Source organism: Kitasatospora kazusensis (assembly GCF_039529945.1).
GTDB classification, from domain to species: Bacteria; Actinomycetota; Actinomycetes; order Streptomycetales; family Streptomycetaceae; genus Kitasatospora; species Kitasatospora kazusensis.
In genome coordinates this window covers 1-48,698 of the sequence record NZ_BAAANT010000044.1, presented here as the reverse complement: position 1 = coordinate 48,698, position 48,698 = coordinate 1, and the positions used below count along the sequence as shown (strand labels likewise).

Annotated in this window: 40 protein-coding genes and 6 pseudogenes; 26 read left to right on the top strand and 20 right to left on the bottom strand. The window is 69.7% G+C overall.

All coding sequences use genetic code 11. The features are described from left to right. Window positions 1–223: 223 nt before the first annotated feature. From ABD330_RS27180 to ABD330_RS27165, 4 genes are all read right to left on the bottom strand, one after another. The gene (locus ABD330_RS27180; protein WP_344468645.1) at window positions 224–1,171 is read right to left on the bottom strand and encodes an anti-sigma factor RsbA family regulatory protein; all 948 of its coding nucleotides are present in this window, start codon (window positions 1,169–1,171) and stop codon (window positions 224–226) included. Then, the gene (locus ABD330_RS27175) at window positions 1,168–2,079 is read right to left on the bottom strand and encodes an MEDS domain-containing protein (RefSeq protein WP_344468644.1); all 912 of its coding nucleotides are present in this window, start codon (window positions 2,077–2,079) and stop codon (window positions 1,168–1,170) included. Before ABD330_RS27175 ends, ABD330_RS27180 begins: the two co-directional genes overlap by 4 nt. Window positions 2,080–2,175: 96 nt before the next feature. Continuing rightward, complete coding sequence (locus ABD330_RS27170; protein ID WP_344468643.1) at window positions 2,176–3,849, bottom strand: SpoIIE family protein phosphatase; 1,674 nt, start codon at window positions 3,847–3,849, stop codon at window positions 2,176–2,178. Then, a complete protein-coding gene (locus ABD330_RS27165; RefSeq protein ID WP_344468642.1) occupies window positions 3,846–4,406 on the bottom strand; it encodes a methanogen output domain 1-containing protein in 561 nt (186 codons plus the stop codon). Before ABD330_RS27165 ends, ABD330_RS27170 begins: the two co-directional genes overlap by 4 nt. Window positions 4,407–4,875: 469 nt before the next feature. Here ABD330_RS27165 and ABD330_RS27160 point away from each other — a divergent pair, with 469 nt between their 5' ends. Together ABD330_RS27160 and ABD330_RS27155 are read left to right on the top strand one after the other, a co-directional pair. After that, complete coding sequence (locus tag ABD330_RS27160) at window positions 4,876–5,247, top strand: STAS domain-containing protein (protein WP_344468641.1); 372 nt, start codon at window positions 4,876–4,878, stop codon at window positions 5,245–5,247. Between the two features lie 206 nt (window positions 5,248–5,453). Continuing rightward, window positions 5,454–5,858 carry an ATP-binding protein gene (locus ABD330_RS27155; RefSeq protein ID WP_344468640.1) on the top strand — a complete coding sequence of 135 codons (405 nt, stop codon included), beginning with the start codon at window positions 5,454–5,456 and terminating at the stop codon, window positions 5,856–5,858. 231 nt (window positions 5,859–6,089) lie between these two features. Here the strand turns inward: ABD330_RS27155 and ABD330_RS27150 are convergent, their stop codons facing one another. Then, window positions 6,090–7,106, bottom strand: a complete 1,017-nt coding sequence (locus ABD330_RS27150; protein ID WP_344468639.1) for a YihY/virulence factor BrkB family protein — start codon at window positions 7,104–7,106, stop codon at window positions 6,090–6,092. Window positions 7,107–8,263: 1,157 nt separating this feature from the next. Between ABD330_RS27150 and ABD330_RS27145 the strand changes: the two genes are divergently transcribed. Further along, the gene (locus tag ABD330_RS27145) at window positions 8,264–9,268 is read left to right on the top strand and encodes a YdcF family protein (RefSeq protein ID WP_344468638.1); all 1,005 of its coding nucleotides are present in this window, start codon (window positions 8,264–8,266) and stop codon (window positions 9,266–9,268) included. 203 nt (window positions 9,269–9,471) lie between these two features. Here ABD330_RS27145 and ABD330_RS27140 read toward each other — a convergent pair whose 3' ends face one another. From ABD330_RS27140 to ABD330_RS27130, 3 genes are all read right to left on the bottom strand, one after another. Beyond that, a complete protein-coding gene (locus tag ABD330_RS27140; protein WP_344468637.1) occupies window positions 9,472–9,759 on the bottom strand; it encodes a hypothetical protein in 288 nt (95 codons plus the stop codon). Window positions 9,760–10,302: 543 nt separating this feature from the next. Further along, a complete protein-coding gene (locus tag ABD330_RS27135) occupies window positions 10,303–12,732 on the bottom strand; it encodes a SpoIIE family protein phosphatase (RefSeq protein WP_344468636.1) in 2,430 nt (809 codons plus the stop codon). Window positions 12,733–12,892: 160 nt separating this feature from the next. Continuing rightward, window positions 12,893–17,467, bottom strand: coding sequence for a HAMP domain-containing protein (locus ABD330_RS27130; RefSeq protein WP_344468635.1), 4,575 nt, complete (start codon window positions 17,465–17,467; stop codon window positions 12,893–12,895). A 331-nt stretch (window positions 17,468–17,798) separates the two neighbouring features. Here ABD330_RS27130 and ABD330_RS27125 point away from each other — a divergent pair. Next, a pseudogene (locus tag ABD330_RS27125) lies at window positions 17,799–17,974 on the top strand (hydrophobic protein). A 363-nt stretch (window positions 17,975–18,337) separates the two neighbouring features. Here the strand turns inward: ABD330_RS27125 and ABD330_RS27120 are convergent. The 4 genes from ABD330_RS27120 to ABD330_RS27105 form a co-directional block, all read right to left on the bottom strand. Beyond that, entirely contained in the window at window positions 18,338–18,508 is a 171-nt protein-coding gene (locus ABD330_RS27120; RefSeq protein WP_344468634.1) for a hydrophobic protein, read from the bottom strand. Window positions 18,509–18,841: 333 nt separating this feature from the next. Next, window positions 18,842–19,471, bottom strand: a complete 630-nt coding sequence (locus tag ABD330_RS27115; protein WP_425555651.1) for a class II glutamine amidotransferase — start codon at window positions 19,469–19,471, stop codon at window positions 18,842–18,844. A 93-nt stretch (window positions 19,472–19,564) separates the two neighbouring features. Beyond that, window positions 19,565–20,269, bottom strand: coding sequence for a metal-dependent hydrolase (locus ABD330_RS27110; RefSeq protein WP_344468633.1), 705 nt, complete (start codon window positions 20,267–20,269; stop codon window positions 19,565–19,567). 435 nt (window positions 20,270–20,704) lie between these two features. Beyond that, on the bottom strand, window positions 20,705–20,878 hold the full coding sequence (locus tag ABD330_RS27105; protein WP_344468632.1) for a CsbD family protein: 174 nt from the start codon (window positions 20,876–20,878) through the stop codon (window positions 20,705–20,707). A gap of 238 nt (window positions 20,879–21,116) precedes the next feature. Here ABD330_RS27105 and ABD330_RS27100 point away from each other — a divergent pair, with 238 nt between their 5' ends. Beyond that, window positions 21,117–22,019 carry an RNA polymerase sigma factor SigF gene (locus ABD330_RS27100; protein WP_344468631.1) on the top strand — a complete coding sequence of 301 codons (903 nt, stop codon included), beginning with the start codon at window positions 21,117–21,119 and terminating at the stop codon, window positions 22,017–22,019. A gap of 395 nt (window positions 22,020–22,414) precedes the next feature. Then, window positions 22,415–22,555 carry a hypothetical protein gene (locus tag ABD330_RS27095; protein WP_344468630.1) on the top strand — a complete coding sequence of 47 codons (141 nt, stop codon included), beginning with the start codon at window positions 22,415–22,417 and terminating at the stop codon, window positions 22,553–22,555. Window positions 22,556–22,937: 382 nt separating this feature from the next. Here ABD330_RS27095 and ABD330_RS32580 read toward each other — a convergent pair. Further along, window positions 22,938–23,108: pseudogene (locus ABD330_RS32580) on the bottom strand (STAS domain-containing protein); the annotation flags it as partial. Window positions 23,109–23,667: 559 nt separating this feature from the next. Here ABD330_RS32580 and ABD330_RS27090 point away from each other — a divergent pair. From ABD330_RS27090 to ABD330_RS27055, 9 genes and pseudogenes are all read left to right on the top strand, one after another. Beyond that, window positions 23,668–25,689: an APC family permease gene (locus tag ABD330_RS27090; RefSeq protein WP_344468629.1), complete on the top strand. Its 2,022-nt coding sequence runs from the start codon at window positions 23,668–23,670 to the stop codon at window positions 25,687–25,689. A gap of 173 nt (window positions 25,690–25,862) precedes the next feature. After that, a pseudogene (locus ABD330_RS32575) lies at window positions 25,863–26,375 on the top strand (phosphatase PAP2 family protein); the annotation flags it as partial. An 89-nt stretch (window positions 26,376–26,464) separates the two neighbouring features. Continuing rightward, window positions 26,465–27,187: a diacylglycerol/lipid kinase family protein gene (locus ABD330_RS27085; RefSeq protein ID WP_344468628.1), complete on the top strand. Its 723-nt coding sequence runs from the start codon at window positions 26,465–26,467 to the stop codon at window positions 27,185–27,187. A gap of 78 nt (window positions 27,188–27,265) precedes the next feature. Further along, complete coding sequence (locus tag ABD330_RS27080) at window positions 27,266–28,219, top strand: YihY/virulence factor BrkB family protein (protein WP_344468627.1); 954 nt, start codon at window positions 27,266–27,268, stop codon at window positions 28,217–28,219. A gap of 492 nt (window positions 28,220–28,711) precedes the next feature. Further along, the gene (locus ABD330_RS32570; protein WP_425555649.1) at window positions 28,712–28,882 is read left to right on the top strand and encodes a hypothetical protein; all 171 of its coding nucleotides are present in this window, start codon (window positions 28,712–28,714) and stop codon (window positions 28,880–28,882) included. A gap of 97 nt (window positions 28,883–28,979) precedes the next feature. Further along, window positions 28,980–30,128: a phospholipase D-like domain-containing protein gene (locus ABD330_RS27070; RefSeq protein WP_344468646.1), complete on the top strand. Its 1,149-nt coding sequence runs from the start codon at window positions 28,980–28,982 to the stop codon at window positions 30,126–30,128. Window positions 30,129–30,298: 170 nt separating this feature from the next. Further along, entirely contained in the window at window positions 30,299–30,619 is a 321-nt protein-coding gene (locus ABD330_RS27065; RefSeq protein WP_425555648.1) for a DDE-type integrase/transposase/recombinase, read from the top strand. Further along, a pseudogene (locus ABD330_RS27060) lies at window positions 30,607–30,887 on the top strand (helix-turn-helix domain-containing protein); the annotation flags it as partial. The gene ABD330_RS27065 and the pseudogene ABD330_RS27060, both read left to right, overlap by 13 nt. A 381-nt stretch (window positions 30,888–31,268) precedes the next feature. Continuing rightward, complete coding sequence (locus tag ABD330_RS27055) at window positions 31,269–32,753, top strand: bifunctional phosphatase PAP2/diacylglycerol kinase family protein (protein WP_344468626.1); 1,485 nt, start codon at window positions 31,269–31,271, stop codon at window positions 32,751–32,753. Between the two features lie 696 nt (window positions 32,754–33,449). Here ABD330_RS27055 and ABD330_RS27050 read toward each other — a convergent pair. Further along, window positions 33,450–33,611 carry a hypothetical protein gene (locus tag ABD330_RS27050; protein ID WP_344468625.1) on the bottom strand — a complete coding sequence of 54 codons (162 nt, stop codon included), beginning with the start codon at window positions 33,609–33,611 and terminating at the stop codon, window positions 33,450–33,452. 183 nt (window positions 33,612–33,794) lie between these two features. Here ABD330_RS27050 and ABD330_RS27045 point away from each other — a divergent pair, with 183 nt between their 5' ends. From ABD330_RS27045 to ABD330_RS27025, 5 genes and pseudogenes are all read left to right on the top strand, one after another. Then, window positions 33,795–34,925 (top strand): AI-2E family transporter, encoded by a 1,131-nt coding sequence (locus tag ABD330_RS27045; RefSeq protein ID WP_344468624.1) that lies wholly within the window; start codon window positions 33,795–33,797, stop codon window positions 34,923–34,925. A gap of 70 nt (window positions 34,926–34,995) precedes the next feature. After that, window positions 34,996–36,552: an FMN-binding glutamate synthase family protein gene (locus ABD330_RS27040; protein ID WP_425555647.1), complete on the top strand. Its 1,557-nt coding sequence runs from the start codon at window positions 34,996–34,998 to the stop codon at window positions 36,550–36,552. Window positions 36,553–36,623: 71 nt separating this feature from the next. After that, window positions 36,624–38,351: a thiamine pyrophosphate-dependent enzyme gene (locus tag ABD330_RS27035; protein WP_344468622.1), complete on the top strand. Its 1,728-nt coding sequence runs from the start codon at window positions 36,624–36,626 to the stop codon at window positions 38,349–38,351. A 251-nt stretch (window positions 38,352–38,602) separates the two neighbouring features. Then, a pseudogene (locus tag ABD330_RS27030) lies at window positions 38,603–38,869 on the top strand (flavodoxin family protein); the annotation flags it as partial. Window positions 38,870–39,131: 262 nt separating this feature from the next. Next, window positions 39,132–39,347 (top strand): hypothetical protein, encoded by a 216-nt coding sequence (locus ABD330_RS27025; protein ID WP_344468621.1) that lies wholly within the window; start codon window positions 39,132–39,134, stop codon window positions 39,345–39,347. A 154-nt stretch (window positions 39,348–39,501) separates the two neighbouring features. Here ABD330_RS27025 and ABD330_RS27020 read toward each other — a convergent pair. Further along, a pseudogene (locus ABD330_RS27020) lies at window positions 39,502–39,781 on the bottom strand (helix-turn-helix domain-containing protein). Window positions 39,782–40,822: 1,041 nt separating this feature from the next. Between ABD330_RS27020 and ABD330_RS27015 the strand changes: the two are divergent. Next, window positions 40,823–40,984, top strand: a complete 162-nt coding sequence (locus ABD330_RS27015) for a hypothetical protein (protein WP_344468620.1) — start codon at window positions 40,823–40,825, stop codon at window positions 40,982–40,984. Between the two features lie 87 nt (window positions 40,985–41,071). Here ABD330_RS27015 and ABD330_RS27010 read toward each other — a convergent pair whose 3' ends face one another. Together ABD330_RS27010 and ABD330_RS27005 are read right to left on the bottom strand one after the other, a co-directional pair. Continuing rightward, on the bottom strand, window positions 41,072–41,434 hold the full coding sequence (locus tag ABD330_RS27010; protein ID WP_344468619.1) for a hypothetical protein: 363 nt from the start codon (window positions 41,432–41,434) through the stop codon (window positions 41,072–41,074). A gap of 732 nt (window positions 41,435–42,166) precedes the next feature. Next, the gene (locus tag ABD330_RS27005) at window positions 42,167–42,394 is read right to left on the bottom strand and encodes a hypothetical protein (protein ID WP_280723943.1); all 228 of its coding nucleotides are present in this window, start codon (window positions 42,392–42,394) and stop codon (window positions 42,167–42,169) included. Window positions 42,395–42,897: 503 nt separating this feature from the next. Between ABD330_RS27005 and ABD330_RS27000 the strand changes: the two genes are divergently transcribed. Continuing rightward, window positions 42,898–43,101, top strand: a complete 204-nt coding sequence (locus tag ABD330_RS27000) for a cold-shock protein (RefSeq protein ID WP_030918248.1) — start codon at window positions 42,898–42,900, stop codon at window positions 43,099–43,101. Between the two features lie 370 nt (window positions 43,102–43,471). After that, on the top strand, window positions 43,472–44,995 hold the full coding sequence (locus ABD330_RS26995) for a DEAD/DEAH box helicase (RefSeq protein WP_344468618.1): 1,524 nt from the start codon (window positions 43,472–43,474) through the stop codon (window positions 44,993–44,995). Window positions 44,996–45,185: 190 nt separating this feature from the next. Here ABD330_RS26995 and ABD330_RS26990 read toward each other — a convergent pair whose 3' ends face one another. The 3 genes from ABD330_RS26990 to ABD330_RS26980 form a co-directional block, all read right to left on the bottom strand. Then, window positions 45,186–45,419, bottom strand: coding sequence for a DUF6458 family protein (locus ABD330_RS26990; RefSeq protein WP_344468617.1), 234 nt, complete (start codon window positions 45,417–45,419; stop codon window positions 45,186–45,188). 46 nt (window positions 45,420–45,465) lie between these two features. After that, window positions 45,466–45,738, bottom strand: coding sequence for a hypothetical protein (locus ABD330_RS26985; protein ID WP_344468616.1), 273 nt, complete (start codon window positions 45,736–45,738; stop codon window positions 45,466–45,468). A gap of 141 nt (window positions 45,739–45,879) precedes the next feature. Beyond that, window positions 45,880–46,194 (bottom strand): WhiB family transcriptional regulator, encoded by a 315-nt coding sequence (locus ABD330_RS26980; protein ID WP_344468615.1) that lies wholly within the window; start codon window positions 46,192–46,194, stop codon window positions 45,880–45,882. A 259-nt stretch (window positions 46,195–46,453) separates the two neighbouring features. Between ABD330_RS26980 and ABD330_RS26975 the strand changes: the two genes are divergently transcribed. From ABD330_RS26975 to ABD330_RS26965, 3 genes are all read left to right on the top strand, one after another. Beyond that, complete coding sequence (locus tag ABD330_RS26975; protein WP_344468614.1) at window positions 46,454–47,536, top strand: mechanosensitive ion channel family protein; 1,083 nt, start codon at window positions 46,454–46,456, stop codon at window positions 47,534–47,536. Window positions 47,537–47,606: 70 nt separating this feature from the next. Then, window positions 47,607–47,777, top strand: coding sequence for a hypothetical protein (locus tag ABD330_RS26970; RefSeq protein WP_344468613.1), 171 nt, complete (start codon window positions 47,607–47,609; stop codon window positions 47,775–47,777). A gap of 628 nt (window positions 47,778–48,405) precedes the next feature. After that, window positions 48,406–48,609: a CsbD family protein gene (locus ABD330_RS26965; protein WP_344468612.1), complete on the top strand. Its 204-nt coding sequence runs from the start codon at window positions 48,406–48,408 to the stop codon at window positions 48,607–48,609. The last annotated feature ends 89 nt before the right edge of the window (window positions 48,610–48,698 follow it).

The following is a 48,698-nucleotide window of genomic DNA, read 5'->3' as shown; positions in this document are numbered from 1 at the left end:
GTCGAAGCAGTCACCATCGCGCCGCACCACAAGACCGCCCCGATCAACCCACCCGTCACGGTCAGACGAGCCTGGGACCACTAAGTCACTGGTATTGCAGCTAGCCCTGATTTCCGTGCCCCGCCGTGGCGCGGAAACGGTTCTTCATCACCCGATGTGCCGCTCTACAGCGCCCTGGCCGCCGCGCGGCGCTCGGCCGGGCGCACCGTGTTGGGGGCTGTGCTCAGGGTGCGAGGTGGAGGCGGAGGGTGAGGCCGGTGGCGGTGGCGCGGATTTCGACGAGGTCGCACAGCTGGTGGATCATCCACAGGCCTCGGCCGCCGTTGCCGGAGGTGAGGGCGGGGCGGCGGCGTCCGGCGAGCGGGTCGGCGAGGTGGCCGTTGTCGCGGATCTCTGCGATGGCGGTGCCGTGCTCGGTGGTCCACAGTCGCAGGGTGCCGGTGTCGCCGCCGTGGGCGACGGAGTTGGCGGTGGCTTCGCTGATCGCGAGCACGAGGTCGCCTCTGCGGGTCCGGTCCAGGCCCGTGCTCTCCAGCCAGTCCTGGGCATGTCGGCGGGTCTGGGCGAGGTGGCCCGCGGCATAGCGAAAGGTCAGGGCGTGCACTGGTTCGGGAAGGGGTTCGTCGCAGTCGGCGCAGACGACGGCGGGGTCGACGTAGGCCGGGCTGGTCAGGTCACGGCCGTCCTCGATGAGTGTGGGGTGGGTACGCCGGGCGTCGGCGACCACCTGTTCGGGCAGGGTGGTGACGTCGTAGGGACAGAGGATCGTGGCGGTACGGCCGGCGAAGGCGGTGTTGATGAGCGCCTCGTGCCGGGTGGCCTCCAGGGTCTCCGCGCGCGAGCGGCCGGCCCAGATCGGCTCTCCTACGATGCGGGCGGCCCGCCCGGGGTGCCGGTCGGCGAAGACTTGCAGGGCCGCCAGGATCCGGCCGGGGTTTCGGCCCAGCACCGTCATGTCCGCGAAGTCGACACCCTCGGCGTCGCCCCCCAGCCACTCGCGCAGAGCGTCCAGATGTGCTTCGGGCACGGCCACGAACGCTGGTTCCTCCGCCCTGAGGGCGGCGCGCACGAAGCCGCCCACCCTGCTCACGTACTCCTCCGGGGTGCGGTAGAACAGCGCGGGATGCACGAAGGCCCCGGCGTCCGGAGCGGTGGTCACGGTGTTGGTCATGCCGCCATCTCCAGGACACTGCACTCGTCGGGGAACATCTCCACTGCCCGCAGCAGCGACGGTGGAGGTTGATGCAGGACCAGCCGCCGTCCCTCGCTCCTCAGAATGCCGGCCGTGCGCACCAGTTGGGCGAGGGCATCGACGTCGAGAAAGTCGGTCCCGGTCAGGTCGAGGTGCACGGCGGCGCCGGGAAGGCGGACCAGCGCGCCCAGAGCTACCGTCAAGTCCGGGCGGGAGTCCAGGTCCGCATGACCGACCAGTCGCGCCCCCGGCCCCTCGTGGAGCGGCGTCACATGCAGCGCTGGCACCGACTGCAGGGAACCTTCGCCGTGGGGGCCTGGGGCCACGTGCGTGCGGTGGGCGGCGATCGGCAGGGCCGCAGCGCCGGCGCTGTCCAGGCGCCGATCGAACAGGCACAGCCCGGTCACTGGAAGGTCGGCGAACACCTCTGATTCGAGGCGCAGTTCGTACTCCAGCAGTCGCTCCGCGCCCGGAACGCTCCTCCTGCACCAGTCCATCTCACCCGCGACCCGCAGCCCCGGATATCCCGCTGCCAGCGCCTCCTCGCAGGCCCGCCGCATCCCGGCGATCACCGCGTCCGGGTCGATGGGAAGCACCCGAAGATAGGACTGCGACGCCCCCTGGACCGCCAGCTGCCCCATTGCCTGGGCGGAGTCCACGTCCAGTCCGGCCGCCCCGAGTGCGTCGGTCACGGTGCGTGCCGCAGTGGTGTCGGTGATGTACAGCACCCGCTCTCCATTGGCCAGCCCCGCGCCGACGAACGCCGTCACCGCAAACGACTTTTGCCGATCATCGCTGTAGGCGCAACACGAATGGTCACCGCGGGGCGGGTGGGGCTGAGCGGCATGGGCTGGGGGCACCTGTGTCTCCACGGTGGTGAGGTCCATCGGCCACTGATCCGGCCGGATTGAAAATCCTACAAGGATACGGTGAGCAGATGGCGTGCGTCGATGTATGCGAGAAGCAGATCGCCGGCGCCGTGCTCACGGCTGTTCCAGGATCAGTGTTCTTGGCTGGGAGAGCGTGGTTCGCTGTCCTGCTGCCGGCCGAGCCGCGGGAAGTTCGGGGGTGGGGAAGGTGATGGCAAGGAGCGCGCGGTCGTCGGGGAATTCGGTGCCGGGTTGGTGACTCAGGAACAGGTCGCACAGAGCTGCGGCGGTGAGGCCGACACCGGTGTGGGCCAGGGCTCTCAGGCGGCCCAGGCCGATGTCGAGGTTCTCTCCGCGCCGTTCGATCAGCCCGTCGGTGTAGAGCAGGAGGGTGTCCCCGTCCCGAACGTCGACCGCCACCTCGCAATAGGCTGCCTCCTGTACGGGGCCGACCGGAGGTGCCAGGGCTTGGTCGAGATAGCGGCTGGTGCCGTCGGCGCTGATCACCAGGGGCGGTGGGTGACCGGCCCTGGCGTAGCGAAGGGTGTGGGTGCGGCGGTTGAAGACCACGTAGCAGGCGGTGGCCATCAGATCGGGGTGGTACCGGCCGACGAAGTCGTTGAGTTCGTGCAGGACCGCGGCGGGGTGGTGCCCGCGGCGCATGGCGATGCTGCGCAGGCCCGCGGAGATCTGGGCCATGACGGCGGCCTCGGCCAGACCGTGGCCGGCGACGTCCCCGATGGTGAGCCCGATGTGGTCGTCGTCGAGAAGGTGGACGTCGTACCAGTCGCCGCCGACCTTGACCTGGTCGGTGCCCGCCGCGTAGCACCCGGCCAGATCGAACCCGGAGATGGCCGGCAGGCGCGGGAGCAGGCTGAGCTGTAGACGCTCGGCGACGCGGTGCTCGTGCTCGTACAGGCCAGCGCGGCGCACCGCCTGCGCGACCTGTTGGGCGACGGCCGTCAGGTGTTCGGGCTCGGGTCCGTCCTGGGGTCTGTGACGCACGAGGAGGCTGCCCAGATCCACGCTGTCCGCTTCGAGCAGGGCGCGTACCGTGGTCACGTCAGGGGACGCCGCCTCTTCGCCTTGAGCCGCTCGATCGGGTGCGCTGGGGATTCGTTGGTCGAGGTCGGTCCAGGTGTCTCCGGCCAGGGCGAGCAACGTGTCGGTCGGTTCCAGGGAGGGGATCAGTCGGCGTGAGTGCAGTTGCAGGTCGACGCCGGTGGCGTTCAGCGCGGCGGGGGCGGTCTCCTGGACAGCTTGGGCGACCTCGGCCAAGGTGGCGGCCGAGGCGAGAGCAGCGGTCAGCCGGTACAGACGCTGAAGTCGCAAGCGTGCCTTCTTCTCGGCACAGAGGAGGCGCTCGCGCTCGGCCTCGGTCGCGCGGCGGAAGGCTATCTCGCGGTTGAGTGCCCTCACCTGCTGGCTCAGGACCACGAACTGGTCGGTGTGGTCCAGGCGTGTCATGTGCAGCTGCACGGCCGGCTGCGGGCCGTCCCACCAGATGGCGCGGGCGCCGTGGCAGCGAAAGCGCACCAGGTGGCCGCCGGGGTCCCTGACCGTCAGTGAGCCGGGTAGCGGGTCACCACTGCGCAGCCAGTGGGCCATGTGCAGGCGTAGGAGATCGGAGTCCTCCGCGGCGAGGCGGAACAGGTCGGCGCCTGCGCGCAGGTGGGTGACGAAGCGGGTAGCGGCCGGGTTCGCGGCGAGGATCTGCCCGTCGGCCGTGCACAGCAGGACCGGATTGGGCAACAGCCGGGCGATGGCCTGGAACAGGCCCAGACTCATTCGACCACCAGCCCTGTGCCGAGGGTCCCCAGTACCGGGGGCGCGTCACCGAAGTACTCCCGCCCCGGGTCCCTGCCCGCGCCCGTCCCGGGCACCAGGTGCACGACGACACGGCAGCCCGCCGCTCCGCGCGCGATTGTCTCCACGAGTTCGACCTGCGCGTAGCCGAGGTTGCGGGCGGCGATGGTGCCGAAGACATTGGAGGTCATCATGCACATGGACTCACGGCCGATCACCTTTTCCGCGAAAGGACAGCTGTGGGTTCCGAGCACGATCCTCTGGTCGTCCTGCTCGATGATGTAGAAGTCGCCGTGGATGCGTTGCTTGAGGTCCACCAGCACGTCCGCGACTTGCTGACGGGAGAGCCGGTCAACGGCGAGAGCGCTCGTGTACATGTCGTCTATGTGGGTCCCCACGGTCTGCCCGACCAGGCTGATGTAGCCGGACGCCTCCGCCAGGCCGACGACCGACTCGAGAGAGGTGGCCAGTTCCCGCACCAGTGTGCGCAGGAAGATGTCCCGGTCGAGGGGAATGTCGGCGTCCACCGCGTGCGTCATCTTCGGCTCCTGTCGCGTCCGGCCATATCGGTTTGCGCAACGTCACCGAGCGACGTATGTCATCGACGGCGATCGCCGCCTGCGCTCGGGCCGCCTGCCCACGGACGCATGCTTCAAGCGCAGACGGCGAGAAGGGTGACGCAGACCACGGACCCCACCCCCCGCTACCTTCCCGGAGGTGTTTGACCTTAGAGGGCGATAAGAGCCGTTTCCTCAAACTTGGTCCTGATCTGCTCCTCGTGGTGACGGACCATCTCCTGCGGAATTCGCGTGGACGGCCTCATCGGCAGGCTTCGAACGGTGACTCCCGCCTCACTGGAGGGAGCTCTGTCCGGTAAGTCCCCTATGACCCTCCGGGGTGATCACATAAACCAGGGCGAGTTGGCTCTTATCGCCCTCTTAAGGTCGTCCGCGGGAGCGTCGCTCTCACGCAATCAAGCAGGCCACGTTGGCGGGGAAGGCTGAGCAGATGAGTTTCGAGGACCGCGGCGAGGATGCCGCCGAGGTGCGGGCGCAGTCGTGGAGCACCGACACCGGGGCGGTCGTATGCCGCCTGGTCGGCGACCTTGACCTCGACAATCTGGGTCCAGCTCGCTCCCTACTGGAGGAGGCCCTCGCGATGAGGCCAGCCGCGCTGGTGGTGGACCTGGCAGGTGTCACCTTCTGCGACTCCTCGGGGCTGAACCTGCTACTGCAGATCCGCCTGGACGCGCAGCAAGCCGGTGTGCCGATGAGGCTGGCCCCGGTGCCCGACCAGGTGGCCCGCCTGCTGGACATCACCGGCGCCACCGGGGTCTTCTCGATCCATCCCTCGATCGATGAAGCCGTTTCCGAGAACTGACACTTCGGCGTTGAGCCCGTCCGCCCACGAAGAGTGGTGTCTTCTCTCCGAGCCGGGGCAGGCGCCCCCCAACGCGCAGAGAAGACACCGGTCCCTCGTACCAAACCGAGAGGATGACGAATTTGACCAGCAGCGGCGGACCGCCGCCACCCAGTGACACGCAGCGCCCGGGACTGCCCGCCGCAGGACAACGGCGGCGCCTGGTGATGGCCGGCCTACCCGGGCCGGTGTCCCGCGGCCGCAACTTCACCCGCCAGGCCCTGCTCGACTGGCGATGGCCGGCCGACCGCACCCCCTCCGCGGAGGAAAGCGTCGAGGACGTTCTCCTGCTCGTGTCCGAACTGCTGGCCAACGCCGCCCTGCACGCCGGGGGTCCGCAGGAGCTGATCCTCCACGCCACCCCGACCGTGCTGCGCATCGAGGTCCTGGACGCGAGCCCCCTCGTCCCGCAGCCCCGCTCCCCCCACCTCCCTGCACTGCCCGGCGGCCACGGCCTCCACATCGTCAAACGCCTCTCCGACCGGTGGGGGGTGGCCACCCGGGAGGACGGCAAAACCGTATGGGCCGAAGTCGACCCCGGCTCGACTCCACCACCCACGCGTAGCCGGTAGATCATGCCGTCGGCGCTGCCTGCGGGTGCCGGCCAGGACCAGCGTGCCGTCGTCCTCCGCCGTGACCCACAGGCCCACGTGGTGGTTCACGAAGTCCCGCTCGGCCACATAGTGCCTCCGCCACCGCCATGCCGTCCAGGTCGGTGATCATTTGGCCTCCTCGGTATCCATCAGAAGTGACGACGGCGAGTATGCCTGGCCTACTGGCGGGCAACTCCAGCCCGCCACAGGTCAACCGCGCCCGATGGCGTTGTCTCCGGGGCGGCATTCGCAGTCCCGCGTGCCGGGTTCCGGGAGCCGGTCGCCCCCCGCGGTCAGCCGGGTCAGCTCGGCGTTGAACGTGGCTCCGATCAGGAGCACCAGGTTGCAGATCCACAGCCAGACGAGGAACACCACCAGGCCCGCCAGCGAGCCGTACAGTCGGCGGTACGTTCCCGTCTGGGAGGCGTACAGGGCGAATCCGGCCGAGGATGCCAGCCACAGGCCCACCGCCAACGCGCCGCCCGGCGCCATGCGCCGTACCGGCCTCGAGACCGCAGGGCCCGAGCGGTACAGGACCAGCACCAGAGTGATGGCGATGATCAGGAGAACCGGCCACCGCAGGGCATACCAGACGGCCAGCGGAGCGTCCCCCCACTCGAGCAGCCGACCCACCTCGCGGGCCAGAGTCCCGGTGAACACCAGGGCCAGCGCGCTGACCACCAGCAGCAGCACCAACACCAACGCCGTGAGGACGATCCGCGGAGCCGTTCGTCGAACGGGCCGGTCACTGTCCAATCCCTCTATGGCGTACAGGGCCCGGCGGAAGACCCCGAGGTAGCTGGATCCCGACCACAGGGCCCCGACCGTGCCGAAGACGGTCAGCAGCCAGGCGGCCGACCGTTGCTGGGTCATCTCCTGCAGTGCAGCGCTCAACAGCTCCCGCGACTGAAGGGGCGCGGCCCCCGCGATGTGTCCGATCACGCCGGCAGTGGACGCCGGCTGGGACAGGCCGAAAACCGACAGGACGACGAGCAGCACTGGAAACAGGGCCAGCACGGTGTAGTACGTCAGGGCGGCGGCCCAGTCGGTGAGGTTATCGTCCCACGCGGCGACCGGGGTCCGTCGCAGTGCTCCCCAGTAGGCGGCGGCCCAGGCGGGAGCCCTCCGGGCAGCAGACGCGGAGGCGTCTTCGCCCGGGCCGTCGATCGCCGCCAGGGTCCCCGAAATCACCCCCGATTCCGACGCCCTTCCGCGGAGCCCGTCCACGGCGTGCGCCAGGGGCTGTGATCGTCCGTCCCACAAAGCAACTCACATCCCAGCAGTAGAGCCATCCGGGGGCAACGGACCAGCGTACGGGGCGTCGGGCGGCGGGACCAGGTTGCCGCGCGTCACCCGGACCAGTCCTGGCCCCTACCCCGACATCGCATGCGCGGATGAGTGATGCAGGAAGCAGCAAGACTGTCCGCAACGGCTGAATCCTTCCGCTCGGCGCCGGCCGGCTCACTGGACCGCCGTCGCACTGACCCTTCCGCGCCGGTAGGACACGCCCGGATGGGCGGCGGCCCCCGGTCGCGGTGGCCGCCGCCCATGCGGGCGCGCTACAGCTCGGCCGACGCGTCCTCGGCTGCCCCGAATGCCGCGCCTCATACCTGACGGATCGTGAGCTGTTGCGTCGCCGGTCGCTGACGGGGACGAGGGTAGTCGCAAGGGGGATTGAACACCGCGCCACGACGGATGTGTCGCGCTTGTCCGGATCATTCGACCACAAGCTGGGCTGACACCTCCGGGTGCCTGTCGGGGGTAGATGTCCATCTCTTCCTCCCACCAGGTGGATTCCAGCCTGCACGTGCTGCACGTGGGTGCGTGGTGCTTGGGCAATGAAGTGGCCCGGCATCGCACCCAGCCCAGCCCGCAGCCCGCGACCGCGCCCTCTGCCGCGCCAACCGCGCCGACTCGGACGGCCCGCGGATCAGCGGCGGACCAGTCCCGGCATTAGGAGCAGCGCAGTGCGGGAGAAGATACCGAACAGGCCTCCGGGTGTTTGGCGCCGTCAAGAACGGTCAGGTGCTTGTACAACTGGCGTCCCGGTCCGTTACCGGGCGCCGCAGTGGTCGCCGACCCCGAGGGGAGAGCAGCATGCCCACCGATCCCGGCCCCCCGGAACTACGGCCCGAGTGCACTGACGACGACGAACCGCACGTCAACCCTGGTCCCCCCGAGCTGCAGCCGACGGACAGCGGCGACCGGCGGACCCGCAACCCGGGGCCGCCCGAAACCCGTTCGCACGGTTCGGCCCAAGTTCCGCACGCCACCCCCGCATGCCAGCCCGGGGCCGGCCTGAGTACGGCCGCTCGGGAAAGGCCGGTCCCACGGAGTCGGCGCCGTCCCCCGTCAGCCGGTAGAACGTTCACAGGATCCCTTGAATGACCGCATACCTCCTGGCTGTACTGTTCCTCGCGCTCTTCGCTCTCCGTGTCCGTCGCGACCGGCGCCGCTTCGGCAACGGGGTTCTCCTCGGCCTCGCGATCGCGTCCCTGACCGCCGGCCTGCTGGGCGAACTCGACCGGCTTCCGACCGGCCTGACGCGCATGGCAAGTGGCGCGCTTCCGGTCGTCGCAACGGTGGCCAGCGTGGTGACTGCGACGTTCCTGGTGGCCAACGGCATCACGATGATCCGCAAAGAGGGCGGCCAGCCGGCCAACCTGCTCTCGTTGGGGGCCGGCGTGGGCGTCTTCACCCTGATTGCTCTGGTTCTGGTTGCCCTACGCACCCACAGCCGTCCACTGCACATCGCTACGGCAGCCGTGCTGCTGCCGGTCGGCTACCTCTCGTTCCTCCTGCTGTGCTTCGTGGGCTACTCCCTCCTCTACGGATGGCTGACCGTCCGTCGCCCGGTCGACTTCGTGGTCGTCCTGGGCTCGGGGCTGATCAACGGCTCCGAGGTACCGCCGTTGCTGGCCAGCCGACTTGACCGCGCACTCGCCGTCCACCGGTCGCAGAGCGCGCGCGCAAGCTCGCCGACGTTGGTCGTCTCCGGTGGCAAAGGGTCCGACGAGCGGAGCTCGGAGTCGCAGGCGATGGCCGACTATCTGATCTCACGAGGAGTTCCGCTCAAGCAGATCGCGCAGGAGGACCGGTCGACCAGCACTGAGGAGAACCTGGAGTTCAGCCGGTCCCTGATGGAACAGGTCCGGCCGGGCTACCGGTGCGTGATCGTCACCAACAACTTCCACGTGCTGCGGTCGGCACTGACCGCCCGTAGAGCGGGCGTGCGCGGTCAGGTCCTCGGCGCGCCCACGGCGGCGTACTACTGGCCCAGCGCGATGCTCCGCGAGTTCGCGGCCGTCATCCTGTCGTACCGGGTGGTCAACGTCGGCATGTGTGCGCTGCTCGTCCTGCTCGGCGTGGCAGGCAGCTGGCGGTCCTGAGGCGCTCCAAGGTGCGCGTGTCAGGTAGAACTCCAGGCGGCGCCGAGCGCACTCACCGGCCCGGGGGCGCGCCCGGGCCACCGAGGCGTCGGACGCAGCCGCCGCCCCCGCGGCCCGAGTGCACCACTACCAGTCGACCAGGCGAGCCGGGACAGACGGCGCTTGGCTCGGCCCTCGCGTCGAGCGAGAGCCGAGCCGGCGGTTCAGTCGGGCACTTCGTCCTCGTGTTCGGCCACGGTGGTGTCGACAGCTCCTCGTTCCTCGGACACCTGGCGCTCAGCGGGCGGCCGGAACCGTCCCTCCGTCGGAGGCTCCGGCACTCCCGGCGGCTTCTCGGCATCCGCAGGGAGGGGCGCCGTGAACTCCGGGCCGTCGACAACGGATTTCGAGAGCCCTTCCGGGGGCGGCGGAACCTCCTCTCCGGCCATCCGCGACTGCGGCGTCTCCACCGGCCTCCCGTAGACACCGTCGTCCGAGGGTTCTGTCGTCATTTCACTACCTCCGCCACGTTCGTCATCTGCCGACTCCGGCCTCGCCAGGAGAGCCGTAGGGCGACCACGCCGGCGTGCGGCTCTCCCTGGCCGCGTTCCGCGGCATACCCCTCGACGCGCACTGGGGCCACCTTCAACAGGTGGTCCAGAGCGACGGCCCTCTAGTTGCGGACCAGCGCCGCCGGAGGTCGACCATGCGAAGCGCCTACCCCCCACCAGCAACATCAATCTCAGCTGTCAGGGACCAGAACCTCGTGGCTCCCCTGAGTAGCTTGCGTGACTCTGCAGGTCCGTGTCGACGATTGAGAGTTCGTCGGCGGGTACCCCTGTGCGAGCAGGATGCGAACTGCTTCCTCGGCGTAGTGCATCGACTTGTAGGCCCAGACGGCCGCGCTGACCGCACCCATGTGAGCACTCTTTGGTGGAGAATGTGCCGGTTTGCGGCCCCGTCGTTCTGGGGGCATGCTGCGGCGCCTCTGCCCGACGCTCGCGCGGTCACTGAGGCATCGGTCCGCCGCTTCGTCCGAGCTGGGCGTGGTGGGTTCAGCGGACGGTGATCCCGATCAGGCAGGTGTCGTCGTCGGTGTCGGAACTGCTGTACCGCAGGAGGTGGTCGAGCCGACGCTCGAGCTCCGCATGGCCGTCGGCGGCTCCGGCTGTGCTGAGCAGGTCGTCGAGTGATTCCTCCAGGGAGCGGTCCCGGCGTTCGATGAGGCCGTCGGTGTACATCATCAGGGTGTCGCCGGCCTTCAGTTGGACTTCGCCCTCGTCGTAGTCGCACTGGTCGATCGCGCCGAGCAGGATCCCGGCGACGGTGGGCAGTTCGGTTGCCTGGCCGTCGCGCAGCAGGATGGGCGGGAGATGGCCTGCCCTGGCCCAGCGCAGAGCACGGGTTCGTGGATCGTACAGAGCGCAGATGGTCGTGGCGGTGACGTTGTCGGTGAGATGGTGGGTCACGGTGTTGAGCCAGCCGAGGAGTTGGCCGGGGCCGGCGCCGGTGGCGGCCAGGCCGCGCAGGGCGTTGCGCAGGGCGACCATGCCGGTGGCGGCTTCGATGCCGTGGCCGGCGACGTCGCCCACGCACAGGAGTACCTGGCCGGTGGGCAGGGCGAGGGCGTCGTACCAGTCGCCGCCGACCAGGTGGTCCTTCTCGGCGGGCCGGTAGCGCACGCCGACGCGCAGGTCGTGCAGGTCCAGTGGGCCGCGGCTGGGCGGCATGATGGCGTGCTGCAGTTGCAGGGCGAGTCGGTTGCGTTCGGCGGCCTGTTGTTCGGTGTGGGCGAGTTGGTCGCGGGTGGCGGCGAGTGCGACCTCGGTCCAGTGCTGGGCGGAGACGTCCTGGTAGGCGCCGCGGACGGCGGTGATGCGGGCATCGGCGTCGAGGACGGGTTCGGCGACGACCCGGATGTGCCGGGCGATGCCGTCGGCGCGCTGGAGGCGGAAGGCGGTGGAGGCGGGCCGCTGGTGGTGCAGCAGGGTGCGCAGGAATCGGTCGATGGTGTGTTCGTCGTCGGGGTGGACGTGGGCGGCCAGATGTTCGATCGGGATGGGCTTGGCGTGGGGCGGCAGGCCGTGGAGGTCGAACAGGGTGTCGTTCCAGGCGATCTCGCCGGTGTGCAGGTTCTCCTCGAACCCTCCGATGCGTCCGAGGCGTTGTGCGTGCTGGAGCAGGCTGGCGACGCGGGCAGTGCCGTCCTCGGTTCGCCAGATCACGACCACGCGGGTCCCGTGGCGGCTGATGCTCACACTGGCCCGGGTGGTCAGCGGGACGCCGTCGACCAGTGCGGAGAGTTGCATCCCCGGTGAGCGGAACGATTCGCCGGTGGCCAGGACGTGTTCGACCTTCTCGAAGAGGCCGCCCGCTTCGGCGGCCAGTGGGTAGGCCTCCAGCAGTCGAGCTCCGAGGATGGCGCTGCGCGGGCGGCCGGCGAAGTCCTCGAAGCTCGGGTTGATGTACTTGACGAGGTAGTCGGCGGCCCGGTCGGCCGCGTCCAGGTCCGGTTGCAGTACCAGGCAGGGATCCTGAAGACCGTGGACCAGCTCCAGCAGGTCGGCCGTCTGCGGATCGATGCCGCCCTCGTCATTCGCTACGGCCGGCCGGGACTCCAGGGCTGTGGCGCACAGTTCGGCCAGGGCCTCGAACTGTCGTTGCAGCGACTGGGATTGCCTGGGCAGGTCGCCGGGCCAGCAGACCTCCAGGACGCCGGTGATCCGACCACCCGTACCGGCCGGAACCGCCAGGCGTCCGCCGCCGAACTCCCGCTGACCGATCGACGGAAGTCCCCCTGCGGCCAGCGACTCGTAGACCGTAGGGGCCCGATCGATCAGCGCTCGGCGCGCTGGGACGGGCACACCGGGAGGGACGTGGCGCCAACGCATCGCCTCCTCCTCGGCGAAGCCGGCACTGCCCGCCAGAGTCAGGGACTGGTCGGAGTTGGCCGCCCAGATCGCCACCGCCCGCGCGCCCAGCGGCCGAAGAGCGTGCTCCAGCACCGACCGCGCCACGGCCTGTACATCGGAGGCACCCAGCGCCCCGGCCTCTGCGCTGCGCAGTCGGACACCCATGGAAGCCTCGCCCGCGGAGGCCACGAACTCGCGGGCGAGGTCGGAGATCCGGTCGTGGGAGGCCTGGTTGACCAGGTCGGCCGCCAGCTCCAGCACGGACAGCTTCGACTGCCCGGCCAGTGTGTCCAGTTGGCGGCCGGCCTCGGCGGGGGATACGTCCAGCCGCTCCACCAGGATCCCCTTGGCGAGTTCGACCAGCGCCCGCCCGTCCGCCTGCGCCTGCGCCCGGGTCAGTTCGCCGCGCAGCCGCTCGACCGTCGACGTCAGCCGACCTATGACGCCCCCGCCCTCCTGCGGGGTCGGCGCTTCAGTGGACCGGTCGGCCGCTCCACGCTGTGCCGCGACCGGGTGAGATGCCTGAGCCGCACCGGATCCTGCTGTGTTCCGGGGCGGTTGGGAGTCGTGCATCGGTGTCTCCTCGGCTGGCCTGGTCGTCGGTGCGGCGGTCGGGCAGGCTGAAAGTCCGACGAAGATCTTGCAGGCGGGGCCCGACGTGCACCACTTCGAACGGTAACGCTTGCTGCGGTCTGGGGTGAATCCGACGGCTGGGGAAAGAGTTCGCGGACTCCTAGGGGCGCAGCCACTGTTCGATGCGGGTGATCAGGTCGATTGCGTCGACCGGCTTGGTGACGTAGTCGCTGGCTCCGGAGGCCAGGCTCTTCTCCCGATCGCCGATCATGGCCTTGGCGGTGACGGCGATGATCGGCAGGTCCGCGTGTTCGGGCATCGCGCGGATGGCGGTGGTGGCGGCGTAGCCGTCCATCTCCGGCATCATCACGTCCATCAGGATCAGATCGATGCCGCTGTGTCCGGTGAGGGTGTCGATCGCGGCTCGTCCGTTCTCGGCCTGCAGCACCTGCATGCCGTGCAGTTCCAGGATCCCGGTGAGTGCGTAGAGGTTGCGGTCGTCATCGTCCACGACCAGCACGGTCCGCCCGGCGAGTGAGCCGTCGACCTGCTGGGCCAGTGCGGTTGCCGGACCCTCGGTGCGCACCAGCGGCAGCACGTCGCCGGGCTGGTCGGCGCTCAGATGGAGGGCGATGCGTTCGCGCAACTCGTCCAAGCTGGAAAGGAGTTCGAGCGGCTGCCCGGTGGCGCGCTGCTGCAGGGCCTGCTCCTGTGCGGCGCCCAGGCGGCGGTTGTTGTGCGCCAGGACCGGGACGCTGTGCAGGGCCGCGTCGCGGGCCATGTCCTCCAGGAAGTCCAGGGCCGCGCCGTCGGGCAGGTCGAGTTCCAGCACCACGCAGTGGCACGGCGTCGCGGCCAGCGTCGCTGCCGCCTCCTGGGCGCCAACCGTGGTGATGACCTCCACGGCCGCGCGCGGGTCCCCGAGATTCGGGTGGCCCGCGAGGTCGGCGACGGCACTCTCCGCGACCAGCGACAGCAGGCCGCGCGGCCGCTCCTCGATGACCAGCAGCCGCTTGGGCTGGGCCACTTCGGTGACCGCTGCGGGCGTCGGCACCTCAGCCTCGCCCGCAACGGGATCCAGATCGGTGGATCTCCTTTCGAGCGCCGCACGCGAGTTCTGGGCATTCAACTCCACGAACTCGGTCCGTGCGGCGGGCAGGTACAGCGTGAAGGTGCTTCCCTGACCCGGCACGCTGTCCGCGGTGATCGCACCGCCGAGGAGGAAGGCGATCTCCCGGCTGATCGACAGGCCCAGGCCCGTTCCTCCGTACTTGCGGCTGGTCGTCCCGTCCGCTTGCTGGAATGCCCCGAAGACGCTCTCCAGGTGCTGGGGCTCGATCCCGATGCCGGTGTCCACGACGTGGAAGGCGATCACCGGGCCGTCGTCGCGGCGGGCGGCCTCCGGCACACGCGCGCCGTCCGCCACCTCGATCCGCAGCTCCACGCCGCCCTTCTCGGTGAACTTGACCGCGTTGGACAGCAGGTTGCGCAGCACCTGGCGCAGCCGGTAGTCGTCGGTCAGCAGGTCGGCGGGCACCGTCGGCGCGGTCTCAATGGTGAACCGCAGGCTCTTCTGGCTCGTCAGCGGGCGGAAGGTGGACTCGACGTAGTCGAGCAGCTTGCGCAGCGGGATCCGCTCCGGGGTGACGTCCATCTTCCCCGCCTCGACCTTGGACAGGTCGAGGATGTCGTTGATCAGCTGCAGCAGGTCCGAACCGGCGGAGTGGATGATGCCCGCGTACTCGACCTGCTTGGCCGTCAGGTTCCGGCTCGGATTCTGCGCGAGCAGCTGGGCGAGAATGAGCAGGCTGTTGAGCGGGGTGCGCAGCTCGTGGCTCATGTTGGCCAGGAACTCCGACTTGTAGGTCGACGCCAGGGAGAGCTGGTGGGCTCGGTCCTCCAGCTCCTGGCGGGCCTGCTCGATCTCCAGGTTCTTCGTCTCGATGTCGCGGTTCTGGGAGACCAACAGGACCGCCTTCTCCTCCAGCTCCGCGTTCGAGGACTGCAACTCCTCCTGCCGAGCCTGGAGTTCCGCTGAACGGGCCTGGAGCTCGCCGGTCAGCCGCTGGGACTCGCCCAGCAGCTCGTCGGTGCGCGCGTTGGCGACGATCGTGTTGACGTTGACGCCGATGGTCTCCATCAGCTGCTCGAGGAAAGCGCGATGGACGGGGGTGAAGGTTCGCACGGTGGCCAGCTCGATGACGCCGAGGACCTGGTCCTCCACCATGATCGGCAGCACCACCAGCGAGACGGGCTCAGCCCGCCCCAGGCCCGACGACACACTGACGTAGCCCGCCGGAAGGGCGTCCACGGCGATCGTGCGTCGACTGCGGGCCGCCTGGCCGACGAACGACTCTCCGAGCCTGAAGCTGGTGGACGTCGAGCCGGGAGGGAAGGCATACGACCCGATCAGATTGAGGAACACGGTGTCGTCGGCCTCCTCGGCGAGGTAGAAGGCACCGTACTGGGCGGAGACCAGGGGGGTGATTTCGTCCATGATCAGCTCGGCGACCACAGCGAGGTCGCGGCGGCCCTGCATCAGGGCGGAGATCCGGGCCAGGTTGGACTTCAGCCAGTCCTGCTCTTCGTTGGCCCGCGTGGTCTCGCGCAGCGACTCCACCATGAAGTTGATGTTGTCCTTCAGATCGGCGACCTCACCGGAGGCGTCGACCGTGATGGAGCGGGTCAGGTCGCCCGCGGCCACTGCGCTGGTGACCTCGGCGATCGCGCGTACCTGGCGGGTGAGGTTGCCCGCCAGTTCGTTGACGTTCTCGGTCAGCCGCTTCCAGGTGCCCGAGACGCCCTCGACCTCGGCCTGCCCGCCGAGCCGGCCCTCGCTGCCGACCTCGCGGGCCACCCGGGTGACCTCTGCGGCGAACGCACTCAGCTGGTCGACCATCGTGTTGATGGTGGTCTTCAGCTCCAGGATCTCGCCCCGCGCGTCGACGTCGATCTTGCGGGTCAGGTCGCCCCTGGCGACGGCGGTGGTGACCTGGGCGATGTTGCGGACCTGGCTGGTGAGGTTGTGGGCCATGAAGTTGACGTTGTCGGTCAGGTCCTTCCAGGTGCCCGCGACGTTCGGCACCCGGGCCTGACCGCCGAGCGTGCCCTCGGTGCCGACCTCGCGGGCCACCCGGGTCACCTCGTCCGCGAAGGCGGAGAGTGTGTCGACCATCGTGTTGATCACCCCAGCCAGGGCGGCGACCTCGCCCTTGGCCTCCACGTTGATCTTCTGCGAGAGGTCGCCCTTGGCGACCGCGGTGGCGACCTGGGCGATCGAGCGGACCTGGCCGGTGAGGTTGGAGGCCATCACATTGACGTTGTCGGTGAGGTCCTTCCAGGTGCCGGAAGCGCCGCGGACGGTGGCCTGGCCGCCCAAGTTGCCCTCGGTGCCGACCTCGCGGGCCACCCGCGTCACCTCGCCGGCGAAGGAGGAGAGCTGGTCGACCATCGTGTTGATGGTCTCCTTCAGCTCCAGGATCTCGCCCCGCGCGTCCACCCGGATCTTCTGCGACAGGTCCCCCTGGGCGACCGCTGTGGTCACCTCGGCGATGGAGCGGACCTGGTCGGTGAGGTTGTCGGCCATGACATTGACGGACTCGGTCAGGTCGCGCCAGGTACCGGACACGTCGCGCACGTCCGCCTGGCCGCCGAGCTTGCCCTCGGTGCCGACCTCGCGGGCCACCCGCGTCACCTCGCCGGCGAAGGAGGAGAGCTGGTCGACCATCGTGTTGATGGTGTTCTTCAGTTCCAGGATCTCGCCGCGCGCGGTGACGTTGATCTTCTGCGAGAGGTCGCCCTCGGCCACCGCCGTGGCCACCTGCGCGATCGAGCGGACCTGCGCGGTGAGGTTGCCCGCCATGAAGTTGACCGAGTCGGTCAGGTCCCGCCAGGTCCCCGAAACACCCTTCACGTCGGCCTGGCCGCCCAGGATGCCCTCGGTCCCGACCTCGCGGGCCATCCGGGTCACCTCGTCCGCGAACGCGGACAGCTGGTCCACCATCGTGTTGACGGTGTTCTTCAGCTCCAGGATCTCGCCCCGCGCGTCGACGGTGATCTTCTGCGAGAGGTCGCCCTTCGCGACGGCGGTGGTGACCTGCGCGATGTTGCGGACCTGGTCGGTGAGGTTGCCCGCCATGAAGTTGACCGAGTCGGTCAGGTCCCGCCAGGTACCCGCGACTCCCGGCACCTGCGCCTGCCCGCCCAGACGTCCCTCACTGCCGACCTCGCGGGCGACCCGGGTCACCTCGTCCGCGAACGCGGACAGCTCGTCGACCATCGTGTTGACGGTGTTCTTCAGCTGCAGGATCTCGCCGCGGGCCGCGACATCGATCTTCTGGGACAGGTCGCCCTTCGCGACGGCGGTGGCGACCTGGGCGATGTCACGGACCTGGCTGGTGAGGTTGCCGGCCATCGCGTTGACGGAGTCGGTCAGGTCTTTCCAGGTCCCCGACACGCCGGGCACCGCTGCCTGCCCGCCGAGCTGGCCCTCGGTGCCGACCTCGCGAGCCACCCGCGTCACCTCGGAGGTGAACAGGGAGAGCTGGTCGACCATGCCGTTGAACACGGTGGCGATCTCGCCCAGCAGGCCGTCGGCATCGTCGGGCAGCCGCGTGCCGAAGTCGCCGTCGCGCACGGCGGTCAGTCCTGCCAGCAGGCGCCGCAGGTCCGGTTCACCGACCTGCGCGGTGCCGCCGCCCGTGCGCTGTGTGGGGGGCTTCGTCGATCCGGCCATGAGACGCCGCCTTCCTCGTAGGGCGCCAGGCCACAGGCCCGCCACCGTCAACTTCCGATCCTCGGCTCCGTGCTCGGCCAAGGGCCGCGCCGAAACCGAGCCGGGCACCAGTCATGTCGTCCGGGGACGCTACCTCACCCGCTCCGCAGGTAGCGAACCTCATGACACCGGCGGAGAGTGACCCGGCCCACCTCGGTCACGCGGTCACGCGAGGGGTCGGGCTGCGGACCGCACTCCGATAACGACAGTCGGCCTCTGCGTCAAGGCCCGCTGCACGCTGGGCGCCTGAGGGGGCAGGCGGGCCCACGACAAGGACTGGGGAGGGCGCACCATGGTTCCCTGCTTCTCGTTGCTTCTCGTTCTCATGCTGGCCTTCTCATGTTCGGCACCGGATTCGCCCTGGAGGCACTCTGGTGGGTGGCGGTGATCGTGCTGGTGGCCTGGGTCATCGGGTTCATCGCCCGCGCCCCGACACCGTCGGCACCCGCAGCCGCTGCCAGCTGGTAGTTCCCACGCGTGAGAGGGCTGTGCTCGACGGGGTCACCGGCGAGCACAGCCCTGTCACTGTCCGGGCGGCAACGCTCCGCGCGGGTTCCTCGAGGCGGTACGTGCGCGGGACCGCTTCTGCGCGGCCCCACCGACCGACCTGTCGTCGACCGCGGACGGGGGTGGTTGGTGTGGAGGCCGTCGTGGCCGCACAACGACCGCACTCAATCAGGACCTGCGTGGCCGGGCGCGACGAGCGCTCGTGGTGGCCCAAGTGGTCTGTTCATATGCTGTCCAGATCAGACGCCTCCGGCACGCGCACGCGGGGCGCACCCCGTTCTGAGGGTGCGCCCCGCACACGTGGGTAGGGCTCAGCTGTCGCTGCTACCAGCGGTACCAGCGGTGCCGACGGCCTGAGGAGTGGGTACCACGCGCGATGAAGCCCAGGAGCCACACCACCAGCACGATGACCGCCACCCACCACAGCACCTTCAACGCGAAGCCGGCCCCGAAGAGGATCAGCGCCAGAAGCAGTACCAGAAGCAGGGGAACCATGTCAGACCTCCGTAAGTCAGCGTCGGAGACCGGCTGCCCCGAGATGGCACGGATATGCGAGTGAATCTCCCGCCCGTTGGGGGCACGCACTTTCGGTCAGGACGAGACGTACCGGCTTCGAGCAGCGTGAGGCGCCGGCAAGATCAAGAACGGCCGCCGACCGGGGCGCCTGAAGCCGGCCGAGGCGGCCCGGACCACGGCCGGTTCGCGCGTGTCGGCGGTGACTGCGCACTCGAGCCCCTGTGACCTGCTCAGCTCCATGACGACCACGGGTTCGACGATGAGCACACGACGAACACGATGGCACGGCCGGCTACTCCACGCGCGGCTGGCTCACATGTCGAGGTGGTGGCCGCCGCCGGACCGATCCAGGACGTACAACTCATGCGTGTCGGGATACCGCAGGGCCCAGAGCCCGTCGGGGGTGGTGAGAACCAGGTTGAGCCCGTAGAGCGACAGGTGGGCGGCGACCCAGCGGGCCGCCGCGACGATTCCCGCGCCGACATCGCCGTCGCGCCTGCGGATCTCCCGGGTGATCAGGGCGAAGAACCGCTCGGAGTCCGTACTGCCGCTGACAGCGGGGCGCCAGCCCAGGCCCTCGGTGGCAAGCTCCGCATCCAGGGCGTCCATTCCCTGGATGACGCCGTTGTGCGCGAAGAGCCGCCCGTCCAGTTCGAAGGGATGAGTGTTGGCGATACTGAGGCCGCCGGTCGAGGCATATCGCACGTGGGCGACGAACGTCGCGGACTCCAGATCACGCGCCTCGAGCGCGAACTCGCGGTCCTGCCATGCGGCTACGGGCTGGCGCAGCGTCACGGGTTTCCCGTCCGGGGCGAAGACCCCGATCCCGGTGCCGTCGGGGTTCGTACGGCTCTGCTGTTCCAGACTGTCGGGTGCTGCGACGAGCCAGAAGGTGGCCCGGACCCGGGCGGGAGCACTGGACATCCCAAAGAGGCGGCACATCCCCGGTGCCTTCCCACGGAGCGACGGGTAACCACCTGATGGTGGCTCTGCCGGGTAGCTTCGCTACCTCAGCTGGGGCACCGTCTCACATGCTCAGGTGACCAGCGTGGCAGTGGGGAAGGCCGTGAACCAGAGCACTGCGAAGGTAGCGATCGTCATGACCGGGACGAGGAACTTCGTCTCGACGCTGTTGCCGGTGCGCTTGATCAGAGCCATTTCGTAGCGCCGCCCGTGAGGCCAGAACAAGGGTATGCCCCGCCGGGTCAGAAAGTCACCGAGCAGATGCGCCAATACACCCAGGGTCACCACGCATGGCAGCCAGTGCGGGGCGTTCGGCAGCCAGGAGTCCAGGCCGGCTGCCCCGAGCGCGGCCAGGCCGGTGGGGAGGACCCAGGCCGCCGGACCTCTGCCCGGCGGATGCAGGTGCAGTGCCCGGATGGCCAGGGCCAGGAGGCAGAAGGTGAGGCCCAGGGTAAACCCGCGACCCAGATAGGTGATGCCGGCCCAACTGCCACCGCCCATGAGGGCGACGAACAGCAGCGAGTGGGTCGCGTGGCGATGACCGCCGGAGATCCAGCCGACCAGTCGGCAGAGCACCCTGGAAACCGGCCCGAGGAAGTGGGCGAGAGTACTGTCGTGGTGATCCAGGTCGGGCAGGAGGGCAGCGCCGGCACACAGGATCGTGCCCATCAGGATGTCGCCCGCCCCGAACTGTCGGCCGACCAGTACGGGAGGAAGATGCGGCGACGTGGCCGCGAACAGCAGTGCTCCGCTGACCGCGTGCGAATGTCCCATCATGATGCCCCCGACCTCTGTCACTCTCTTCGGCTGGCCGGTCGATTGGGCGACCGGGCGACCGACCTGAGCGTGCGTCCGACAGCGCGGACGTCACCGCCACCCACAACCCCGGCGCCCGGTCGCGACCCAGCGCCGTCCGGCCGAGACTGCCCCGTGGCCCAGGAATCGCGCTCCGTCGTGTCGTCTCGTCGCCAGGCCGACCACGACCCCTTGAGGACGGCGGCGCACCTACAAGCCGGCGGCTGCGCGGGGCTGCCATGTCGAAACCTCCCCGCTCCACTACCCCGGCTCTCGCCACCGAACCACGCACGGAGGATTCCTCGTCCGCGTGGCCTGCCGGCCCTGTCAGGGAGCAGCTGGGAACGCAGACGTGGGTGGGGTCCCAGCCGATACATCGAGCTGGGACCCCACCCACGTGCATGGGCGCCGGGCCGTTCAGTCCTTGAGAGCGTCCTTGACGTGCTCGCCGGCCTGCTTGACGTCGCCCTTGGCCTTGTCGGCCTTGCCCTCGGCCTTCAGGCGCTCGTTGCCGGTCACCTTGCCGGCGCCCTCCTTGACTGCACCCTTGATCTTCTCGCCGGTGTTCTCGATCTTGTCGCTGGCACTCATCGCGTCTCCTTCAAGGCCGGTTCGTATCGCCCTGTCACCACGTCGCCTGCCCCGGTCCGGCGGGAAGATTCGCCCCGGTTCGGGATGTCCTCCCGGGGCAGCCGGTCTCCCACGCCGCTACGGAGGTCTGACATCGGTCAATGCGGTGGCGAGGTTGCATGCTCCCCTCAAAGCCGGGTACGAAGGAGCACGACACCCATCGGATGCCTGACGGCCGGACCCAAGGAGAGCGATCCTCATGTCACACCTACGGGGCGCGGTACTGGCCACCATGACCGCCGACAGCCTCACCGAGGACGCTCCTCCCACCTCGGCGCCGGCCGCCGCCTCCCCTGCCCTGCCTCTCCCGCGGATCGACGACCCGGGCGCGGTCAGCCCGGCTGACGCGCGGGAGCTGTCACGGGAGCTGTTCAAGCGGCTGCGGGAGGTGGAGGAGGGAACCCGGGAGTACTCCTACGTCCGGGGCACACTCATCGAACTGAACATGGCGCTGGTGAGGTTCGCGGCCCGCAAGTTCAGCAACCGCAGTGAGCCGATGGACGACATCATCCAGGTCGGCACGGTCGGCCTGATCAAAGCCATCGACCGCTTCGACCCGGCCCTGGAGTTCGAGTTCACCACCTTCGCGCTGCCCACCATCACGGGCGAGATCAAGCGCTTCTTCCGCGACACGACCTGGATGGTCCACGTCCCGCGGCGGATGCAGGAACTGCGCCTGACCCTCGCCAAGGCCTCCGACGAGCTGGAGCAGCGGCTCGACCGCGCACCCACCGTCGCCGAGCTCGCCGCGCACCTGTCGCTGAGCGAGCAGGAGGTCATCGAGGGACTGAAGGCCGCCAACGCCTACAGCGCGCACTCCCTGGACGCACCCGCCGACACCGACCAGTCCGACGGCGGCAGTCTTGCCGACCGTTTCGCCGTCGAGGAGCTCGGCTTCGACGCCGTGCTCCACCACGAGGCACTGAAGCCCCTCATCGCGGCGCTTCCCGAGCGGGAACGCTCCATCCTGTCGATGCGCTTCGGCGCCGAGATGACGCAGGCCCAGATCGGCGAACAACTCGGCCTGTCCCAGATGCACATCTCCCGTATCCTGACCCGCATCCTGAAGGACCTGCGCGCCGCACTCCTCACGGAGGAGTGAACGGACCCGCCCAGCCGCCTGGCGTCTGTCCTTCGCCTCGGCGTGGGTGGGTCGCCGACCGGGGGGGGGCTCACAGCATGGCCCGGAGCCGGCAGCCGGGACCTTGTCCGCAGGAGCGCGGCTGGTGGCCCTGCAGCCGACGCTGCGCTCTCGCGCTCTCCCACACCTCGCATCACCACCCGGGCGCAACGCCGTCGACAAATGCTCCACTACTCGTGGTGCGTCGGCCTCGCTTCGACGGCGGGGTCGAACCGCGCGCTGCCGAGCTCGGCCCATACCGTCTTGCCAGCCTCGCGGGGGCAACGCCCCACTGGTCGGAGAGGCGTTCGACGATGTGGAGGCCGTGGCCACCGGGCAGGCCGGGGCGGCAGGGGGATCGAGGCCGGGGAACAGCCGTGCTGCGCATCGAGGACTTCGATGCCCCCCACGGCCGCGATGGCGTCCAGGATCAGCTCCTGGGAGCCGTCGGCGTGCAGGACGGCGTTGGCCGGCAGTTCGGAGACGATCAGGAGAAGATGTCCTCCATCCGCTCCTGACAGTAGGGGTCGCGGTCGCCGATCCACTGCCAGTCGACCAGGGCCTGCCCGGTGAAGTCGCGGCCCCGGGCCACCTGTGCTCGCAGGCCGGCCAACAGCAGCCGCCGCCGTTGGCCCGCAGTCGGCAGGCACGGGTGCTGCGCGTCACTGGATGGCGGGGGGGCCGCCACTGCGGGTCAAATCGTTCATCCTCTCGGCTCGGTCCCAAGCACAGGAAGAGGCGGGTTGCGCTGCCATGGGGTCGACTGCCCCGTGGCGGCGGGTGAACACCCCTCCGCCCGGACGGGTCCGGCACCCTGGTGTCAGCTCTCGGAGAGGGCGTCGCCAACCGAGTGTCGGCAACGGCTGAAATCGTTTCACCCGTTACCGACACCGAGGGGTGGACTGAGAAGACCTGCATGGCACCGGTGATGTTCAAGAGGCGGCCCACCTGCTCCGACGCCGACGCCAGCCCCATCGGAACGCCGCCCTCCTGCGCGTCCAGCCGCAATTGCAGCAGGAGGTCCAGGCCAGAGGAGTCGCGGAAAGTGACACCAGCCAGGTCCACTTCGACTCGAGGACCTCCCCCAGAAGAGAGCGGGCAGGCACCAGCGTGTCAAGGTCGAGATCGCTGATCAGGCGACACGCGACCGCCCCGGTCTCACTGCTCCACGACTGTGCCCGCCCTCCGGCGGCATCCTCGCCACGCCCTCGAAACCCATTCCGCCCGACACGCCACACCTGATCCCTGAGAGCGACGCTCTCGCAAATGACCCGAGGTCAAACACTCCCGGGAGGATAGCGGGAGCGGTGCCGGGGGCCTCCGTGCGGTTTGCTGAGCCGAGCAGGAGGCTCCCGCCATGGGGGAGAGTGCCCAACCGCGAGGTGGAGCTTCAGCCATCGCGTATCCGATCACCTCACGTGTCGCCAGTTCGATGACCGTGGCCGGGTACCACGGCAGCGAGCGTTCTGAGTCACGTCGCACGCGGAGTGGGAGAGCTGCACGAGGCCGGTCGATCCCTTCAGGCATACGAGGTCGATGACGGGCAAGAAGGAGAGGGTGCTTCACAAGGCGGAGTCAGCAGGCGCCGATCCGGACCGACGCCTGCACGCGTGACCGGAGGGGATGACGGATGACCGCAGCACCGGACCGCCTGGACAGTAGGCGCCCGCAGGAGATCGATCTCCCGGAAGGCCTGGGATACCGGGTGAAGCGGGCGCTGTTGGGTCCGCCGTTGGTGAGTGCGGAGCTGCGAAACGAGAAGCTGTCCAAGCCGATCGCGCTGGGCGTGCTCGCGCCGGACTGCATCAGCTCCAGCGCGTACGGCACCGAGCAGATGCTGACCCAGCTGATCCCCGCCGTCGGCGTGGCCGGCTTCGCGCTGGTCATGCCGGTCACCGGAGTCATCCTCGGGCTGCTCCTGCTGCTCACCCTCTCCTACCGCGACGTCGTGATGACGTACACCCGCACCGGCGGCTCGTACGTGGTGGCGCGGGAGAACTTCGGGCCGCGGGTGGCGCAGGTCGCGGCGGTCGCGCTTCTGATCGACTACATCGTGACGGTAGCCGTCCAGACGGCGGCCGGTACCGACGCGGTCGCGTCGCTGCTGCGCGTGCTCGGGAATGTGAACATCGATCACGAGAAGCTGTGGATCACCGTCGGTGTGGTGTGCCTGCTCTGCTACGGCAACCTGCGCGGCATCCGCGAGGCCGGCAACGCCTTCTCGCTACCGACCTACCTGTTCATCGGGGCGACCGGGCTGACCGTCATCGTCGGCATGGTCCGTCTCGTCGCGGGCGACCTGCCGAGGCTGAGCGAGGCGGACCTGCACGCACCCGGCGTCATCGACGTCGGCCATCCGGGCGGCGGTATGCTGATGGGCGCCTCGCTCTTCATCATGATGCGCGCCTTCGCCAACGGCGGCTCCTCCCTCACCGGCCTGGAGGCCATCTCCAACGGCGTGAGCGCCTTCCGCAGCCCGCAGGGACCCAACGCCCGCCGCACGCTGGTCATCATGAGCAGCGTCCTCGGCGTCCTGGTGCTGGGGGTCTCCACGCTCGCCTGGCAGACCCACGCGGTGCCCTTCACCTCGGGCAGCCCCACGGTCCTGGCCCAGGAGGCGCACCTGGTCTTCGGCCAGAGCGGCTTCGGCAACGTGATGTTCGCCTTCGTCCAGATCGCGACCGCGCTCATCCTCTACACCGGCGGCAACACCTCGTTCAACGGCTTCCCCTTCCTGGCCAGCTTCGTCGCCGAGGACTCCTTCCTTCCCCGGCAGCTGACCGTCCGGGGCCACCGGCTCGCCTTCTCCAACGGCATCATCGTGCTGACGGCGGCCTCGCTGGTCCTGCTCGTCGTCACCCGGGGCAACCTGACGAAGCTGGTGGCGCTCTACGCCATCGGCGTCTTCACCGGGTTCGTGATGGCGGCGACCGGCCTGGTGAAGTACCACTGGACGCGCCGGGAGAAGCACCGCACGGCGAAGATCGCCGTCAACGCGGCCGCGGCCCTGGCGTCGGCAGCCGTCGTGGTGGTCTTCGCGGTCACCAAGTTCACCGAGGGCGCCTGGATGGTCGTCGTCGTCTTCCCGTTCGGCGTCTGGGCGCTGATCCGCACCAACCACCGCTACTGCGCCGAGACCAGCGCGCTGGAGGCCGCCCCGGCATCCTCCACCGTCCAGCTCCGGAACCGAAGCCTCGCCTACGTTCTCGTGGACCGGCTCGACCTCGCCGTCATCAACACCCTGCACCACGCACAGAGCCTGCGCCCCACCGAACTCCACGCGGTGCACTTCATGATCGACGAACAGCACGCCGAAAAGCTGCGCCACCGCTGGGCCGCCAGCCGCGCCGCCGACGTGTCCCTGGAGATCATCGAGTGTCCGGACCGCCGACTGCCCCACGCGGTGGCCGCTTTGGCCGCAAGCGCCACGGCCGACGGGCACACCGATGTCACGCTGCTCATCCCGCGCCGCACCTACGGACCCCTCAGTGGCCGTCTGCTCCACGCCCGGGCGGGCGACCGGCTCGCCCAGGCCGTCGACCGGCTTCCCCACGTCGCCGCCACACTCGTACCGTTCGACGTCACACGGGCCCTTCAGAAGGGCACGTCGCAACGGCAGGAGTCCACGCAAGGCCACATTCCCGTCGGCTGACTCGACGCTGGCTCCCGTGGCCGTTAGCCGTCGCCCGCTCTCCTTCGGTTTTCGCACGATGGCACTGTCCGCGCTGAGCTGATGTCGGGAGCGGGATCCCCGGCGCGGGCGTAGGTGAGTGGCGACCGGACACGGGTGGGGATGATCGGGGGGAACGCGGGCAGAAGGGTCGCATGACGTTGGAGGGAAGACGTGCCGCGCTCCGGGCCGCGGTGCTGTTGCTGGGGCAGGTGGCGTGCATGGTGAGCGCCGGGCTGGTGACGGTCCACCTGCTGGCGGTCGCCGGAGAAGTGTGGTCGGGGGACGGTATCGACCGCGCGCTCGCGGCCCATAGAAGCCCGGTCGGCGTTGCTGTCACCTCCTGGCTGTCGGAACTGGCCAGCACGCCCGTAGTGGTGACGCTGGCACTGTCGTGCATGCTGGCCCTCGCCCTGGTACCACCCCGGCCGAGATGGCGCGAAGCCGCATTTCTGGGGGGCAGCGTGGCGGCTCAGGCGGTGGTCTTCCTGGTGACCACGGTCGTCGTGGCGCGTCCGCGTCCCAACGTCTTCAGGCTCGACGGAGCTCCGCCGACCTCCAGCTTTCCCTCCGGGCATACGGGGGCGGCCCTGGCCCTTTACGGAGGACTGGCCATCCTCGCCGCCTGCCGGTTGAGCCAGCCCTCGCGCTGGCCGGCTTTCGCGCTACTGCTGGCGGCAAACTCCCGCCCGCGAACGCTCTCCACTGCCCCAGCGCGCGAAGGTGGTGATCAATCCGCTACTTGTCGACACCGGGGGTGGAACTCGCTATCGTCCCCTGCGGCACAGGCAACCTGCTGGCCCGCAACCTCAACATACCCACGGACCCGGGCCGGGCCCTCGCCGCTGCCCTGGCCGCCCAGCCGTGGCGAGCCGACCTCGCTCTGGCAAGCGGCGACGGGATCAAGGACACCTACGTCGCCGCGATGGCGGGCGCCGGGCTCGACGCCGCCATCATGGCTCAGACCAGCCGCCGGCTGAAGAACATACTGGGCTGGCCCGCGTACGCGCTCCCCGGCCTACGGCATCTACGAGACCATCCGTTCTGGACGACCATCCAGCTCGACGACGAGCCCCCCGCTGCGCGCCGGGCACGGATGGTTGTCATCGGCAACGTCGGTTCCCTGCAGGGCGGAATCCCCCTCCTGCCCGCAGCCCGCCCTGACGACGGTCGGCTCGATCTCGTACTGCTCAACCCTCGCGGGTTCGGCGGCTGGCTCCGAGCTCTGCTCCGTCTCCTCACCCAGCGCCCCACCGGTGTCCGCGTGTGCGCGCCGCAGTTCGCTGCCGGTGGCCCGATCGAGTATTTCCGAGCTCACCGCATCGACCTCGCCTTCGAGAAAGACGTTCCACGCGAAGTCGACGGCGAACCCGTGCCGGCGGGCCGCACGCTCCGAGTGGAGATACAACCCCGGGCCCTGCTGCTCCGCGCGCCACGCCCTGTACCCGCACGCGGTACCCGGCGAGCCCGGGACATCTAGAGGGCCCCGTGACCCCTGCCCGGCCCTGATCAGTGGTGCCGCCGCAGCCCGAACCCGCCCAGCCGACAGGAGAATGTGATGGGCACCGCCACACACGTCCAGCAGACCCACCATCTGAAAGGTGACGAACTCTCAGCCAACGAGGCGCTGTCGGCCCTTCGGCACTACGGCCAGTGGCGGCTCGCCCGCGACGCCTTCCTGCGCTTCCGCTACGCCGACGGGTTCAGCCACGCACGTGCCCTCGCCTTCCAGACCACGCTGTCGCTGGTGCCCTTCGCCATCGCCGTCGTCGGACTCTCCTCCGTCCTGCACACTCAGCAGATCGGCCGGATGGTCGAGCTGACCATCCGCCGACTCAGCGCCGGCCCCAGCTCGGACGTCATCCAGCAGGTCCTCGACCGCAGCCGCGATCACGCCGACGGCGGAGGGCAGGCGGCGGTCTGGCTCGGCGCGCTCTTCTCGCTCGTCAACGTCGCCACCGCGATGTGTCAGATCGAGCGCGGAGCCAACCGGATCTACGGTGACGAGCGCGACCGCCCCTTCCTCCTGAAGTACTCCCGGGGCCTGGGCATGGCCGTGCTCGCCGGTCTCCCGCTCGGCCTGGGCTTCGTCCTCATGGTGGCCGGCCAGGACATCGCCCAGTCCGTCGGCGAGGTGTACGGACTCAGCCCCACGGTCACCAAGGCCTGGACACTACTGCGCTGGCCACTGGGCCTGCTCCTGGCCCTGCTGTCAGCCAGTGTGATCTTTCGCCGCGCGCCCCGGCGCGCTCAACCCGGCTACACCTGGCTGGCCTTCGGCGCCGGGGTCTACCTGATCCTGTGGACCGCCCTCACCTGGGCACTGAGCGCCTACGTAGGCATCAGCGGATCGTTCGACGCCGTTTACGGCCCGCTCAGCGCCTTCGTCGCCCTCCTGCTGTGGTCCTACCTGACCGCGATCGCGCTCTTCCTCGGCGTCGCCTTCGCCGCCCAACTCGAAGCAGTGCGCGCCGGTATACCGGAACCCGTCCGCCCCGACCCGGGCGCCTGAGCCCCGAGACTTCGTCCTGTGGGCGCTGAGCGCCCCGAAACGGGGTAGCCGCTGCGCATCATGAGACTCACGGCTGAAACTCCCCCGACACGGCGCTCCCGCGCCGACCGGCGCTTCGGCGCGCGCCTGCTGGTCGCTGCAGCCGCCTTCGCCGCGGGAGCCGTTCCCTGCGGAATCCTGCTGCTACTGATCGAGTCGCGGCGGGAACCGCTGCGTGATCTCGACCAGGGCACCGCCGACGATCTGCACCGCGCCGCCCCTGGCCCACCCCGGCTGGGTGAGCGTCCTGCACGTCAGCAGCGACTACCTCTGGGGACCATGGACGATGCGACTCCTCGTCGCCGCCGCGGTCTGCTGGCTTCTCAACCGCGGGGCCTGGCGACTGGCCGTGTGGGCGGCGGCGACCGAGGCGGCGGCCCCTTGCCTGGTCGGCGGCGCTCCCCTCGGTCCTCGGGGTGGGCTACACCCGCGTCGCGCTCGGCGTGCACATGGGTGAGCGACGTTCTCGGGGGATGGCTGCTGGGACTTGCCCTTGTCGTTTCCACCGCCTGGGCCTTCGACAGCTGGCGCGGTGAGATGGGCCTCGGCGTCCCCGCCGTCACCGAGGCGTTGGAGCCCGAACTGGGCAACGGCCCGTCGCGGGATTCGCATCCCGGCCGCTGATCCGATGATGCTGCCCACCTCCATATAGGGAGACCACGTGCTGCACGACAGCGACACCCGGCCCACCGACCAGCCTTCGGAGGATCTCGCCACCCGAATGCAGGCCCTGCGGCGGCGCCTGGAGCGGTTGATAGGAATCGCCGCGACCGAGGGCAACGAACTCCTGCCGTTGCGCAACGGCGACGAGATCTTCCCCGCGATGCTGCAGGCCATCCGGGAAGCCCAGTACACCGTGGACATGACGACGTTCGTCTACTGGCGCGGCGACATCGCCCGGCAGTTCGCCCACGTCCTGGCCGCCAGGGCAGCCGAGGGCATCCGGGTACGACTGCTGCTGGACGGCTTCGGCAGCCGCCTGATCGAACAGGACCTCCTGGACCTGATGGACGCCGCCGGCGTCCAGGTCGCCTGGTTCCGCAGGCCGGTCTGGCTCTCCCCGCTGAAACAGAACCACCGCTGCCACCGCAAGCTCCTGGTCGTCGACGCCCGAACGGCCTTCACCGGAGGCGTCGGCATCGCCGAGGAATGGTGCGGCGACGCACGCAACCCACGGGAGTGGCGCGACACCCACGTCCAGGTCCGCGGCCCGGCCGTGGACGGCATCGCAGCCGCCTTCGCCCAGAACTGGGCCGAATGCCGCGACGACGGCCTCTACGACGCGGCGGACCGCTTCGGCGAACACGAACAGCCCGGTGGCTGCGTCGTCCAGGTCGTCCGCGGGTCGGCCAGCGTGGGCTGGCAGGACATGCAGACCCTGCTGCGCGTCGTGATCGCCTCCGCCGAGGAACGGCTGCGCCTGGCCACCGCCTACTTCGCCCCTGACCGCTACTTCATCGACCTGCTGTGCGCGGCGGCCTCCCGGGGCGTGCAGGTGGAGATTTTGCTGCCCGGGCCGCACACCGACAAGCGCGTGTGCCAGCTCGCCGGCGAACGCTTCTTCGAGGACCTCACCGCGTGCGGCGTGAAGATCTCGCAGTTCCAGCCGACGATGATGCACGCCAAGGTCATCACCGTGGACGGCATCGCCGCCCTGGTCGGGTCGACCAACTTCAACCGCCGCTCGCTCGACCACGACGAGGAGATCATGCTCGCCGCCATCGACGAGAGCTTCACCGCACGCCTGGACCAGCACTTCGACGAGGATCTCGCCCGCAGCGAACCCCTCAACCCGGCACGCTGGCGCCGGCGTTCCGTCGGTCGGCGCGCCCTCGAGGCCTCCACCGCACCGATCCGACATTTCCTGTAGTCAGAGGGGATCGGCCCAGGAGGCGCGCCAAGATGAACCACCCCTCCCTCAGGCAGGAGAGCAAAGGCACTCAAACCGGTCTGCGGTGCCGCGAAAAGGCCAAGGTACGGCCATGGGTGGCCCCGGCCCGCGCGTCGAGAGGTGTTGCCCGGCCCTGGTCTCGGTGGTTCATGGGTGAGCTTGATCCCGGCGGCCGTCGACACCCGCTGGTGCGGCGACATCACGTACACCCGACCGATCAGGGCTGGCTCTACCTGGCCTCCGTCATTCACATCGCCTCGCGCCGCGTCGTCGGCTGGGCCACCGCCGACCACCTGCGGATCGAACTCGTCGCCGACGCCCTGCGGGCCGCCTGCCCCAGCCGTCGGCCCGACGGCCCGGTGGTCTTCCACTCGGATCGCGGCTGTCAAGGCGGATTCAACCGGTGGTCGCAACACCTTGATCGGGATGGTGTTGCATGGGACGGCCAGCAGGTTGGATCACGACGCTGACGGGGCGTCCGGCGATGCGTTCGCCTGGGCGGCCCCCGATCCGGCGCGGTGTGGAGCGGGAGTTCTGGGTGCGGATCGCGGAGGGTATGACCAGCGAGGAGGCGGGGATCGCGTGCGGTGTCTCGGGGTGGTCGGCTCGCGGTGGTTCCGCGAGGGCGGCGGCATGCCCACCCTTCGGCTGGGACCTGACTCGGGCCGGTACCTGTCCTTCGCCGAACGCGAGGAGATCGCGCTGCTGCGGGCCCAGGACGCCGGGGTGCGGGAGATCGAGCTCCTGCGGGCGTCTACTGATCAAGCGGCCCGGTTTCCGCAGTCGTCCGTCATCCCTCCGGAGTCACGAGAAGAGGCGTCGACGCCGGATGCTGCCCCGGTTGACTCCGCCTGGTGAAGCGCCCTTTCCTTGTATCCCGTCATCCACCCGCCATACCTTCGGCGGACTCCCGACCCCGCACCTCTCCTCCCGGCTGGCATCATGGCTGGTGAACGTCGACTTCGGCAGCGGGCCGCAGTGCGGGAGGAGCGCTGGTGCATAGCCGAGCCCGGCTCGTCGCCGAGACCTGAGCCATCCGCGTATCCGTCAGGCGGGCCCATGTCGCCGGTACTTGTCTGGGCGTGCATGCGGAGCGCTCAGTGGGGTAGCTGAGCTGCCATGGGACGGATCACGGAACTCGACAGCAGGCTTTTCGCGCGGGTGGCGCGCGCACGACTGCGCGGCGTCGATGTCTGGTTGCCCCGGCTGAGCCGGTCGGCGAACCACGGCGTCCTGTGGACGGCCTCGGCAGGGCTGCTGGCGGCCAGTGGTGACCGCACCGCTCGCAGGGCCGCGCTGCGCGGCGTGGGATCGCTGCTCCTGGCCTCGGCGGCGGCCAACCTGGTGGCGAAGTCCGTAACGAGACGTCAACGGCCGCTGCTCAACGACGTACCGCTGGTTCGCAGGCTCGCCCGGCAGCCCTTCACCACGTCCTTCCCGTCGGGGCACTCGGCGTCGGCCGCCGCCTTCGCTACTGGTCTCGCGTTGGAGTCGCCGACCCTGGGCGCGATCGCGGCACCCGTGGCGGGCGCGGTGATGGCCTCCCGGGTCTTCGTCGGCGCGCACTACCCAAGCGACGTGATCGCGGGGGCCACCCTCGGCGCCTCGATGGCCGCACTCACGCTGCGCTGGTGGCCTCGTCGGGCCGACAGCCCGGCCAGCGCCGCAAGGCCGGGCGTCGCCGTCCCGGCGCTACCACGTGGCGAAGGACTGAGTGTGGTGGTGAACGGCAGATCGGGCAGCCAGCTCCTGCCTGGCTTCGACGCCACCCCCGACGGCGTGGTCGCCGAGCTGCGCGAGCTGTTGCCGGCGGCCGACATCCGGGTTTGCGGCCACGGGGACGACCTGGCGAAGGTGATGGCCGAAGCCGCCGAAGGCTGCCGGGCTCTGGGCGTGTGTGGCGGGGACGGGACCGTCAACCTGGCCGCCTCGGTGGCGTCCGAGCGAGGTCTGCCGCTGGCGGTGTTCCCCGGGGGCACCCTCAACCACTTCGCGGTCGACCTCGGGACGCACAGTCTGCGCTCGACGGCCGAGGCGGTTGAGGCCGGCAGCGGCGCCGCCGTGGACGTGGGCCGGGTCTCCATCGCCGGGGACAACCACCTGTTCCTCAATACCTTCAGCCTGGGCGTCTACCCTGAACTCGTCCTCATGAGAGAGAAGTTGGAGAAGCATCTCGGCAAGTGGCCTGCGCTGGCCGTGGCACTCGTCTGTGTCCTCGCCACCGCCGAGCCCGTTCAGCTCGAGGTAGCTGGAGAGCCCCGAGAGGTGTGGTTGCTCTTCGCGGGTAACGGATCCTACGACCCGCCGGGCTTCGCCCCAAGCCACCGCAGCGCGCTGGACGAGGGGAAGCTCGACATCCGAGTTGTTGACGGCAGCCACCCGTTCGCCCGGACCAGGCTCGTGGCTGCCTTCCTCTCCGGCACTCTCTCCCGCTCCCGGGTCTACCGCTCGGCGCGACTGTCAGCTCTCGACCTCACGAGACTTCACGACGTCACCCATATGTCACTGGACGGCGAGACCGTGGAAGCCCCCGACCGCTTGCGGCTGAGTAACGCCGCCAGGGGCCTGACCGTCTACCGACCCGAGCACCCCGCCGTACCGTGACCCGGGACGGCCCGAACCGGGCCAGGATTCGCGAGGTCGCTCTACGAGCTTTGATCTGCACCCGGGCGATCTGTCGTACCAGGGGTGTGAGCTGATCCGGCTGGTGGTCACGGGCGTAGCGTGCGTGACCACCAGCCGGATCAGCCCGGTCAGACACAACTGGAACCCCTGACAGGCCCGCGGCGCCACCTGCGTCAGTCCCTTGCCGACGGCAACCGGGCGGCCCGAGCCTCAGCTGCATGACGCGCATGGTCTGGCTCATCGCGTGGTCCACGTCCACGCCGAACCCGGACTGCTCGCTGTAGGACTGTTCGCCCCGGTCCCTGTCAAATACGAGCCCGACCACGACTCCGAGTTCCGGTCCATTCGCCCCCATCCCGGGCCCCACTCACGACGGCCACCGTGCCTGTCGCCACCGAAGGGTGCGTCAGCGCCGCTCCCGCAAGGACACCCAGGGAGAAATCGGGCGGAGGTTCCGTGACGTCCTCTGGAGGTACTCACGAACACGAGTAGCGCGGCACGCGGGCGGCCCCGCGTGCCGCGCTACTCGTGTTGGAACCGGACGACGGCTCCTGAAGGCCCGTGAAACACCATCCACACGGGCACCGTTTCATCTCTCACGCCGGAGGGCTTGCCGGTGCACGACCGCAACCGATTCTGACGGCAAGCGCCCTTCCCGTTCGGGGTTGTCCGGGGTCAGGGCGCGACGGTGTCCGCTGCGGGGGGCTGTGGCTCATCGTCAGGGTCCACGCGGTGCGCCGGGACCTTGTGCGGCTTCTGATCACTCAGGTGGGGGCGGTGCTCGGCGTCCTCCTGATCGGCGGGGTTCTGCTGGATCGGCGAGGGCTTGGCGGTCATCGTTCCTCCAACGCTGTCGGTATTCGCTCGGCTCCGCCTACCCCCGTCCCGCGGCTCTACGCCGCGTGCTGGTCGATGTGCGAACGCGCGGCCCGGAGCGGGGGCGTTCGAGGGGGCTTTGCGGGGCAGACGGTCACTGGCGGTCGGCCCGACTGCTGACGGTCCTATGTCAGAGGAGAGACTGTGGAGCCCGACGCGCACACGGGAAACACCGCCCGCGATCTGACGCCGACCAGGCGAGGTAGCGGACCGCGTACCCGGATTCAGACCTCGGAGCGGCGGCCGCCGCAGGTGAGGTCGTGGTTCCGTGCGGGGTTCGCGCTCAGTGTGGGGGCGCTCCTGGCGTGGCATGCGGTGGACGCGGTACTCCAACTCACTTCGTTGCTCACGCTGCTGTTGCTCGCCGCGTTCATCGCGGTGAGTCTGGAGCCCGTGGTGGCGTGGCTGGTGCGCCGAGGACTTCGCCGAGCCTGCTCAGTGGCGGTCGTGGTGTGTGCTCTGGTCGTCGCCCTGACCGGACTTCTCGCGGTGGTCATCCCGCCGGTCAGCGAGGAGGCGACCGCACTGGTCGATGCCGTTCCGGGGTGGCTGCAACAGCTGCACGATCACCAGTCGACGCTCGGTCGGATCGAGGACCACTATCACCTGGTCGAGCGGGCGAAGGAGCAGTTGGGCTCCGGCGGTTCGGCCTCCGGGGTGTTCGGCGGCGTGCTCGGCGCGGGGCAGCTCCTGCTGAGCACCGTGACGGCGACGGTGATCGTCATCAGCGTCGCCCTGTATGTCATGGCGGCCCTGCCGGTCATCAAGGCATTCTGCTACCGCTTCGTCCCGCGGAGCCGACGCTTGGCGGTGGAGGAGATCACCGAGGAGATCCTCAACCGGACCGGCCGCTACATGCTGGGCAATGTGGTGACCTCCGCGATCGCGGGGCTCGCGACCTTCGCCTGGTGCGCGGCCACCGACATGCCCTACGCGGGGGCCCTGGGGGTTTTCGTCGCGCTGATGGACCTGGTTCCCATGGTGGGTTCGACGATCGGGGGACTCGTCGTCAGCCTGGTCGCGCTGTCGGTGTCCCTGCCGATCGCCGTCGCCACCGCCGGCTTCTACATCGCCTTCCGGCTTCTCGAGGACTACCTGATCATGCCCAAGGCCATGAAGTTCGTGGTGGACGTACATCCGATCGTGACGGTGGTCGCGGTCCTCCTCGGGGGCGCGCTGCTGGGCCTCGTCGGCGCGCTCGTCGCGGTGCCGGCGGCGGTCGCGCTCGGCCTGGTCCTTGACGAGTACGTCTTCCCCCGCACGGACAACACCTGACCTGAGGTGGCTTGGCCGCCGTGATTCGGGTTAGACGGTGGCTGTGCTGAGAACATTCTGGGTTGCTCTGTTGGGGTGCGTGGCCGCGGTCACTGTCGTGACGGCTGCGCTGGTGTCGTCGTGGTGGTGGCTGGCGGCTGGTCCGCTGGCGTCCCTGCTGCTACTGGCGGGATGGGATCTCCTGCAGCGCAGGCATTCCGTCCTGCGGAACTACCCGGTGCTGGGCCATCTGCGATTCGCCCTGGAGGGCATCCGACCGGAGGTGCAGCAGTACTTCGTCGAGCGCAGCGTCGACGGGCGTCCCTTCGACCGCGACACCCGCAGCATCGTCTACGAGCGGGCCAAAGGCACCGACGCGGAGGAGCCGTTCGGCACCGAACTCGATCTGTACGAGAGCGGCCGCGAGTTCCTCGTCCCCTCGATGGCCCCACACGCGGTGCGCTCGGACCCGCCGCGCGTGCGGATCGGCGGCCCGGACTGCTCACAGCCCTACGACATGGCGCTGCTCAATGTCTCGGCGATGAGTTTCGGGTCGCTGTCCGCCAACGCCGTGCTGGCCCTCAACACCGGTGCCGCACTGGGCGGATTCACTCACGACACCGGCGAAGGCGGGCTCTCCGAGTACCACCTGCGACCCGGCGGCGACCTGGTGTGGGAGATCGGCACAGGTTACTTCGGCTGCCGGACCAAGGACGGCGACTTCGACGAGGTTCAGTTCGCCGAGAAGGCCGCCCACCCGCAGGTCAAGTGCGTGTCGCTGAAGCTCAGCCAGGGGGCCAAGCCCGGCATCGGCGGAGTACTGCCCGGCGCGAAGGTCAATGCAGAGATCGCAGAGGTCCGCGGTGTCCCACAGGGCCAGACCGTCATCTCCCCGCCCTACCACCGGGTCTTCTCCACACCGCGCGAACTGGTCCGCTTCATCGCGCGGATGCGCGAACTGGCCGGCGGCAAGCCCACCGGCTTCAAACTGTGCGTCGGCTCCCGCCGCCAGTTCCTCGCCGTCTGCAAGGCCATGCTGGAGGAGGACATCACCCCGGACTTCATCATCGTCGACGGCGCCGAAGGCGGCACCGGCGCCGCACCCCTGGAATTCGCCGACACCATCGGCATGCCCCTCACCGAGGGCCTGATGACCGTCCACAACGCACTGCTGGGCACCGGACTGCGTCACCGGATCCGGATCGGAGCCAGCGGCAAGGTCGCCACCGGAAGCGACCTGGTCAAACGGCTGCTCCAGGGCGCCGACTACACCAACTCCGCCCGGGCCATGATGTTCGCCATCGGCTGCATCCAGGCCCAGCGCTGCCACACCAACACCTGCCCGACCGGCGTGACCACCCAGGACCCCCGCCGGGCCCGGGCCCTGGACGTCGGCGACAAGTCCCAGCGGGTCCAACGCTTCCAGGAGGCAACCGTCAAGAGCGCCCTGCAGATCATGGCCGCCATGGGCGTCGACGAACCCTCCCAGCTGCGCCCGCACATGCTCCAGCGCAGGCTGGACCCGCAGACCATCCGCTCCTACGCCGAGCTGTACCCGCAGCTCGCCCCAGGGCAACTCATCAACGACGCCCCCGAAGCGTGGGCCCAGGACTGGCACGCCGCGCATCCCGACCACTTCACCGCGTGACCGGGCGACCCGCCCGATCGAAGAGTGTGAACACGATCCCGTATTCACTGAATGAACCGGAGGACCCGCCCGTGGCACGCACCGTCGCCCGTGTGATTGTCGACGCCCTGCAGGAACTGGGCGTCCGCCATGTGTTCGGCGTCGTCGGCGACGCACTGAACCCGCTCACCGACGCCATCCGCACCACCGAAGGCGTCGACTGGATCGGCTGCCGCCATGAAGAGGCCGCCGCGTTCGCCGCAGGCGCGCAGTCCCAACTGTCCGGGACCCTGGGCGTGTGCATGGGCACCGTCGGCCCCGGCTCCGTCCACCTGCTCAACGGCCTCTACGACGCCGCCAAGAGCCGCACCCCGGTCCTCGCCATCGCCGGACAGGTACCGCTGGCCGAGCTCGGCAGCGACTACTTCCAGGAGGTCGACAACGACCTGCTCTTCCGCGACGTCGCCGTCTACCGCAACACCGTCACCTCCCCGGACCAGATGCCGCGCATGCTGGAGGCGGCCGTACGCGCGGCGGTCAGCGAGAGCGGTGTGGCCGTCCTCACGGTGCCCGGCGACCTCGGCGACCTGGAGCTGACCGATGACCGCCCCGCGCGGCTCCCCCGCACGCGCCCCGTCACCCGCCCGGACGAGCCGGGTATCCGCGAGGCGGCCGAGATCGTCAACGCGGGCTCCAAGGTCACCCTGCTGGTCGGGCGCGGCGCCCGCGACGCACGCGACGAGGTACTGGCGCTGGCCGAACGGCTGGCCGCACCGATGGTTCTCACCCTGAAGGCCAAGGAGGGCTTCGAGGGCGAGAACCCGTACCAGGTCGGGCAGACCGGCCTGATCGGCAATCCCGCCGCCGCCCATGCCCTCGACACCTGCGATGCCCTGATCATGCTCGGCACCGACTTCCCCTACCGCGACTGGTACCCCACCGACTGCAAAGTCGTCCAGATCGACCTCCAGGAACGCAACCTGGGACGACGGGTACCTGTCGACGCAGGCCTGGCCGGCGACGTCGGCGCGACCCTCCGGGCAATGCTCCCGCACCTGGACGCCGCCAAGGACCGCTCCCACCTGGAGTCCGCCCGGGAGCGTTTCGACGACTGGCGCGCCTCGCAGCGGCGCCTCGCCGACCCCGGTCACGACAGGCACCTCCTCGGACGGCTGCGCAGCGCGCTGGACAACCGCAGCCACGACATCCGTCCCGAGGCGCTCGCCGCCGCCGTGGACTCGTACGCGAGCGCGGACGCGATCTTCACCTCCGACACCGGCATGGCCACCGTCTGGCTCTCCCGGTTCGTCACCATGCACGGGCAACGGCGCCTGCTCGGGTCCTACAACCTCGGCTCGATGGCCAACGCCATGCCGCAGGCCCTCGGCGCCCAGCTGTGGGCACCGGACCGCCAGGTCGTCGCGTTCTGCGGCGACGGCGGCCTGAGTATGCTGCTCGGCGACCTCATGACCATGAAGACGTACCGGTTGCCGGTGAAGCTCGTGGTCTTCGACAACCGGCGCCTGGGCATGGTCAAACTCGAGCAGGAGCAGGCCGGACTGACCGAGTTCGGCACCGAGCTGGACAACCCGGACTTCGCCGCGGTCGCCGCCGCCCTGGGGCTCACGGGTATCCGCGTCACCGACCCCGCCGAACTCCAGGACAGCGTCCGCCGGGCCTTCGACACCCCCGGGCCGGTCCTGCTGGACGTACTGACCAATCCGCAGGAGCTCGCTGTCCCCGGCAAGCCGACGGTGCAGCAGGGCTGGGGATTCGCCATCGCCAAGGTCAAGGAGATGCTGCAGAGCAACGAGGACTGAGCGGACCAGGCGCATCGATGCCTCGACGACGGCGGTGTCCGGCAGCTCCAGGCCGGTGGCTGCGTCCCGGCGCGGGCGTCGTCCGGCCAGGAGCGCGGAGCGGCTGGCTATCGTGCCTGCCCGACGCCAGCTGAAACCTATAGCCCCGGCAGCGTACCGGTGGTTGCCCCACCACGGTTGCTCAGCGCGCCCGCACCACCCCGCCCGACACCGGCCTGAGGGTGATCCTGGTAATCAAGCTGCTGGGCCGGAAGGTCGCCGGCGTCGTCGTCACCGGGAACGAGGACGGCGCACACCACGTCATCAGCGAGATCTGCGGCGGCCTCGTCGACATCGGGTACACCATCCCGGCTCAGGCGTGGACGTACTGGCACCTCGGCCCCGGATCCGGCCTCGACTACCTGGACGACGAGAAGGGCCACGCCTGGGCGCACTCCACCGGCCGCACGATGACCGCCAACCTCCACCATGTCGCCTCCGCGCTCTCCGGACGTCCCTGGCCGGCCCCGGCTCAGTAGCGCCTGGAGTCGGCTACGGCGAGGGAGAGTTCACGCAGGCGAGCGGGCAGTGCACCATCGGCTGGGGCGCTTCCCAAACCTCCTGGTACCTCTCGCTGTCCCGCTACCACGAGCGACCCCTCCCCCGACACGCGGGCGATCTGGTGGGAATCTGTCCAGAATCCGGGCGCGCACGAGCCCAGTCGGCAGTCCGAACGAAGCTGTGCCAGAGGCCGGGACCGCTCATTAGAGTGGCTACATCGACAAGCGGAGAACCGTCGCGGTGCTCGCCCTGGAGGCCGAGCAGCAGATCCAGAGTCAGGTGTGGGAACTGACGCCGGGCGACCATGCGCTCGCTCTTGAGGCGGAGGCCGGCCTGCGCAAGGCCGTCGGGCTGACAGATGCCCAGGAGGGATCGCCGGAGATCGAGCGGCTCTTCCGGGAACGTTCGCAACCACCGATAGAACTCAAGCGGTCCGGTGATCTTCATCGACTGTGAGCACATGAAGGTGCGTGACGGGCAGGTGGCGAACCGTCCGATCTACGTGGCCCCGCAGCGGACGCAGAGTCCCGACTGGGAAGCGGAGAACTGGGCCAGCACGAGCACCGCCGCCAGGAAGCCGATGACCGGTCCCAGCCGGGCGGGTAGGCGGTCAGGTGTCGGCTGCGGTTTCCTGGCCGTGCTGGGAGACGCGGAGCTGTTCACTGATGCGCAGGGCTTCTTCGAGTTGGTCTCAGGATGACGATGCGGCAGGCGGCGTCGATGGCGGTGCCCTGGTCGACGAGGTCGCGGGTGCGCATCGCGATGCGCAGCTGGTAGCGGGAGTAGCGGCGGTGGCCGCCCTCGGAGCGCAGGGGGGTGATGAGGCCCTGTTCGCCGAGGGAGCGTAGGAAGCCGGGTGTGGTGCCGGTCATCTCGGCGGCGCGGCCCATGGTGTAGGCGGGGTAGTCGTCGTCGAGGGAGTCGGGGGTGTGCGGTCGGATGGTTGCCGTGGTCACTGCACCTCTTCTTGTTGTGTCGGGGACGCGCTGAGGGGCCCCGGGGCCATTGCGGCTCCCGGGGCCCCGAAGGGTTTTACACCATCTACCGGCCTGTGGCCGGGTTCCTTATGTCCGCACGGCCCCGGGGGAGGGGGTGTGCGGGGATCGCGTATGCGTGACCGGAAACCACCGTCCTTGCCTTGGGGTCTTCGGATTCCGCCCGGGTGACTGCCTCACGGGCCGGGCGATCCTGATGGCGCTCTGTCCCTCCGTTCATCCTCTGTACGGACTGATACTGCGAACTGCGGGTACTGCCAACCACTGGTAACGCGAACTACTGGGTGCTGCTGAACTTCAACTACCCGGTACTGCTGCAGCCCTGAAGGGCCACCCGGTCCGACAGCCAGCCCCGTCGCCCGTCCTGCTGACCTGCTCGGCTTGGAACCCCACTGCCGGACTCCCAGCACGCGCGCCCGCAGCCTGGCGCCTTTGCTGAGATACCGCCTACCGCGACTGCTGGTACCGCTCGACCCAACTTCACCTGCTGGTACTGCACCTGCAACTACCGCGGTACCGCTGATCTGTGGCCCCCGATCACTGCGGGCCACCCAGCCCGGCCGCCAGCCCCGTCGCCGTCCTGCACCTTCCCTGGCTTCAGGACCCTGCCACCGTGCCGACCTGCGAACTTCCGTACCACTGCCCGCAAGTTCGTGTTTGGCGGGTACCGCTTGACCGCGTCTACGAGAGAAACACTAGCCACGACACCAGGCAATGTCTACTCCAGCGGGCACAGATTTTTCCGTGTCCGACGGGGAGGTATTCTCCGTCCCGCGCGGGGGCCGGACGGACCGGACCCGCAGTCGCAGCCGCGAGACGGAGGAAGCCGCGTTCAGCGGCTCGGGACCACGAACCAAACGAACGGGAGGCGAGGTGGAAGGGCGGCAGACCGCGCCGCACGGGCGCACCCCCGACCCGCATACCAAGGCATCACTGGTGGCTGCCATCGGCGAAGCCGTCCGCGACCGGGACGAACGGGTCCTGCGCCGGCTGCTGGCCCGCTTCGCCGAGCAGGCCGCCATCGCGGACCTGCCCGCCCTGCGCGACGCCATCGACACCGCCCGGTTCCACGGTGGCCGTCCGTCGGTACCCCGGTAGCCGGCCCGGTGCTACGGTGCCCTGATCAAGAGCAGCGCGCCTGTACGAGGCCCGCACCTACTCGCGAGTTCGCTCGTTTTCACCGTCTCAGGTGTCGGAGTAACCGAGGTCTCCGATTGTCCAGCTGCTGATGTCTTCGATGGTGATGCGGTACATACCGCCGGTGTGGGGTAGGGCGAAGTTGCCCTGCAGGATTTTCGCGCGGTGGAGGTGGAGGTGGGTGGGCCGCGCGGGCGGGCCTTCGGCGGGCGGCGCGAAGAGGGCGGCGAACGGCTTCAGGTGCTCAGAGGCCTGGAGGACCTCCGCCACCCGCTCCCACCACAGGGACACCGGCGCGAGCCTGCCGGTGATCACTGCGCCGGGGACCACCACGGTCAAGGACATCTGGTTACTGTGCTCGGACTCGACCATCGCGGCGATGTCGACGAGCAGCCCGTCAGGGTTCGACATGAGTCCCAGATTAGGACACGGCGGTCGGTGTCCGGGAGTCCGCCCCAAGGCGGTGACTGCGGTGCGTGCGGGGGTGTCGCCGGCCTACGCGGCCGGGCTTCGACCGGTGCCCGCTGCCGCGAGCGCCGGCCGGCTGCTGCGGCGCGGCGCACGGCAGGGCCGGGGCGGCGCCGGGATCGCACTGGCCCACGGTGACGAACAGCTCGGTTCCAAGGGTGGCGACGGTGAAGCCCGCGGAGTTGAGAACCTCCGACAAGGCCAGAGTGAGCGCACTGCGGATGCCGCGGAACTCGGTGCGTCCGGCGGCGTCGGCGGGAAGCGGGGAGGCGTGGAGCGTCGGCCCGATCAGATCCTCGCCCGGCCGCCATCCCAGCACCAGGCCAACACCCGGGCGCAGCCGTACGGAGAGGCCGGCCGCCTTCGGCGGTGCCGGCTCGAACCCTCGGAGCGAGAGCACTTCACAAACGGACTCAAACAGATGTTTGTCATCCACGCGACGATTCTGGCGCCCGCACGATCGGCGTACGGCCGACGGTGACTGATCGTCATGTGTCGTTCCGGCTACCGCCGGGGCCGGGACCGGCGGGGCCCGTTCGACATGGCCATCGGGATCAATGGCCAGCGGTGCGCACCCCTGGATGATGCCGAGGCGACGGTGCGCCGTCGTCTCGGCACGGGGACCGCCCGCGAGCGGTGCAGCACGTTCGGCCGAGAAGCGCGTGGCGCCCGGGGTCAGAGTTTGAACATCGCGGCGTACGGCTGGGTGATGCGTTCCTGCCGCGATCCGAAGTCGACGAGTACGGCAATGTCGCTGTCGCCTTCGACGCCGATGGCGCGGCCGAGGCCGTAGCGGTCGTGGGTGACTCGGTCGCCAACGGCGAACCGCTTGAGCGGCGCCTGGACCCGGGCTTTGAAGGGGCTGGTGGGCAGGGGCCGGCGGACTGCTGCTGATTTCGTCATTCCTTGCAGTATGCGCCGGAAATCGCGGGAGCGGGGCCTTTTGGTGGAACTCGAATGTGAACGGGTCGGAATTCGAATCGTGCCGTCCGCTGTCTCCGCTGGAACCGATGGCGGGGCCGAGCCGGGGCCGCAGTGGCGAGAGCCCACGCGGCGCGCCTCGGGGCTCGTCCATGTCGCACTGCCGGTGGAGCCGCCGCCCCGGACAAGCGCTATGCCGTCAACCACCCTCCCCACAGGGAGCGTTGGCGTTCCTGGCGACTCGGGGGCAGCGGGCCCGAGGAGAGGCCCCTGAAAAACCGGGAGTGAAATAATCCACCACGGAAGGCCGGGGCCTGCTAGAGTCATTTTAGTTGCAGTAGTGGTTCCCATGAACTTTGTGTGCGCCTGCTGATGTATCGCAGGCGCATTTTTGTTTCCCGGCTCTTCCCCGGGTGGGTCATCATCGCGGCACTCGGAGCGCGCACAGTGCGGGCTTCGGACAGCCCCTCGAAGGAGATTTCTTTATGGCTAATGGCACTGTGAAGTGGTTCAACGCGGAAAAGGGCTTCGGCTTCATCGAGCAGGAGGGTGGCGGTCCTGACGTGTTCGCCCACTACTCGAACATCAACGCCAACGGCTTCCGTGAGCTGCTCGAGGGCCAGAAGGTCGAGTTCGACGTCACGCAGGGCCAGAAGGGCCCGCAGGCCGAGAACATTCGTCCGCTGTAGTTTTTCTGCTGAGGCACCCGCCTAGCAGCGAGGGGCCCGCACCGCGTACATGCCCGGTGTGGGCCCCTCGGCATTGCGTCACGACGCACATCCCCGGCCGTTCAGGCCCCTTGGCTTCGCCACTGGCATCCATCCCCACGCGAGACGCACAGCGCCGCGTCCGGATCGGCGCCCTGCCGTGAGATCTCACGGTTCGAGGTTCGCGCTCCCGCTCCTTTCGGTGAGCGCCGACCGTAGGTGACGTGCCGCACGGTTCTACCGTCCACGCCCCGCCCGTCACACTTTCTGGCTCGTTCCCTTGCGGTCTCCGCCGGCGCCCCGCGCTGCGGAGCCTTCCTCGTGACGTGCCGCCCTGAGGAAGGTTTCCCGCATGAACCGCTCCAGTCGCTCCTCGTACCAGAGCTCCAACTCCCGCTCCGGCGGGGCCGCCTACGGGTCCCGCTCCGGCGGCAGTTCCTTCTACGGCGACCGGCCCGCCGGCGGCCGCACCTCCTCCGGTCGCAGTGCCCGTCAGGGCTCTTCTCTTCAGGGTGAGTTCGCGATGCCGGTGAGCACCACCCCGGCGCTGCCGGCCGTCGAGTCGTTCGACGAACTGGACATGCCCAAGGCGCTGCTGTCGGTGCTGACCCGCCAGGGCGTCACGGCGCCGTTCCCGATCCAGGCCGCCACTCTGCCGAACTCGCTGGCCGGACGTGACGTCCTCGGACGAGGGCGCACCGGCTCCGGCAAGACCATCGCGTTCGGTCTCGCCGTGCTGGCCCGCACCGCCGGGCAGAAGGCCGAACCGCGGCGGCCGCTGGCGCTGGTGCTGGTCCCCACCCGTGAGCTCGCGCAGCAGGTCACCGAGGCGCTCACCCCCTACGCCCACGCGGTGCGCCTGCGGATGGCGACCGTGGTGGGCGGGATGTCGATCGGGCGCCAAGCGCAGGCGCTGAACCGCGGGGCGGAGGTCGTGGTGGCCACCCCCGGCCGGCTCAAGGACCTGATCCAGCGCGGCGACTGCCAGCTCGACGGCGTCGGCATCACGGTACTCGACGAGGCCGACCAGATGGCCGACATGGGCTTCCTGCCGCAGGTCACCGAGCTCCTCGACCAGGTCGCCGAAGGCTGCCAGACAATGCTGTTCTCCGCCACCCTGGACCGCAACGTCGACCGGCTCGTGCGCCGCTTCCTCAAGGACCCGGTCACCCACTCGGTGGACCCGTCCGCAGGAGCGGTCAGCACCATGGAGCACCACGTGCTGCACGTGCAGAACTCCGACAAGAACGCCACGATCGCCCACATCGCCTCCCGTGACGGCGGGGTGATCATGTTCACCGACACCAAGCACGGCGCCGACCGCCTGGTACTCGACCTGCTCGCCAGCGGGGTGAAGGCCGCGGCGCTGCACGGAGGCAAGTCCCAGCCCCAGCGCACCCGCACACTGGAGCAGTTCCGCAACGGCCAGGTCACCGCGCTGATCGCGACCAACGTCGCCGCGCGCGGCATCCACGTCGACGGCCTCGACCTTGTGGTCAACCTGGACCCGCCGGCCGACCACAAGGACTACCTGCACCGCGGCGGCCGCACCGCCCGGGCCGGCGAGTCCGGCACCGTCGTCACGCTGGTGCTGCCCAACCAGCGCCGCGAGATGGCCCGCATGATGGCCACCGCCGCCATCACCCCCGTCACCACCAGGGTCAGCGCCGGCGACGAGGAGCTCGCCCGCATCACCGGCGCCCGCGTGCCCACCGGCATCCCCGCCGTGATCGCCGACCCCGTGGTCGAGCGCCCGCGCCGCAGCGCCTCCGCAAGCCGGGGCCGTCGCAGCCGGCCCGCCTACGCCGGCCGCAACCCGCAGACCGCCGGCGGCTCGCGCAGCGCAGCGCCGAGGCGTGTCGCTCTCGCCGCATAGGACGCCGTGCGGGCCCGGGCCGCGACACGGCCCGGGCCCGCATCATGCACCGGTGGGCGACACTCGGTTCCCACGACGACCGCACGAGAAACCCGCCCCCAGCACCGCCGCGCCGCTGACCGACCCCGTTGTCCGTGGGCTCGCCCAGCGCCCGGCCTGAGCCGGGCCCGGCCGGTCGGCAGGGCACCGGTCAGAGGCCGTCGTAGTAGCGCCGCTCCTCGACCACCTCACCCACGGCCGGGCGGCGCCCGCCGTGGAGGCCGCGCCGGCGGAAGATACTCGCGTAGGTGAACAGTCCGATGAATCCCGCGGCCATCAGGATGAAGCCGACCAGGTGGAGGTTCACACCCGACAGGTGCCAGTCGACACCGAAGGCCAGGATGGCTCCCAGCGCGATGACGATGACGCAGCCGCCGATTCCCATGTCTGTTCTCCTTCTGTTGACGGTCTGTCCGCGCTCCCGCGTGGGGTCACCGGACGGTGCGGATGACGAGATTGCCGATCGCCGCGTAGACGGCCGCCGCGATGCCGTAGTCCAGCAGGACCTGCAGCGTGCTGCTGTGCACCGAGAAGATGCCCCGGGACCAGACGGAGAGCCAGTCGGCGGCGTTGCGGATCCAGTGCACGAGGATGTTGCCGGTGTTGGCGCCGAGGAGATCGAGAACGATCCAGGCCACCAGCAGGAGTACGACGGCGTTGGCGAGCGCTCTGACCGCCGAACTGAGTGAAGTAACCTTTCTCATGGCTGTCGCCTTTCCCGTACGGGTAGCGGAGATCTGCCGAAGCTGGTGCCCGGCCGAACGCCCGAGTGAGCTCCCCCGGTGGGGACTCGACCTGAGCGCGACCGGAGGTGGCGCGGTGTGTGGCCCGTCGGAGGCCGCCGGTCATGCCGTCAGGGAGCCACGGGCCGGCGCCGGTCGGCGGGAGCGGGCCCTGACGAGCCGGTGGCGTTCGTCCTCGGTGAGGCCGCCCCACACCCCGAAGGGCTCGCGGGTCTGCAGGGCGTGACGGCGGCACTCGATCCGCACCGGACACGGCGCACAGACGGCCTTCGCCGCCTCCTCGCGCTCTTGGTGCTCGGTGTCGCGCTCGCCCGCCGGGTGGAAGAACAGCGCTGTGTCGGCCCGGCCGCAGGAGCCGCGGGACTGCCAGTCCCAGCGGTCGGCGACGGCTCCGGGCAGACGGGAGATGTTCGTCATGACAGCCCTCTCGTTCTCGACGGTTGCCGGCTACCCGGTCGTATAACCCGCTTGGGGAGGGTCAATCACCGTCACCGGATCCTCTCGGCCCCGGCCTTCGCGCGTTCGGCATCCGAGGCAACTCCCGAGTTCGACAGGCCCGTTGACCCGATGCATGCCTCCGCCGAGGCCGGGCACACGGAGCGGGAGGCCGGGCGGCGCGTGGCCGTGAGTCAGGTCCGCCCGCCCGCGTGCCGGAACCGGAGGAATGGAGTACCGCGTGGAGTTGCTCGGGAGCCTGCTGCAGCTGGCTGCCGTGGCGGCCGGTGCGGGCGCGGCGGCCTTCGCGCTCGACCTGACAGCCGAGGCGGTCGCCCGCTACCTGACGGACCATCGCCCGCAGAACACGATCATGGCCTTGCTGCGCGGCTGTCGGAGGCCCGTCCTCGCGGCGGCCTCCGTGGGGCTGTTGCTGGCCGGTGAGGGCTGGGCGCACCTGACGCCCCGGCTCAACGGCGCCGTACGCCATCTGCTGGTCCTGCTCTGCCTGGTGGCCTTCGCCTGGCTGGCCAGCCGTCTGGTCGCGCTGCTCATCGACACCGGAGTCCGACTGTCCGCCCGGCGTCACGACGGGAGCAGGATGCAGCGGGCCCGCACCCAGGCGGCGATGCTGCGCCGGATCAGCCAGGCGGCCATCGCCGTGGTCGCGCTGGGCGCGATGCTGATGACCTTCCCCGCCGCCCGCACGGTCGGCACCAGCCTGCTGGCCTCGGCGGGCCTGGCCGGCGTAGTCGCCGGAGTGGCGGCGCAGAGCACCCTCGGGAACCTGTTCGCGGGCATCCAGATGGCGCTGGGCGACATGGTGCGGATCGGCGACGACGTAGTCGTCGCGGGCGAGTGGGGCACCGTCGAGGAGATCACCCTCACCTACCTGGTGGTGGCGACCTGGGACCAGCGCCGGATCGTCATGCCGGTCTCCTACTTCGCCGGCCGCCCGTTCGAGAACTGGTCGCGTCACGACACCCGGATCACCGGGACCGCCCTGCTCCACCTCGACCACAGCGCCCCGGTCGGCGAGCTGCGCTCCGAGTTCGAGACCATCCTGGCGAAGTGCGACCTCTGGGACGGTCAGGGCAAGGCCCTGCAGGTGGTCGACACCACCCCCTCCACCATCGTGGTCCGGGCCCTGATGACGGCTCGGGACGCCGGTGACGCCTTCGAACTGCGCTGCGTCGTCCGGGAGAAGCTGATCGCCTTCCTGCGGGAGGAACACCCCGGTGCCCTGCCCCGGGTGGTCCTGGCCGACGCCCGAGCCGCCGACGCCCACGCCGGTGCCGCCCGCGCAGGTCCTGACGCCCCATAGGACCGCCCGCCCCCGCAGACCCGTGACCATTGAGCTCCGCCCACCGCCCACGACCCCGAGGAGCCCGACCATGTCCGTCCTGGTCATCCTGGCCGCACCGCTGCTGCTCGCCGCGATCTTCGTCACCACCGCGCTGCAGCGGCCCCGCCGCCGCACCGTCCTTGCACGCCCGGCAGCCGCCCGTACGACCCGGCGCCGGCTCGCCACCCTGCACAGCGCCCGGCCAGGACACCATGGCTGAGCCCCACACCTACGACGCGCTGCCGCAAGACGGTGCCCGGCCGAGCCGCGAGGCCGCACCGTCTCGGCCGTCCCCCAGCACCGACGCCCCAGCCCGGTGGCCGGACGCCTCCGGGGCCGCTGCTCGCGATCCTGGCCGTCGGCCGCCTGGTCTCCAGCGGTCCGGCCGCGCTCGGCGCCGTCGCGCGGGCCCGGGGGTCCTCGCCGGACCGGGCGGTGCAGGCCGCCACCGTGGGCCGGGCGAGACCATCGACGCTCTCGCCCTGGGTGGACTCGGGCAAGCACGGGGACCCTGCTCCCGGGCCGGAAGCCTCGGGGGGTTGGCATCGGCCGGGAGCAGGGTCCATCGGGTGGGATCCGCGCCGCTGGGCCGTTCCGGAAGGGCCGGGGGGGTGGACCCGTCCAGGTACTGGCTGCAGTGCGTTCCGGGTGTCGTCTAACCCGGTTCCGGGATCCCAAACCTTCCGCCTCGCGACTCGTTCACGAGCTGGGGCGTCCGAGCCGGCCGACTCGGCGTCCCGGCTCGGACGTCCTGGTTCGCTCGGCTTGCAGGGAGGTGGATTGCAGGAGCAAATGAGAGTTGAACGGTCAATCGACCCAGTAATCCACGACGAAGCGGAGGACCGGACATGGGCAGCCTGTCGAACAAGACGCAGGAGCTCGGCGGGAAGGCGAAGCAGAAGGCCGGTGCCCTGACCGGAGACCAGGAACTCAAGGGCGAGGGCCAAGCCGACCTGGCCGAGTCGAAGGCCAAGCAGGCCGTGTCCGACGTCAAGGACGCCGTCCAAGACGCCGCTGACCGGGTGAAGGGCGCCCTGCGGCGCAACGACTGACAGTGATGATGTTCGTGGTGATGTTGCCGGTGGGTCTGACCCATCGACTGACTGACGCTTCAGCTGTCCTGTTTCGGATTTGTCGGCTC

Coding starts and splice junctions, on each gene's coding strand:
- ABD330_RS27100 (WP_344468631.1), top strand. CDS start 21,117: ATGTCACACCTACGGGGCGCGGTACTGGCCACCATGACCGCCGACAGC.
- ABD330_RS27175 (WP_344468644.1), bottom strand. CDS start 2,079: ATGGACCTCACCACCGTGGAGACACAGGTGCCCCCAGCCCATGCCGCT.
- ABD330_RS27000 (WP_030918248.1), top strand. CDS start 42,898: ATGGCTAATGGCACTGTGAAGTGGTTCAACGCGGAAAAGGGCTTCGGC.
- ABD330_RS27005 (WP_280723943.1), bottom strand. CDS start 42,394: ATGACGAAATCAGCAGCAGTCCGCCGGCCCCTGCCCACCAGCCCCTTC.
- ABD330_RS27070 (WP_344468646.1), top strand. CDS start 28,980: ATGCAGGCCCTGCGGCGGCGCCTGGAGCGGTTGATAGGAATCGCCGCG.
- ABD330_RS27090 (WP_344468629.1), top strand. CDS start 23,668: ATGACCGCAGCACCGGACCGCCTGGACAGTAGGCGCCCGCAGGAGATC.
- ABD330_RS27180 (WP_344468645.1), bottom strand. CDS start 1,171: ATGACCAACACCGTGACCACCGCTCCGGACGCCGGGGCCTTCGTGCAT.
- ABD330_RS27155 (WP_344468640.1), top strand. CDS start 5,454: ATGGCCGGCCTACCCGGGCCGGTGTCCCGCGGCCGCAACTTCACCCGC.
- ABD330_RS27135 (WP_344468636.1), bottom strand. CDS start 12,732: ATGCACGACTCCCAACCGCCCCGGAACACAGCAGGATCCGGTGCGGCT.
- ABD330_RS27080 (WP_344468627.1), top strand. CDS start 27,266: ATGGGCACCGCCACACACGTCCAGCAGACCCACCATCTGAAAGGTGAC.
- ABD330_RS27120 (WP_344468634.1), bottom strand. CDS start 18,508: ATGGTTCCCCTGCTTCTGGTACTGCTTCTGGCGCTGATCCTCTTCGGG.
- ABD330_RS27115 (WP_425555651.1), bottom strand. CDS start 19,471: ATGTGCCGCCTCTTTGGGATGTCCAGTGCTCCCGCCCGGGTCCGGGCC.
- ABD330_RS27050 (WP_344468625.1), bottom strand. CDS start 33,611: ATGACCGCCAAGCCCTCGCCGATCCAGCAGAACCCCGCCGATCAGGAG.
- ABD330_RS27140 (WP_344468637.1), bottom strand. CDS start 9,759: ATGACGACAGAACCCTCGGACGACGGTGTCTACGGGAGGCCGGTGGAG.
- ABD330_RS27065 (WP_425555648.1), top strand. CDS start 30,299: ATGGGTGAGCTTGATCCCGGCGGCCGTCGACACCCGCTGGTGCGGCGA.
- ABD330_RS26985 (WP_344468616.1), bottom strand. CDS start 45,738: ATGAGAAAGGTTACTTCACTCAGTTCGGCGGTCAGAGCGCTCGCCAAC.
- ABD330_RS27110 (WP_344468633.1), bottom strand. CDS start 20,269: ATGATGGGACATTCGCACGCGGTCAGCGGAGCACTGCTGTTCGCGGCC.
- ABD330_RS27010 (WP_344468619.1), bottom strand. CDS start 41,434: ATGTCGAACCCTGACGGGCTGCTCGTCGACATCGCCGCGATGGTCGAG.
- ABD330_RS27105 (WP_344468632.1), bottom strand. CDS start 20,878: ATGAGTGCCAGCGACAAGATCGAGAACACCGGCGAGAAGATCAAGGGT.
- ABD330_RS26995 (WP_344468618.1), top strand. CDS start 43,472: ATGAACCGCTCCAGTCGCTCCTCGTACCAGAGCTCCAACTCCCGCTCC.
- ABD330_RS27055 (WP_344468626.1), top strand. CDS start 31,269: ATGGGACGGATCACGGAACTCGACAGCAGGCTTTTCGCGCGGGTGGCG.
- ABD330_RS27145 (WP_344468638.1), top strand. CDS start 8,264: ATGACCGCATACCTCCTGGCTGTACTGTTCCTCGCGCTCTTCGCTCTC.
- ABD330_RS27170 (WP_344468643.1), bottom strand. CDS start 3,849: ATGAGTCTGGGCCTGTTCCAGGCCATCGCCCGGCTGTTGCCCAATCCG.
- ABD330_RS27130 (WP_344468635.1), bottom strand. CDS start 17,467: ATGGCCGGATCGACGAAGCCCCCCACACAGCGCACGGGCGGCGGCACC.
- ABD330_RS26965 (WP_344468612.1), top strand. CDS start 48,406: ATGGGCAGCCTGTCGAACAAGACGCAGGAGCTCGGCGGGAAGGCGAAG.
- ABD330_RS27165 (WP_344468642.1), bottom strand. CDS start 4,406: ATGACGCACGCGGTGGACGCCGACATTCCCCTCGACCGGGACATCTTC.
- ABD330_RS26980 (WP_344468615.1), bottom strand. CDS start 46,194: ATGACGAACATCTCCCGTCTGCCCGGAGCCGTCGCCGACCGCTGGGAC.
- ABD330_RS26990 (WP_344468617.1), bottom strand. CDS start 45,419: ATGGGAATCGGCGGCTGCGTCATCGTCATCGCGCTGGGAGCCATCCTG.
- ABD330_RS26970 (WP_344468613.1), top strand. CDS start 47,607: ATGTCCGTCCTGGTCATCCTGGCCGCACCGCTGCTGCTCGCCGCGATC.
- ABD330_RS27160 (WP_344468641.1), top strand. CDS start 4,876: ATGAGTTTCGAGGACCGCGGCGAGGATGCCGCCGAGGTGCGGGCGCAG.